This is a genomic window from Streptomyces altiplanensis (assembly GCF_053591575.1).
Window position 1 is genome coordinate 56,871 of the sequence record NZ_JBSFUB010000013.1, and the last position, 56,304, is coordinate 113,174.

Here is a 56,304-nt window from a genome sequence, read left to right on the forward strand (position 1 = left end):
ACGGGAGTTGCTCGCCGCCGCCCGTGGCTCCGACACCGGTGCGCCGCTGCGCAGGCTCCGCAGCCAGCAGGCGCTGTCGCTGGTCGGCCCGGAGGCGGAGGGCGCGGTCCGCGAGGTGCTCGACGACGCGGAACTGGGCGGCCTGGCCCGGGTCTGGCTCGCCGAGCACGGCGCTTCGGACGTGCCGCCGCCGCCCGAGGAGATGATCTTCTGGCTCGCGATCGACACCATCGCCGCGCAGCTCGACGCGGACGGCGAACCGGACGAGTTGCAGGGGCTGGTGGCGGGCCTGACCGGGCGGCACAGCGGCTTCTTCGACGCGGCCTGGCGGGTGGAGCACCCGGCGACGGCGGACGTCCTGGAGGCGATGGGGCGGCTGCACCCGGACAAGAAGGCGGCGAAGGAAGCGCGGAAGGCGGCGTTCAAGGCGAGGTCGCGCAGGTCGGGTTGAGGAGGCCGGGGCCGGGGCGCGGATGCGGGTGGCCCTGCGGAGCCTGCTCGCCTCCCCGCCCCGCCCCGGCCCGGGGGCAAGGTCCTCCGGGCCACAGGCCCCCCGGCGGGCCGGGAAGTCCAGTTTCTCCGGTGGTCGAGGAGCGGGATCCGGTCCGGCGCCCCCGCGCGGCGGAGCCGCAGAGCGTTGCGGCGGGAAGGGGGCCGGGTGGGGAACAGGCCCCGCAGGGCCACCCGCACCCGTCCCCGCACCCGTCCCCGTCGGCATCAAGTCCGCAAGTAGGACGCCCCGTTGAGGTCCAGCACCGCCCCCGAGGACCACTCCGCGCCCGGCGACGCCAGCCACACCACCGCGCCCGCGATCTCCTCCGCCGACGCCACCCGCCCGAACGGGCTCTGCGCCCGGATCGCCTCGCCCTCCGCCCCGCGCAGCCGGTCCGCCACGCGCTCGGTGTCGAAGAATCCCGGCGCCACGGACGCCACCCCGATGCCGTACGGCGCGAGGGAGACCGCCAGCGACTGGCCGAGCGCGTGCACCGCCGCCTTCGTCGCTCCGTACGCCGGGTGGTCCGGCTCCCCCCGGAAGGCGCCGCGCGAGCCGATGTTGACGATCCGGCCGCCCGTGCCCTGGTCGATCATGCGGCGGGCCGCGAGATGGCTGAGATTGGCCGTGGCGAGCAGGTTGACGGCCACGTGGCGCTGCCATGCGGCCGCCCACTCGTCGTACGGCGTCTCGGCGAGGGGGTGACGTTCGTTGACGGCGGCGTTGTTCACCAGGATGTCGATGCCGCCGAGCCCCTCCGCCGCCAGGTCCGCCACGGCGGCCGCGCCCGCCGGGTCGGACAGGTCGCCGCCGACCAGCACATGGCCCGTACCTGCGAGTCCTCCGAGGGTCCGCTCGGCGTCCTCGCGCCGGGAGCCGTAGTGGACCGCGACGCGGTCGCCGCCCGCCGCGAAGGCGTGGGCGACGGCACGGCCGAGACCGCGCGAGGCGCCGCTGACGAGGACGCGGCGGCCGGAGGGGGGCGGTTGCGGGGGCAGGTGCATGACGGTGGCCTCTCGGACGTCGGACGCTGTTCAGCCCTCGTTTATACGCGCGCGGGAGTCTGGGGCCGAAAACACGTGCCCCTCACGGGCCTCAGGAGGTACGCATGACGATCACCCGCAGGGACTTCGCCAGACGCTCCGCGCTCACGGGCGCCTCGGTCGCGCTCGTCGGCAGCGTCGGCGCGCTCGCCACCGCCCCCGGAGCCCTCGCCGCCGACGACCCGGCGGAGAACGAGGGCTTCGACGGCGAGGCCGGAAAGGGCCGGCGCGACCCCGGCTACGGGCCGCTCGTCCCCGACCCCGAGGGCATCGTCGCCCTGCCCGCGGGTTTCTCGTACCGGATCATCACGCACTCCGGTGTCACCAGGCTGGAGTCCGGCGAGTACACACCGTCCAACCACGACGGCACCGCGGCCTTCGAGGGCCCGCGCGGTGTGACGCTCCTCGTCAACAACCACGAGCTCAAGGGCGTGCGTTCCAAGTGGAAGCACCCCGTGCCGCTCGCCGAGGGCCTGGTGTACGACCCGGCCGCGTCCGGCGGCTGCACGGTCGTCGAGGTGCACCGCGGCGGCGAGGTCGCCGAGTGGGTCGGCATCGCGGGGACCTCGACCAACTGCGCGGGCGGGCGCACCAGTTGGGGCACCTGGCTGACCTGCGAGGAGAACTCCGACCGGGCCGGCGAGAACGGCATGACCAAGGACCACGGCTACGTCTTCGAGGTCGACCCCTACGACCGCCGGGCGAACCTCGACCCCCGGCCCGTCAAGGCCTTCGGCCGCTTCGACCACGAGGCCGTCGTCATCGACCCCAAGCGCGGCCACGCCTACCTCACCGAGGACGACTCGACCCCCAACGGGCTGCTCTTCCGCTGGGTCCCGCCGCACGGCTTCAAGCACGGCCGCGGACAGCTCCGCAAGCTCGCCGACGACGCGGGCACCCTCCAGGCCACCCGGTGCTTCGACTCCGGCGGCCGGTTCGTCGACGACCTGTCGCGCGCCACGCGCATCGGCACGGTCTACGGCGTCGACTGGATCGACGTGCCCGACCGGGACGGCAGGACGGTCCCGGTGCGCGAGCAGTTCGACGACGGGGACATCACGCGCGCCCGGAAGCTGGAGGGCATGTGGTGGGCCGACGGCGGCGCGTACATCGTCTCGTCGTACGCCCGTGACGAGAGCCCCGGCGAGCCGCACGACGGCCAGGTGTGGTTCTACGATCCCAAGCGCCGCACGCTCACGCTGAAGGTGCTGCTCGGTACGGGCGGACAGTTCGACGGCCCCGACAACATCACCGTCTCGCCGTACGGCGGTCTGGTCATCGCCGAGGACGGCGACGGCGGCCAGCACCTCTTCGGCGCCACGGAGAGCGGCCGTACGTACCCGATCGCCCGCAACGAGCTCAACGTGGGGAGCGAGGCCGAGCCCGCGTTCAGCGAGTTCGCCGGGGTCGTCTTCTCGCCCGACGGGAAGACGCTCTACGCCAACATCCAGAACCCGGGCATCCTGCTCGCCATCACCGGTCCGTGGCGGCGCCGTCGCCCTCACTGACCGCGAGGAGCTCGGCCAGGTCCTCCTCGTGCTCGCGGATCAGGCCCGCCGCCGGCTCCTGTTCCCACCACGGCACGGGGGCGGCCCGCTCCGCGCACCAGGCGAGGGCCTCGGGCATGCTCGGCCGGTCGGCGGGGGCGGCGGCCAGGCAGCGGGCGAGGAAGCCGGGCCACTCGGCCCCCGGCACGCCGAGGAGGTCGGGGGCGTCGTGCAGGGTCCGGTGGGCCACCTGTCCGGCGCTGCCCGACCCGAACGGGTTGCGCCCCGTACTGGACAGCGCGAGGAGCGCCCCCAGCGCGAACACGTCGGCGGGCGTGTCCGCCCGGCTGCCCGGTGTCAGCTCCTCGGGGGCGACGAACCCGAGGAAACCGGAGTCGGCCGGGTTCAACCCGGCGGAGCGGCCGGCCGTGCCGAAGTCGACGATCTTCGGGCCCCGGCGGGTGATCAGGACGTGGGAGGGCTTGAGATCGAGGAGGGCGGGCCCCGCGCCGTGGATGGCGGACAGGGCCACGGCGAGCGCCGAGCCGAACGTGCCGAGGTCGGCGGGGCCCAGCGGTCCGGTCGTGGTGATGGCCTCGACGATCGGCGGCCCCACGCAGAACTCGGAGGCCAGCCAGGGCCGCTGGTCCTCCGTGCCGGCGTCGAGCACCGTCGCGGTGAAGGGTCCCCCGACCCGGAGGGCGGCGGCGGCCTCACGGCGGAACCGCTCACGAAAGCGCGGGGCGGCGGTCAGGTGTTCGTGGACGGTCTTGAGGGCGACCAGCCGCCCGGCGGGGTTCCGCGCCAGGTGGACACGGCCCGTACCGCCCTCTCCGATCAGGGAGACGGTGCGGTACTCCGCGCGCTCGGCCATGCCGTGGTCCCTCCCGGTCGTACGGTCACCGGTCGTCCGGCCCGTCCAGTGGTGACGATCACGGTCATGATCGCGACCTCGTTCGTGACCAGTGTCCCGGACATCGTCTGCGACGCGTACGGGGGCCGGTCGGTTGCCGCGGCTTCGCGGCCGGCCCCGCCGGGACCGCTCCTCGCCGACTGCTCCTCGCCGTCGCGGCCGTCGCGGACGGCGGGGTGTGAAAGCCCGGCGACAGGGCGTGAAGCCCCCGGACGAGGCCCGGTTGGCGGAGAACATTCCGGCCCACTCCCGGAATCTCGCTGGGTGCCGGGCCGGTCACACTCCGTCCGGAACGCCTGGTCGGCACGTGTCCACCGACCCGGCCCCGGGTGACCCGGGGTGAAGTGATCATGGACGGGCATGGCGTGGCGGCCTCCCGGGGCGCATACTCTCAACTAATGACAAAGTCAGCCGGAGCCCGGCGCTACCTGCCGTCCAGTCCCTTCAACGTCCCGGCCGCGGACGCCCCCCCGATCGAGGTTTTCGAGGTGGGCGACCGGGTCTCGCATGATCAGTTCGGACTCGGGAGGGTCATCGCAATCGAAGGTGATGCGGCGGTTCTCATCGACTTCGCGGGCCGGCAAGGCCGCATCCTGAGTCCTTTCACCAAACTGACCAAGCTCTAGTCCCTCCGGCGCGCGAGCGCTAGAGGGCCTGGGCTGCCGGCTTGACCATGCCGCGAACGGTGCGACTCTTCACGAAGTCGCCCATCGCGGTCATTTCCCATTCTCCCGAGAACTGCTTGATCAGCTTCGCCATCATCACTCCCGTCTGCGGCTCGGCGCCCGTCAGGTCGAAGCGGACCAGTTCCTCACCGGTCGCCGCGTCCAGCAGACGGCAGTAGGCCTTGGCCACGTCGGTGAACTTCTGTCCCGTGAAGGAGTTCACCGTGAACACCAGACCCGTCGCCTCCGCGGGGATGCGGCCGAGGTCGACGGTGATCACCTCGTCGTCGCCCGCGCCCTCGCCGGTGAGGTTGTCCCCGGAGTGCTTGACGGCGCCGTTCAGGATCGACAGCTTGCCGAAGTAGCAGCTGTCCAGGTGCTTGCGGTTCCCGTTGTAGGCGATGACGGACGCGTCCAGGTCGATGTCCTTGCCCCGGAACGCCGGCTCCCAGCCGAGGCCCATCTTGACCTGGGACAGCAGCGGGCGGCCGGCCTTGACCAGGGAGACCGTCTGGTTCTTCTGGAGGCTGACCCGGCCCTTGTCGAGGTTGATCTTGCCGCTCGCGGCGGGGGCCGGGGCGGCGGGCGGGGCGGGGGGAGCCGCAGGGGCCGCGGGGGCGGCCGCGATCCTCGGATCGGCCGCCTGGGGCGCGGGCGGCGCCGCGGGCGGCGCCGCGGGCGCCTGGGCGGGGGCGGGAGCGGCCGCCTCGGGCTCCTCCACCGAGACGCCGAAGTCCGTGGCGATGCCGGCGAGTCCGTTCGCGTACCCCTGGCCGACCGCGCGCACCTTCCACGCGCCGTTGCGGAGGTAGATCTCGACGACCACCAGCGCCGTCTCGGAGCCGAGCTGGGGCGGGGTGAACGTGGCGATCACCGCGCCGTCGTCGGCGCCCCGCACGGTGGCGGTGGGCTCGATGCCCTGGAAGGTCTGGCCCGCGGCGTCGGGGCTCGCCGTGACCACGATCTTCTCGATGCCCGGCGGGACCGCCGAGGTGTCCACCACGATCGCGTCGGGGGCGGTGCCGCCTCCGGAGCGGTAGGTGACACCGGGGCCCGTCGGCTGGTTGTAGAAGATGAAGTCGTCGTCGGAGCGCACCTTGCCGTCGGCGGTGAGCAGCAGGCCCGATACGTCGAGCCGCACCGGGGCGGCAACGTCCACGGCCACGCGGGCGGTGGGAAGCGGAATGTTCGAGCCGGGTGTCATTGCGGTCATGACAGGGCTAACGACCGACACGTCTTTGCCGTTCCCTTACCCGTCACCCGTTGCGCGGGTGATTCTTCGCCACCCGCTCGTTGCCGTGCTTGTACGCCCCCGTCCAGCGGGCCATGACCAGCTGGCCGTCGCCCGCCTCCGCCTCGGCCAGGAACTTCTGCGCGCGGGCGCCCCGCAGGGTGCCCGCGGGGCGCCCCCGGTGGGTGATGACGACGCGGCCGTCGCCGCACTGCTCGTAACTGAATCCATGAGGTCTGGGCACGGGGACATCCTGCCCGCCGGACGGCCGCGCGGGTTTCAGTACGGCCACTGGGGCGGGCTGGTGCAGAAGTGACCGCCCAGGTGCGCGTGGTCGGGGTTGCCGGGGTCGAGCTCGCCCTGGTCCGCGAGGAGCTTCTCGGCGTACTGCTCGGAGTCGTCCTGCGGCTCGTAACCGAGGGCCCGCGCGGACGACAGGTCCCACCACAGACGGGTGTTGGCGGAGGACCCGTAGACGACGGTGTGGCCCACGTCCCCGGCGGTGAGCGCGGCGTGGAAGAGGCGGGCGCCGTCGCCGGGGCTCATCCAGACCGACAGCATCCGTACCGAGGTGGGCTCCATGAAGCAGGAGCCGATCCGCACCGAGACGGTTTCGAGGCCGTGCCGGTCCCAGTAGAGCTGCGCCAGGTCCTCGCCGAAGGCCTTGGAGAGGCCGTAGAAGGTGTCGGGGCGGTGCGGGGTGGCGACCGGGATGAGCGGCGCGTCCCCGGCGGGGACGGGGGTGAAGCCGACCGCGTGGTTCGACGAGGCGAAGACGATCCGGCCGACGCCCTCCTCGCGGGCCGCCTCGTAGAGGTTGTACGTCCCCTCGATGTTGGAGCGCATGATCTTCTCGAAGGACGCCTCCAGCGAGATGCCCGCCAGATGGATGACCGCGTCGACGCCGCGCACGGCCTCGCGCAGCGCCTCCTTGTCCGCCAGATCGGCGGTGATCGCGTCCGGCTCGCCCTCTATGGGAGTGGCGTCGAAGAGGCGCAGCGCGTAGCCGTACGCCGGGAGGAGTCCGCGCATCAGGGTGCCGAGGCCCCCGGCGGCGCCGGTCAGCAGGACGGTGCGGGGTGCGGGCATCGGCGGGTCTCCTCGGGGCGCGGTGGTCGGCATGGGCCGCGGGGGCACGGCAAACGGACGCGTCCGTGGACCGTATTCACATGCGTGGACACGCTAAGGAGTGGCGGCGAACCGCGTCAAGTGTCGCGCGGAGGAGCCTGATCCGCCTCTGCCTTGCGGCTTTCCGTCTTGACCGGCTCCGGGCGGCTGCCCTAGCGTGACGGCGTTCAGGGACATAGACGCGGATCATAATTGTGCACGCACAGGGAGCACCCGTGACCTCAGCCCCGCTCGCCGGCCGACTCGACGGCCTGCTCTTCTTTCCCGTCACCGCGTACGGACCGGGCGACGGCCTCGGCCGGCTCGATCTCGACGCGTTCCGCGCGCACGTACGCGCCGGCATCGACGCCGGCGCCGCCGCGGTCTTCGCCTGCTGCGGCACCGGGGAGTTCCACGCCCTGACGCCGGAGGAATTCCGCGCGTGCGTGGCCGCCGCCGTGGAAGAGGCGGCCGGCCGGGTGCCCGTCGTCGCCGGAGCCGGATACGGCACGGCGCTCGCCGTCCAGTACGCGAAGGCGGCCGAGGAAGCGGGCGCCGACGGGCTGCTCGCCATGCCCCCGTACCTCGTGGCCGCCGACCAGCGGGGGCTGCTGCGCCACTACACCGAACTGGCCGCCGCCACCTCCCTCGACGTCATCGTCTACCAGCGCGACAACGCCGTCTTCACCCCCGAGACCGTCGTCGCGCTCGCACGGGTGCCGGGCATCATCGGGCTCAAGGACGGGTACGGCGACCTGGACCTGATGCAGCGCATCGTCGGCGCCGTGCGCCGCGACCTGCCCGGCCACCCCTTCCTCTACTTCAACGGCCTGCCCACCGCCGAACTCACCGGCCTCGCCTACCGGGGCATCGGCGTCACCCTCTACTCCTCCGCCGTCTTCTGCTTCGCCCCCGACATCGCGCTCGCCTTCCACCGGGCCCTGAACACCGGCGACGACGACACCGTCAACCGCCTGCTCGACGGCTTCTACGCCCCGCTCGTCGAACTGCGCAACCTCGGCCGCGGGTACGCCGTCTCGCTCGTCAAGGCGGGTGTGCGGCTCGGCGGCCTGGAGGTCGGCACCGTGCGGCCGCCGCTCAGCGAACCCGACCCCGTACACGTCAAGATGCTGGCCGAGCTGATCGAGCGCGGCCGGACCCTGATCGGAGAACGCGCGTGAAGACCGCGGCCTTCCTCTACCCGTGGGACGTCGTCGGCGACCCGGACGCCGCCGCGCGCCTCGCGGACCTCGGCGTCCAGCAGGTCACCCTCGCCTCCGCCTACCACTCGACCCGCGCCCTGACCCCGCGTCACCCCCGCCACCGGATCGTCACCGCCGCGCACGCCGCCGTGCTCTACCCCGTCGACGAGGACCGCTGGTCGGGGCGGAGCCTGCGGCCGTACGCCGCCGGGGACTGGGCGCCCACCGCCGACCCGTACGGCGAGGCGGCCGAAGCACTCGCGGCCGCCGGGCTCGACGTGCACTCCTGGGCCGTCCTCGCCCACAGCTCCCGCCTCGGCGCCGACCACCCGGACACCTCCGTCGTCAACGCGTACGGCGACCGCTACCCCTGGGCGCCCTGCATCGGCCGGCCGGCCGTCCGCGCGTACCTGACCGATCTGGCGGCGGAAGCGGCCGTACGCCCCGGCGCGCGCGGCACCGAACTGGAGTCCTGCGGCTGGTACGGGCTCGCCCATCTGCACGCCCACGACAAGATCTCCGGGGTGGCGCTCGGGGACGCGGCCCAGTACCTGATGTCGCTCTGCTTCTGCCCGGACTGCCGCACCGGGTACGCGGAGGCCGGGGCGGACGCGGACGAGCTGGGGGAAACCGTACGCCGCGCCCTGGAGCCCACGTGGTCCGCCGGGGCCTGCGGCGAGGGGTGGCCCGCCGTCGAGAAGCTCATCGGCGCCGGACCCGCCGCCGCGACCCTCGCGTGGCGCACCCGGGCCGCCCGTACGCTCCAGGAATCGGCCGTCGCGGCGGTACGGGCCGCCGCGCCCCCCGGTTTCCAAGTGCTGCTGCACGCCGATCCGTCGGCGTACCACTGCGGGGCGAACGCGGGCGTCGACCCCCGGCACGTCCTCGGGGTCGCGGACGGCGTGGTCGTGCCGTGCACGGGCGGCCCGGAGCTGCTCGCCCCCTTCGCGGAGCACCGCGCCGGCCCCGAGACCGTCGTCGCCGCCAACCTCACCGTCGTCTCCGGAATGGGCGGCAGCCCCGGCACACTCGCCCGGGACGCGGCCCGCGCGGCCGAAGCGGGGGCGACCGAACTGCGCCTGTACCACGCCGGGCTGGCCTCCGACGCCGATCTCGGGCTCGTACGCGCCGCTCTGCGGCCGTGAGGGCGGGGGATGGGGCGGATGCCGTAAGGGGCGCGGTGTCCGTGCGGGGCCGGTGCGGCGTCTGTGCGGGGCTCTGCGAGGTTTCCCCCGCCCGGAAAACCGCCGCTCGGAAGGGCCGACGGCGCAGGCGTCAGCCTTCCTGCTCCAGAGCGGCGAGGTCGTGTCGGTTGCCGACCACCGCACGACCACAGCCCGGAGGCAGACGCTCCGCCACCATCTCCACGGCTGCCTCAGCAGTGTCGGCCTCGCCGACGTACTCCACCCTGGAAGGCCCCGCGACGACGAAGCCCCCACCCCGTCGTGGGGCTATGTAGGGCACGTCCCACGTGCAGGGGTGCTCAGTGCACCGACTGAAGTGCAGCTCCCACATGCCGACCCAGGGGAAGAGCTGTCGAAGCCTGGGTTCGGCGTGGGCGGCGCGGACGACATCGCCGTCCACTCGGCTTGAAGCGAGAAGACTCGCCCACTCGGCCTCGATGATGTCCTCCGCCGCACCTGTCGTGTCCACAGGGGGAGGATGTCAGAACACAGCATCGACCGATCCTGCCTGCGGCAAGCACCTCGCCCCCGGACGCGCAGCACCCCGCCTCCGCAGAAGTCGAGCCAGAGCCCAGTCTCGTGAACAAAGCCGGTCGGTCCCGCGTCGAGCTTCGCGGCGTATTCCGAGCAGGCGTGGAGGGCCGTGCCGGCGCCGCTGTTCTCCTGAATCCAGCGGATGGCCACCGGGGCGCGCGTGACGGTCTTGCACTCGACCACTCGACACAGAGCGCCACGTGTCCCGTGAGTACGGCCGGGAACAGTTCGCCGACGGTCACGCGCCCCCCCCGCGCAGCGACGAACAGGGCACCTCCTCGGCATCCACGTCGTGGTCCACCCGCAGGTAATCGGCGCCGGTGACGCGATCGGCGCGATGGTCCGAAGGGGCACCGAAGGCTCCTGCTCGCCGGACACATCCGGCCCGTCGCGCAGTTCGACCAGGGGTTGCCGTGCAGCATGCGCGTATACGTACCCCTGTACCCTGCGCAGACTCCAGCGCTGCTACCTGCACACCGGCGCTGCCGGACGCGCGGACGTGGCACCGACGACCTTGCAACCGCACGACAAATGCGCTTTTACCGCACTGACTTGAAACTGCCAAGAGTCCATTCCGTCGGGACGATGTCCATAACGTCAAACTTCCACCCCCTCTTTTGTACACATGCGGCACATGACGGCCCCGGGGGCGGGAGCGATACGCTTTTCCCGGGATCAGCGCGATAGGCCGAGGGGGCATCGAAAACCCCTGAGAAGCCCGGAACACGCCCCTCCCCCAGCGAAGTACTTGCTGATCGGGGTGTCATGGACTCGCCGCACAGCATGCGTCGTGGCCGATATCGCCCCGGCCGTCTCACCCCGCTGCATAGCGTCGACGCCGACCGGACATCCCACCTCGCGTCGTGGCGTTGCGTCGCTTCTTCCACCGACGTCACGCAACGGCGCGCGACAGGAGCCAGAGGACATGCAAACCAAGCTGACCGAAGCCCGGCGAGAGGACTGCGAACCATGGCTATGACCCGCAGGGAGGACAGCGGCACGCAGCCCCCGCACTTCGAACTTCGCTGCGGTGGACTGCACTTGACTGTCCAGCGCATCCCCGGATGGCTCGTCGCCCTGATCACCACGGCCGGCGGGGTGGCAGGGACATGGTGGTCACAGCAGTAGGCCCGAAGCCCTCGCCCGTCTTCTCTCGGTGGCACTCACGGCACAGCGGTTGAACGTTCCCGTCCAGGGGCCCGGATTGTTTCCCGGACAGGCGTCCATTAGGTTAGGTCAGCCTTACCTAAAAGCCTAGCGGGATCTGGATGGGAACAGAGTGAGCACCGAGGTCTTCCGGGACGCCTGGGGAATCCCCCATCTCCGCGCCGACAACGCACAGGAACTCGCTTTCGCGCAGGGCCGCAACGCCGCCACCGACCGGGCCTGGCAGATCGAGGTCGAGCGGCACAGGTCGCAGGGCACCACCGCGTCCTTCCTCGGCCCCGACGCCGTCGACTGGGACGTCTTCGCCCGGAGATCCCGGCTGGACGACACCGCCAGGCGCTGCTTCCGCGCCCTCGACGCGGACACGGCCGCCTGGATCACGCGTTACGTCGACGGGGTCAACGACGGCCTCGCCCAGGGGGCGCTCCGCGCACCGGAATTCGCCGCCACCGGGCTGGCCCCGGGGGAGTGGCAGCCGTGGACGCCGCTGGGGATCTGGCTGTCCACGCACATCCTCTTCGCCGGCTTCCCGACCAAGCTGTGGCGCGACGAGGTCGCCCGCAGGCTCGGCGACGAGGCGATCACCCTGTTCGCCACGGACGGGCCCGGCACCTCCGGCAGCAACGGCTGGCTCGTCACCGGGGAGCGCACCGCCACCGGGTCGCCGCTCATCGCGGGCGACCCGCACCGGTTCATCGAGGACCCGGGGGTCTACCAGCAGATCCGCCTGGCCTGCCCGGAGTTCGACGTGGTGGGTCTTGCCGTCCCCGGCATCCCCGGCATGGCCCACTTCGGCCACACCTCCACCGTGGCCTGGGCGATCACCAACGCCATGGCCGACTACCAGGACCTCTACCGGGAAGAGCTGCGGCGCGGGCCCGGCGGCGCGGGCGTGGAGGCGCTCGGCCCGGACGGCTGGCGGCCCGCCACCGCCCACACCGAGACCATCGAGGTGGCGGGCGGCGACCCGGTCGAGACCGAGGTCGTCGAGACCGAGCGCGGGCCCGTCATCATCGGCGGCCCCGGCGAAGCCGTGACGGTCAGCCTCCGCTGCCCGACGCGGGTGTACGAGGACCTCGGCTTCGCCGCGCTGCCCGCGCTGCTCAGGGCGCGCACCGTCGCCGACGTGGACCGGGCGTTCGAGCGCTGGGTCGAGCCCGTCAACGTCGTGCAGGCCGCCGACACCGGGGGCGGGCTGCTGCACCGGGTCGCGGGCCGGGTGCCGCTGCGTCACCGGGACAACGGGCTGCGCGTCGTGCCCGCCTGGGAGGCGGCGTACGCCTGGAGCGGTGAGCACCGGCCGCTGCCCCGCGCGGAGGTCGACGGCGTCGCCGTGATGGCCAACCAGCGCGGCCTGGCCGGGCCGCTGGGCGTGGAGTTCGCACCGCCGTACCGGGCCGACCGCATCGGGCGGCTGCTCGACGGGTCGAAGGCGTGGACCGCCGGGGACATGGCGGCCGTCCACACCGACACCTACCTCGCGTCCGCCCGGCCCCTGCTGGACCTGGCCGCCGGGCTCGAAGGGCTCAGCGCGCGGGGCGCGCGGCTGCGGGAGCGGCTCCTGGGCTGGGACCGGCGGATGGAGGCCGACAGCACCGACGCGACGGTGTACGCCGCCGTACGGACGGAAGTGGTGCGGCGCCTCGCGGCCCACCGGGACCTGGCCGCACTGACCGAACCGGTGGCGGACCCGGCGTACCCCGCGGTCTTCCTGCCCTGGCTCGCGCTCACCCCGCGCGTCGGCTTCGCGCTGGAGACCCTGCTGACCACGGACCTGCTGCCCGGCATCGACAGGCCCGCCGTCGTGGCGGCGGCGGTCGAGGCGGTCGCCGCCGCCACGGAACCGGACCCGCCGGCCGCCTGGGGCGACGTGCACCGCCTCGCGCCGTGGCAGGCGCTGCCCTCCGCCCCGCCCGGGGGGTGGCCGGGGGTGGCCGGGGACCACGACTGCGTGCTCTCCACCTCCAGCGTCCCCGGCGTCACCGACCGCTGCGCGCGCGGGCCGGCCGCCCGCTACGTCTGGGACCTCGCGCGGCGCGAGGACAGCCTCTGGGTGGTGCCGCTCGGCGCGTCCGGCGTCCCGGGCGACGCCCACCACCGCGACCAACTGCCGGTGTGGCTGCGGGGCGGACTCGTCCCCGTGGTCACGGACTGGAACCGTCTGACCAAGGAGTCCGCATGACTGTGACCGCTGAATCCGTGTACGAGCAGAAGATCGACGGTTTCGGGACGGTCCGCCTCGTCCCCGTGGACCCGGCGCGCGACGCCGGGCTGCTGCACGGCTGGGTCACCCAGGAGCGGGCCCGGTTCTGGGGGATGGGCGACGCGACGCGCGAGCAGGTCCAGGAGGTCTACGAGCACCTGGACTCCCTCACCACCCACCACGGTTACCTGGTCCTGCGGGACGGCGAACCCGCCGCGCTCTTCCAGACGTACGACCCCGAGGCGGACCGGGTCAGCGAGTGCTACGACGCCCGGCCGGGGGACTTCGGGGTGCACCTGCTGATCGGGCCCGCCGGCGGCGCGGCCCCGGAGCGCGGGTTCACCGCGCACCTTCTCACCGTGATGCTCGGCTTCGTGTTCGCGGACCCGGACCACCGGCGGGTCGTGGCGGAACCGGACGCGCTCAACGAGAAGGCGGTGGCGCGGCTGGAGCGGGCGGGGTTCGTGATCGGGCCGGAGGTCGTCATGCCGGAGATCGATCTGCCGGAGGTCTTCCTGCCGGAGAAGCGGGCCCGGCTGGCGTTCCTGACCCGCGCCGCGTTCGAGGCGTCCCGCACGGCGTGACCCCCTCCGCCCGTCCCCTCCCGCGGGCCCGTCCGGCGCACCGATGAGTTCCGGGGCGGCCGGCGGTCATCACTGCGCAGACATCCCCGGCTCACCGGAGGCAGTGCCATGACCGCCAGCACCCCCCTGCTCGACTTCGAACCGGCCGTCCGGCAGGTGGCCCGGCTGCTCGACGGGATCACGGACGAGCAGCTCTCGGCCCCCACCCCCTGCGAGAAGTACGAGGTGCGCCACCTCCTGGCGCACCTCGTCGGCCTCACCGCGGCCTTCCGCGACGCGGCGAAGAAGGAACTGGGCCCGTCGACCGACACCGACCCCGGCGCCGCCCTGCCCGTACTCGACGACGACTGGCGCACCCGCCTTCCGCGACGGCTCGACGAGCTCGCCGCCGCCTGGCGCGCCCCCGACGCCTGGCAGGGCACGACGCGGGCCGGCGGGGTCACGCTGCCCGGTGACATCGCCGGGAGAGTGGCCCTGAACGAGGTCGTCGTGCACGGCTGGGACCTGGCCCGCGCCACCGGCCAGGCGTACGCGCCCGACGCCGCGGCCCTGCGGTCGTCGTACGAGCTGCTGGAGCCGACGGGCGACGCCCCGGGCGACGACGGGATCTTCGGGGCCCCCGTCGAGGTGCCCGGGGGCGCGCCGCTCCTGGACCGGGTCGTCGCGCGTGCGGGCCGCAGTCCGTCCTGGCCGGAAAAGTAATGGACCGTACGTTCCAAAACCTGCTAGCGTCCTCACCATGGCCCGGCCGAGAGAATTCGACGAGGTGCGGGCGGTCGACGCCGCGATGCGGGCGTTCTGGACCGCCGGCTACGAGGGAACGTCCACCCAGGACCTGTGCGAGGCCACCGGCCTGGGGCGCAGCAGCATCTACAACACCTTCAAGAGCAAGCGTGACCTCTTCGGCCGGGCGCTCGCCCGTTACATGGAGGTCAAGAACGCCGGGCTGAGCGAGCTGATGGAGAGCGGTCTGCCGGTCCGGCAGAAGATCCGCGCGCAGTTCCAGCGCGTCATCGACGAGGAGTTCGAGCGCGGCCCCGGGGGTGGTGGCTGTCTCGTCGTCAATACCGCCGTCGAGGTGGCCGCCCGCGACCGGGAAGTCGCGGGCGACCTGGCCCGTGACTACCAGGTGCGCCTCGCGGTGATCCGTACCGCCATCGAGGCGGGGCAGCGGGACGGCGACATCGCCCGCGACAAGGACCCCGCCGCGCTCGCCCACTTCGTCATCGCCACCATCGCCGGCCTCAGGATCTCGGCGCGCGTCACCCCGCAGCGGTCCGTCCTGGAGAGCGTCGCGGACGCCGCCGTCTCGGCCCTCTGAAACCGGCGGAACCTTCTTCGCCTCTTTTTCATGGGCTCGTTTTGGACTGCTGGGTTCAAAATCCGATCGACAGAGGAGCGCCTGCTCGTGCCAATCGCCGTCTGCATACTCGGCCTGGGCATCTTCGCCCAGGGGACCTCGGAGTTCATGCTCTCCGGCCTGCTGCCCTCCATGGCCGACGACCTCGGCGTCTCCATCCCCGACGCGGGGCTGCTCATCTCCGCCTTCGCCGTCGGCATGGTCGTCGGCGCGCCCCTGATGAGCGTGCTCACCCTGCGCGTCCCGCGCCGCAGCGCGCTCGTCGCGTTCCAGGCGGTCTTCGTCGCCGGGCACGTGGTGGCCGTCCTCGTCCCGGAGTACGCCGTGGTGTTCGCGAGCCGCGTCGTGACGGCGGTCGCCTACGCGGGGTTCTGGAGCGTGGCCGCCTCGGCCGCCGTGAGCCTGGTCCCCGCGACGGCCAAGGGCAGGGCGCTCTCCGTCGTCGCCACCGGACTGACCCTGGCCACGATCGTGGGCGTACCCGCCGGAACGCTGATGAGCCAGCACGCGGGCTGGCGTGCGGCCTTCTGGGGAGTGGCGGCCTTCACCGCCGTGAGCCTGGTGGCGACCCTGGCGGTCCTGCCGGGCGGTCACGCGAAAGGACGTGAAGTCCCTTCCGTACGACGCGAGCTGAAGGGACTCGCGCGGCCCGAGCTGTGGGTCTCCTTCACCGTGACCGTGCTGGCCTTCGGTGCGGCCATCGTCACCTTCAGCTACCTGGCTCCCCTGCTCACCGACGTCGGAGGGCTGCCGGAGGAATGGGTTCCGGCCGTGCTCTCGCTGTACGGAGCCGGCGGACTCGTCGGCATGACGATCGGCGGCCGCGTCGCCGACCGCGCCCCCGTCCGCACCCTCTGCCTCGGCATCGGCGCCCTCACCCTCGCCTCGGCGGGCGTCGCGCTCGCCGCGCCCCACCTCACCGTCACCGTCGTGCTGGTCTTCGTCCTCGGCGTGGCCGGTTACGTCACCAACCCCGTACTCCAGTCACGGGTGTTCACCCTCGCGCCCGACGCGCCGACGCTGGTCCCCGCCTTCTCCACCTCGGCCTTCAACGTGGGCATCACGCTCACCCCCATGCTGGGCGGCGCGGCCATCGACGCGGGCTTCGGCTACGCCTCCGTCGCATGGGTCGGCGCCGGGACCGGCGCGCTCGCCCTCGCGGCGACCGCCTGGGCGGCGGCGCTCGCGCGGCGCGCGTCCCGGGCGGCCGCGGATGCCGCACCCGTACCGGCGCTCACCGCCGTCAGCCCGCCCAGCGTCCCGACAGGAAGGTGACGGTGAGGACCGTCGCCACCGGCGCGACGACGCACAGGTAGGCGCTCCGCACCCAGGGGCGGCGCAGGCTCCACGCGGCGAGCAGCACCCACATGGGCCACCACAGGAGGGTGGCGCGGGGGATCGACGTGTACCAGTACGAGGTGCCCAGGGCCCACAGGGTCAGCCCGATGTACACGGCCTCCGGCCACCGCCGCCGTCTCAGCAGCAGTCCCAGGAGGAGCAGGCCGACGGCCATGGCGAGGAGTTCGGCCTGGAACACGACGGCGTAACCGGTGGACTGGGTGTGCGAGAAGGCGGCCGTCCACGTGTGCCGCCATGCCTCCCAGGGGGCGTGGAAGTTCCGGTACCAGCCGCGTTCCTGGGCGTGGTGCCAGGCCATCCAGTCGCCGGTGTGCGCGTGCAGGAACCAGACGTAGAGGGCGGCGGGCAGAGCGGGCAGGGCGACCCACGGAAGCGAACGCCACTGCTTGCGGAGATCCGTGGTGGCGACGAAGTGGACCGCGATCGCCGCCGCGAGGAAGAGCCCGCTGACCCGTACGCCGGTGGCCAGGCAGGCCAGGATGCCCGCGAGCGGCCAGTTGCGGTGCCGGGCGGCGAGCCAGGCGGGCAGGGCGAGGGCGAGGAAGAGCGCCTCGGTGTAACCGGCGGCCAGGAACACCGCGCAGGGAGACAGGAGGAAGAAGAGCACGGCACGCCGGCCCAGGGCGCTGTCGGGCAGGTGGAGTCCGGCGATGCGGGCCAGGGCCAGGACGGCGACGGCCCCCGAGACGAAGGAGATCAGCAGGGCCGCCGCGGTCCAGTCCGGGACCACCGCGTGGACGGCGCGGAGCACCAGGGGGAAGCCGGGGAAGAATGCCTCCCTGTTGTCCCAGCCGTCCGTCCCGGGGCCGGCCCCGCCGGGGAAGTAACCGTCCTGGGCTATGCGCAGGTAGTGCCACGCGTCCCACTGGTTCCACGACGACAGCGCGGGCCGTACGTCCCGCGCCGTGCGGTCGCCGGCGAACAGCCACCGGGTGCAGTAGGCGGTGGCCCAGATGCCGGCCCGGGTGAGGACGTAGAGGAGCAGTACGTCCCGGTCGCCGGGGCCGAGCCGCAGGCGGGAGCCGGTTCCCGCGCTCGCGCGCGTGCGGGGTACGGCTGCTGCCGGCCGCCGCGGCGCCGGGGTACGGGCGGGCTGCGCGGGAGGCCGCAGAGGGGGCGCGGTGGCCATGGGGGAACTCCTGGTGCGGGCTTGTCGGGGCGTCGGGCGGTGGGTACCGGGGCATGCCGGACCGCCCTGCGGCGGATGCGCCCTGCGGCGGATGCGGCCGGCGGGGGAGGGGCGGTCGGCGGTGGGCCGGGTGCGGTCAGCCGGTCCCGGACGGCGGCGAGGTCGGTGCCCGCCGGGTCGACGTGCCTTCCGGGCCGTTCGCCGGGGTGCCGGACGCGGCCCCGCGCGGAGGCGAGGACGTCGCCGGGGGAGTGGTGCGCGGAAAGGACGACGAGGAGGGCGACGACGAGGGCGAGAGCGAGGAGGAGGGGAAGGACGAGGCCGGGGGCGGGCCGGACGGGGTGGAGGCGGGGGCCACGGGCCCCGTGCCGCCGCCCGGGAGCAGAGCCGTCACCGCCGCGGCGCCCGCACCGGCGAAGGCCAGGCACGCGGTGGCGGCCACCGCGGCCAGGCGCCGCCGGTGGCGCCGGCTGCCGCGCTCGGCGATGCGCGAGACGGGCACGGGGTGCGCGCCGGCCTGCCCGGCCGCCGCCGCTTCCTTGAACGCGTTCCTCAAAGGGTCATGGGGCTCAGGCACCGGATGCCTCCTCAGCGCGCGGATCCTGCAGAAGGTGGGAGAGCGCGGCCCGGCCCCGGACCAGGTGCGTCTTGACGGTGCCGGTGGACAGGCCGGTCTCGGCGGCTATCTGAACGACCGTCAGGTCGCACAGGTAGTGCAGGGTCACCGTCCGCCGCTGCCTGGGCGGCAGTTCGCGCAGCGCCGACACCAGCGCGACCTGCTCGGGGCCGGGCCCCGGGGCGGCCGACGGGCCGCCGTCCCCGCGCCGCTGCCAGGCGTCCGCCGAGCGGCGGCGTACACGCCATCTGCTCACCGCCAGACGCCATGCCACCGTGCGGATCCACGCCTCGGGCTCCCCGCCGCCGTCGAGCCGGTGCCGCCGGCTCCAGCCCCGTACGAAGGCCTCCTGCACGACGTCCTGGGCCTCGTGCAGATCGCCGAGCATCACGTACAGCTGCCCGATGAGCCGGGACGCCGTATGCGCGTAGAACTCTTCGAACTCCTCGACGGTCAACAACCACTCCTGGATCTCTTCGGTCTCACCAGGCATACGCCCGGGAACCGGCGCCCGGTTGACAGGGGAGCCGAAGAACCGGAGTGAGGCCGGTCACAGTACGAAAGCGCATACCATGCGGCGCGTCGTATCAACGCATCATCATCACCTCCGACCGAGGGGACTCCAGCGTGCGCACCAAGGTCCTGCCTTCTCTGCTCTGTGCCGGCCTCATGGCGGCGACCGGTCTGCTGGCCGGTTCACCCGCCGTCGCCGCGCAGCCGGCCCGCGCGGCCGCCACCACGTCGGCCGCCGCTTCCGCCGACATCCGGGAAAAGCTGGAAGAGATACCCGGACTGACGGTCGTTTCGGTGACCGACAAGGGCGGATTCCCCCTCTACACCCTGACGCTGACCCAGCCCGTCGACCACCGCGACCCCGGCAGCGGCACCTTCCAGCAGAGACTCACGCTCTGGCACAAGAGCGAGACGGCGCCCGTCGTGCACTACACCGGCGGATACGGACTGTCCTCGGGCACCCGCGAGATCACCACGCTGCTCGGCGCCAACCAGGTCAGCGTGGAGCACCGCTACTTCAACACCTCGCGCCCCGCCGCGGGCGTCGACTGGGACGACCTGAACGTCTGGCAGCAGGCGAGTGACGAACACGCGATCGTCCAGGCGCTCAAGAGCCTCTACCAGGCCAAGTGGATCGGCACCGGCGCCAGCAAGGGCGGGATGACGCAGGTCTACCACGAGCGCTTCTACCCCGGTGACCTGGACGCGGTCGTCGCGTACGTCGCCCCGAACGACGCCGACAACCGCGACGACAGCGTCTACGAGAAGTTCTTCCAGACCGTCGGCACGCCCGAGTGCCGGGCCGCCCTGAACGCCGTACAGCGCGAAATGCTGGTGCGGCGGGACGCCATGCTGCCGCGCTTCGAGGCCACGTCCAAGGAGCAGGGCCTCACCTTCGAGTACCTCGGATCGGCCGACCGCGCCTTCGAGTTCTCGGTGCTCGACCAGGTGTGGAACTTCTGGCAGAGCGGTACGCACACCGACTGCCCGGCCGTCCCCGACGCCCGGAAGGCGACCGACGACGAGCTCTACACGTGGTCGCTGGACCACGGTCTGAGCATCTACTCGGACCAGGGCAACGGCGCCGAGGGCAGCGGCCCGTACTACCGGCAGGCGGCGGCCCAGCTGGGCTGGGCCGACCTGAAGTTCAAGCACCTGCGCGACGTCCTCGCGTATCCGGACATCTACCAGCCCAACTCGGTGCTGCCCGCCGACATGCGCACCTCGTACAACGGCCGCACCATCAAGGACGTCGACCGCTGGGTGTCCACCCGGGGCGAGCGGATGATGTTCGTGTACGGGCAGAACGACCCGTGGAGCGCCGAGCGGTTCAAGCCCGGCAAGCACGACTCGCACCTCTACGTCGCGCCGGACACCAACCACGGCGCGCTCATCTCCAAGCTGACGCCCGCCGAGCGGGCGCGGGCCGAGGCCACCGTCAAGCGGTGGGCGGGCCAGTAGCAGCCGGATCCTTCGAGGGGCGCCGGGCCGGGCCGGGGCTTTCGGCCCGGCCCGGCGCCGCCCCCGTCACCGGCCGAGCGCCGCCCGCATCATCTTCTGGGCGACCGGGGCCGCCGTGCCGTTGCCGCTGACCTCCGAGCGCTCCGCGCCCGAGTCCTCCACGACGACCGCGACCGCCACCTCCTTGCCGGCCGTCCCGTCCTTCGCGTACGACGTGAACCAGGCGTACGGCGTCTTGCTGTTGTCGACGCCGTGCTGCGCGGTGCCCGTCTTGCCGCCCACCTCGGTGCCGCCGATCCGCGCGTTCGTGCCCGTGCCGTCCTCGACGACCGTGACCATCGCGCTCCGCAGCTGCTCGGCGGTGGAGGACGAGACGACCCGCTCACCGCCCGCGTCCCCGAAGTCCTCCAGGGTGTCGCCGTCCGCGTCCGTCACCTCGGAGACCATGTGCGGCGACGCGAGCTCACCGCCGTTGGCGAGGGCCGCCGAGACCATGGCCATCTGGAGCGGGGTGGCCGTCACGTCGAACTGGCCGATGCCCGTCAGGGCCGTCTGCGCCTCGTCCATGCCGGACGGGTACACGCTCTCCGACGCCCGGACCGGCACGTCCAGCTTCTCGGTGTTGAAGCCGAACTTCTCCGCCATCGCCTTCACCTCGTCCTGGCCGAGGTCGACGGCCAGCTTCGCGAAGACGTTGTTGCAGGAGTACCTGAGCGCGGTGCGCAGCGTGGCGTCCTCGCAGGGCGCGGACGCGTTCTCGTTCGGGAGGACCGTCCGCGTGCCGGGCAGCGTGTACGGGTCCGGGCTGTCCGTCCGCTCGTCGACCGACCCGTACCGCCCGTTCTCCAGCGCCGCCGCGGCGACCACCAGCTTGAACGTCGAGCCCGGCGGCAGCGGCTGCCGCAGCGCCCGGTTGACCATCGGCTTGTCCTCGTCGCCGGTCAGCCGCTGCCAGGCGTCGCCGTCCGCGGTACCGCTGATCTCCGACGGATCGTACGAAGGCGTGGAGACCATGCCCAGGATCCGCCCGGTCCGCGGGTCCACCGCGACGGCCGCGCCCTTCTTGTCGCCCAGCGCCTCGAACGCCGCCTTCTGCACGGCGGGGTCGATGGTCGTCACGACGTCGCCGGGGTCGCTCTGCTTGCGGGTGAGGAGGTCGGCCGGGTTCTTCAGGCGGGGATCGCTCCCGTCGAGGACGTCGCTGTAGATGCCTTCGAGCTGGGTGGCTCCGTACGCCTGTGAGCTGTAACCGGTGACGGCCGCGTAGAGCTCGCCGTCCGTGTAGCTCCGCTTGTACGCGAGGTCGCTTCCCTCCGTCTCCTTCGATCCGGTGACCGGCGAGCCGGCCACGATGATGTTCCCGAGCGGCTGCGCGTACTGCGCGATGACGTTCCGCCGGTTGTGCTTGTCGTCCGCGAGGGCCTGGCCCTGGTACGCCTGCACCCAGGTGATGCGCACCAGCAGGGCGAGCACCATCAGCAGGCAGAAGACCGAGGCGTGCCTGATCGTTTTGTTCATCCCGTACGGAGACGAACGGAACAGGCGGTTACGTTCCCCGGTGGGGTGTTTCTCAGGGAATCCTCATCTGGGCGGCCCGGCGGCCCGGCGGCCCGGCGGCCCGGCGGCCCGGCGGCTCAGCGCGGTGTGATGAAGCCCGACTCGTACGCCGCGATCACCGCCTGCGTCCGGTCGCGCGCACCCGTCTTCGCCAGCACGGCCGCCACATGGCTCTTCGCCGTCGCCGGGCCGACCCGCAGCCGCTCCGCGATCTCCGCGTTCGTCAGGCCCGTCGCCATCAGCCGCAGCACCTCCGCCTCGCGCTCGGTCAGCCGCGCCGCCCAGGGCGGCGCGGCGGGCTGCCGCCTGGCGTGTTCGGCGGCCAGCGTGCGCACGGCGGACGGGAAGAGGAGCGAGTCGCTGCGGGCGACCAGCCGGACCGCCTGGACCAGGTCCTCGGCGGCGGCGCGCTTGAGCAGGAACCCCGCGGCGCCGGCGCGCAGCGCGTCGTACACGTACGAGTCGTTCTCGAAGGTGGTGACGACGACGATGCGCGGGGGCGCGTCCAGCGTGGCGAGGATCTGCTCGGTGGCGCGGATGCCGTCGATGTCCGGCATCCGCACGTCCATCAGCGCCACGTCGGGACGCTTCTCACGCACCACCGACACGGCCTCGGCGCCCGTCGCCGCCTCGCCGACGACCTCCAGGTCCGGCTCGGCGTCGAGGATGACGCGCAGGGCGGTGCGGACCATGCGCTCGTCGTCGGCGAGCACGAGCCTGACCGGCGCGTTCACCGGTTCCCTCCCGCGCCGCCGACGGGCAGGCGGGCCGTGAGCCGCCACACGTCGCCGTGCGGACCCGCCTCGGCGTGGCCGCCGAGCAGAGCGGCCCGTTCGGCCGTGCCGGGCAGACCCCGGCCGCCGCCGGGCCGTACCACCGGGGCCCTGTCGGGCAGCGGATTCTCCATCACGATCTCCAACTCCTCGCCGCGCAGGGCGATCCGTAGCGACACCGGGGCGGCGCCGCCGTGCCGAAGGGCGTTGCTCAGCCCCTCCTGGACGATGCGGTACGCCTCGCGGGACACCGGTTCGGGGGCCCGGGCGGCCGGATCGCCGTCCTGCGTGTACGCGACCTTCACGCCGCTGTGGGCCAGCAGACCGTCCAGGACGTCCAGCGTGGGCCCCGGCAGGTCGCCGCCGGCGTCCTCCCCCTGGCGCAACAGGCCCAGGACGGCGTCCAGTTCGCCCACCGTGCGCCGCGTGGTCTCCTCGATCGCCGTCAGCGCCTCCCGTACGAACTCCACGTCGCTGTCCAGCACCCTGCGCGCCGCGCCCGCCTGGAGCGTGACCGCGCTCAGCGCGTGCCCCACCGAGTCGTGCAGCTCGCGGGCCAGCCGGTTGCGTACGGCGAGATCCGCGGCCCGCCGCTCCGCCGCCGCGAGCCGGTCGGCCGGTGTCGGCCCGAGCAGCACCGGGGCGCAGCGGGCCAGCAGCTCACCGGCCAGCGCCGCGCACGCCGCCAGGGCCACCAGCGCCGCGGCCCCGGCGACCGGGGCGAGCGCCAGAGCCCAGGTGCGGCCGAGGACTTCGGGCAGCCCGGCGGGGGCGCCGCGCAGCGAGACGAGCAGCGGCAGGACGATCAGCGCGCCCGCGAACGGCGGCACCGCCAGCGACATGCCGCTGATGACGCCGCCGAGCCCGAGATGCAGCGTGAACCAGCCGGCGGTCCGCACCCGCGCCGGCCCGGACCGGGCGGGTCCGTCGGCCAGCCGCTCCCGGGGCACCCCGCACAACGCCTGAACGGCGCCTGCCGACAGGGGCCTCACCAGGGGGAAGAACGCGGTCAGGGCGGCGATCGGCAGCGCGATGCCGAAGGCCGCGAACTGCAGGGGCGCCGAGGTGAAGACGTTCTCGTTGCCGATGAACGGGCCGACGAGGATGCTGCCGAGGAGGAAGTACGGCATCGACAGCGCGCCGCCGAGGACCAGATGGATCCACCGCAGCCGGGCCCGCGCCCCGAACAGGTGTCTCACGCGTGGCGCCCGCGCCGTCGCAGGAAGGAGGCGCCCGTGGCGAGGACGAGCAGGCCGGCGATCATCTGGCCAGCGTAGGTCAGCAGCATCGGCGCGGTGGCCTGTTCGGCTCCGTCCGTCACGGGCAGCACCGAGGCGACGAGCAGCCAGCCGCCCCAGCAGCCGAGCGCGCCCGAGCCGGTCCAGGCGAGTGCCAGTGCTGTCCGCAGGGCCAGGCTCCGGCCGCGGCGCAGGGCGAGCGCCAGTACGGCGGCGGCGGTGACGGCCGCGAACAGGACGTAGGTCCCTTCGAGGAGGTAGAAGTCCGGCGTACGCCCAGCGGCCCGGGCCTCGCTGAGACCCGTGGCCGAGCCCGCGGCCCACATCAGGTGCGGGACGCCGGCGAGCGCCGCGAGTACGGACGCGGCCACGGCGGCCGCCCTCAGCCGGGGGCCGGCGGCGGAGTCCGGCAGCTCCCGGACCGTGCCCTGCCACAGACGGCCCCAGCGCTCGCGGGCGTACAGCGCGAAGAGGGTGCCCAGCGCGAGGCCCTGGACGATGAAGCCGGTGTAGACGACGCCGAAGACCCAGGCGTCCAGGAACGGTTCGCTGCCGCCCGGCGCGCTCCGCGTGTCCGTGAACGCCCTCGCCAGCAGCTGGAGCGGGAACCCGGTCACGATCGGCGTCAGCAGCCCGGTCGCCGCCCACATGGGCAGGGCGAGCAGCCACGCGGGGACGCGCCGGCCCCACTCCTGGGTGAGCAGCAGGGCCAGTACGACGACGGTGGCGTCCATCAGGAGCGTGACGCTGTTGGCGGCCGCCATCAGGCCGGGATGGTCGAGGAGCGTGCTGCCTTCGGGGATGCCGATGCCGCTGCCGGCGATCCAGGCGGTCTTGAGCGCCATGTAGGGGACGCAGGAGACGACGGCGGCGGCGCGCAGCACGGCGCGCAGCCGGCCGGCGGGAGCGGGGCGAAGGCCCTGGGGCGTGGGGACGGACGCGGTTTCTGCCATGGCACCCACGCTCCCGGGCCGGCCGCCGCCGCGCCTCCCGCCCAGCGGTGATCCGCCTCCCCCGTCCGGGGGAGGGCCACCGGCCGGTGAGGACGAGGAGGCTCGTCGCCGGCCCTTCGCGCAGGGGCCCGGCCGGGGCCGCTCAGAGCCTCCGGGTGGCGAGCGTGAGGCGGTCCCGGGCGTCGAACAGCGCGTCCTTGACCGTCTGTTCGTGCGCCGGGGTGAGGCGGGCGACGGGCACCGAGCAGCTGATGGCGTCGCGGGCGGGGGTCCGGTAGGGGATCGCGACACCGAAGCAGCGCAGGCCCAGGGTGTTCTCCTCGCGGTCCACCGCGTAGCCCTGCTCGCGGACGAGACGCAGCTCGTCGATGAGCTTCTCGCGGTCGGTGATGGTGTGCTCGGTCAGCGCGGGCAGGGTCTCCGGCAGCAGCTTGCGGACCTGCTCGTCGGTGTGCGTGGCGAGCAGGGCCTTGCCGAGGGACGTCGAGTGCGCGGGCAGCCGGCGCCCGACGCGGGTGAAGGGGCGCAGGTAGTGCTGGGACTGCCGGGTCGCGAGGTACACGACGTTCGTACCGTCGAGGCGGGCCAGGTGGATCGTCTCCGTCGTGTCGTCGGAGAGCCGGTCGAGGGTGGGGCGGGCGGAGGCCACGACCTCGTCGCCGTCGATGTACGACGTACCGACGAGCAGGGCCCGCACGCCGATGCCGTACCGCGTGCCCGTCGCGTCCGTCTCCACCCAGCCGAGCTCGACGAGCGTGCGCAGCAGCATGTAGAGGCTGGACTTGGGGTATCCCACCGCCTCCTGGACGGCGGCGAGCGAGTGCATGCCGGGGCGGCCGGCGAAATATTCGAGCAACTCCACGGTCCGCACCGCGGATTTGACCTGCGCACCACCTGTATCGGCAGTCGACATCGCGTCTTGCCCCTCCTTGACCACACAGAACGCCCGTTATTAGAGTCCCAGCATATTCAGAATCAGGAACTCTGTTCAGAATACCGAACAGCTGGAAGGACGCCACGGTGGCAGCAACACCAGTCTGGAGTGTCGACCCCCGAACCGGGAACCCGCGCGAGCAGGTCGCGGTGGAGGCCACGGCCCAGGACGTCGACCGCGCGGTGCGGGCCGCGCACGCCGCTCGCCCGGCCCTCGCCGACCGTGCGGTACGGGCCGCCCTGCTCCGTACCGCGGCCGGTCTCCTCGACGAGGCGGAGCGGCACGTCGTCGAGGCCGCCGACGCGGAGACCGCGCTCGGCCCGGTCCGGCTGACCGGCGAACTCGCCCGTACGACCGCCCAGCTCAGGGCGTTCGCGGACGTCGTCGACGAGGGCGCGTTCCTCGACATCAGGATCGACCACGAGGACGGCGCCAGGACGCCGCCCTGGCCCGACCTGCGCCGCTACAAGATCCCGCTGGGCGTCGTCGCCGTCTACGCCGCCAGCAACTTCCCGCTCGCCTTCTCGGTGCCCGGCGGCGACACCGCGAGCGCGCTCGCCGCGGGCTGCCCGGTCGTCGTCAAGGCGCACCCCGACCACCCCGCCACCTCCGAGCTCTGCGTGTCCGTGCTGCGCAGGGCGGCGGCCCAGGTCGGCCTGCCGGAAGACGTGGTGATCCTGCTCCACGGCTTCGACGCGGGCGTCGAGCTGGTCAAGCACCCACTGGTGGCGGCCGCGGGCTTCACCGGTTCGGTGCGCGGCGGCCGGGCGCTCTTCGACGCCGCGGCGGCCCGCCCCGTCCCGATCCCCTTCCACGGCGAACTCGGTTCCCTCAACCCGGTCGTGGTCACGCCGGCGGCCGTCGAGGAGCGGGCCGAGCAGATCGGCGCCGGGCTCGCGGGCTCCCTGACGCTGGGGTCGGGGCAGTTCTGCACCAAGCCCGGTTTCGTCCTGGCCCCGGCCGGTGAGGCCGGCGACCGGATGCTGAAGTCCCTGGCCGAGGCCGTCGGCGGCGCCGGTCCCGGCGTGATGCTCGACCACCGGATGCGGGACGCGTTCGTCTCCGGCGTACGGGAGCGGGCCGCGCTGCCGGACACCGAGGCCCCGGTGGCCCCGGGCGAGGGTGGCGAGCACGCGGTGAGCGCGGGGTTCCTGACCGTACCGGCGCGGCGGCTGGCCGCCGAAGGCGCGCACGACCTGCTCCTGGAGGAGTGCTTCGGGCCGGTCACCGTCGTCGCGCGCTACGACGACCCCGCCGAGATCACCGCCGTACTCTCCCGGCTGCCCGGCAACCTCACCGCCACCCTCCAGCTCTCCACGCAGGAGCTGGCGGGCGACGGGGACACCGGGCCGGGCCTGCTCGCGGAACTGACCCCGCTCGCCGGCCGCGTGCTGGTCAACGGGTGGCCGACGGGGGTCGCGGTCGCCCCCGCCCAGCACCACGGCGGCCCGTACCCGGCGACGACGTCCACGTCCACGTCGGTGGGCGCGACGGCCGTGGAGCGCTGGCTGCGGCCGGTCACCTACCAGTCGACGCCGCAGGCGCTGCTCCCGCCGGAGCTGCGCGACGACAACCCGCAGGGGCTGCCGCGGCGGGTGGACGGACGGCTGGAGTAGAGCCGGGGCCCCGCCCCGGACTTCGTTCCTCATTCCTCGATCGCCCGGCGGGCTGACAGCTGTCCGGAAGCGGCGTTGTCAAGCCCGTCCGGCGAGGGAGGGCCGGGACCCGGGGCGGACCCCCGCACCCGCCGGCGCCGGCCGCAGCCGGGTGAGCGTCGCCAGTGCCGTCGCCGCCAGCAGACCGGCGCTGATCAGCAGCGACGTACGCAGACCGGCCGCGAAGTCCCCGGCGGCCAGCGCGCCGAACCCCGCGATGCCGAGCCCGCCCGCGACCTGGCGGGCGGCGTTGAGCACACCCGCCGCGAGCCCCGCCCGCTCGGCGGGGACCGCCTCCATCATGGCGGCGGTCAGCGGCGGCAGGGCGAGCCCGACGCCCAGGCCCATCGGAACCAGCAGCACCGCCATCACCGGCAGCGCAGTGTCCGGGCCGACGAACAGCAGGGGCAGCAGCCCCGCGGCCGCGGTGGTCTGGCCGATGAGCATCGGACGGCGCGGGCCGTAGCGGTTCGCGAGCCTCCCCGATGCCAGGTTCACCACGGGGATCAGCCCGGTCAGGGGCAGGAACATCAGGCCGGCGCCCAGCGCCGACAGGTGGTGGACCTGCTGGAAGTACAGGCTGAAGACGAAGATCATCCCGTAGAAGGCGACGCTGCACGCCGAACCGGCCGCCACCGCCACCGCGACGACCGGGTTACGGAACAGGCCGAGCGGCACCACGGGATGCGACTGCCGCGCCTCCACGGCCACGAACACCGCCCCGGACACCACCGCGACCGCCGCCGCCACGAGGGCGACCGCCCCGCCCTCGATCACCGCGAAGGCCAGCGCGGCCAGCGCCACCACGGCGGTCAGCTGCCCGGGCAGATCCAGCGGCGCGGGCCGCCGCACCGAACGGGGCAGCCTGGCCGCCAGGACCAGGGCGGCCAGGCCCAGCGGCAGATTGATGAAGAAGATGCCGCGCCAGTCCCAGGCCGTGGTCAGCGCCCCGCCCGCGACCGGGCCCAGCGCCGCCGCCACGGTCCCGCCCACCGCCCACAGCGACACCGCGCGCGAGCGCTGCGCGGGATCGGCGTACGCCTGCCGTACGAGGGCGAGCGTCGTCGGCAGGATCACGGCGGCCGCGACACCCTGTACCACCCGCGCACCGACCAGGACCCCCAGGTTCGGGGCGAATCCGCAGGCCGCCGACGCGACGGTGAACACGGCGATGCCGGCCGCGTACGCCCTGGCGGCACCGATCCGGTCGGAGAACGCGCCGGTGGAGAGCAGCAGCGCCGCGAAGGCGAGGGTGTAGGCGTCCACGGCCCACTGGAGCCCGGCCATGCCGCCGCCCAGCTCGGCGCCGATCGACGGGAGCGCCACGTTCACCACCGAGGTGTCCAGGGTGATCAGCGCGAAGCCGAGCAGCGATGCGGTGAGGACGAGAACCGGGGAGGGGGCCAACCGGCCGCCGTCCCGCGGTGTTTGTGCGGATTCCTTCGTGTCCATGCGTCCAGCCTGTCGATCATGGCGGCAGTAGGGTAGTGGCCTGAATGCCATACGTCCGGAGGTTCTGGCCATGCAGTCGGCGCAGTCGGCGCAGTCGGTGCGGCGCGTCGCCGTGATCGTCGCCCCGCCCGTCGTCTCGATGTTCAATCTCGCCATCCCCGAGATGCTCTTCTCGAAGGCCGAGATCGACGGCGCGCCCGGTTACGAGGTCACGGCCTGCACCCCGGACCCCGGCCCCGTCACCACCACGGGCGGCCTCGACCTGTACGTACGGAGCGGACTCGACGCCGTCGACGCGGCCGGCACCGTCATCGTCGCGGGCGCCGGATCGCTGGAGGAGCCCGATCCGCGGATCGTGGCCGCCGTGCGCCGCGCCGCGGCCGGGGGCAAGCGCATCGCCTCCATCTGCACGGGGGCGTTCGTCCTCGCCGAGGCGGGGCTGCTCGACGGCAGGGCGGCGACGACCTACTGGGCGTACACCCGCGAACTCGGCGACCGCTACCCGGCCGTCGACCTCCAGGACGACGTCCTCTACGTCCAGGACGGCCCGTACATGACCTCGTCCGGCTACGCCGCCGGTATCGACCTGTGCCTGCACATCATCCGCACCGACTACGGCGCCGCCGTCGCCAATACGGTGGCCCGCCTCGCCCTCGTGGCTCCCGTACGCCACGGCGGCCAGACCCAGTTCACCGAAACCCCGCTGCCGCCCGAACGCGGCGCCTCCTTCGCCTGCACGCGCGCCTGGGCGATGCGCCACCTCGACGAGCCGCTCACCCTCGCGGACCTCGCCCGCCACGCGGGAGTCTCCGTACGCACCCTCTCGCGCCGCTTCCACGCCGAGACCGGAGTCAGCCCTCTCCAGTGGCTGCTGCATCAGCGCGTCGAGCGCGCCCGCGAACTGCTCGAAACCACCACGCTCCCCGTGGACCAGGTGGCCCGCGCCGGCGGACTCGGTACGGCCGACTCGCTCCGCCTCCACCTGCTGCGCAGGACCGGCCTGACGCCCAGCGCCTACCGGTCGGCCTTCAGCCGCCTGACCACGGCCACCGCTCACTGACCGCCGGCGGTCTCCGGCGGCTTCCGGTGGTCTCCGGCAGGCGCGCACCCGGTGCGTCTGCGCGGCATGCAAGCCGCTGAACCGTGTCTTCGGCGGGCCGAGTTGACCTCAACCAGAGTTGAGGTTGAAGGCTGTACCTGTGCCGCTCGGACAACGAGGACGGCACCCGGACAGCACCCGTCACCGCAAGAAGACGCACCATGAATCCGCAGGTCGCAGACGTCACGGTCCCGCAAGAAGAGGTGGACGCCATCGTCGCACCGGTCGCCGGAGCCGAAGACGCCCAGCAGAAGGGCCTGCCGGCCGAGTTCATGAGCGCATTCCGTGCGGACAGCTTCTGGACCACCGCACATGGCAGGCGGCTGACCGGCTTCGAGAAGATCAATGCCTTCACCCACAAGGTGCTCCCCGGAACAGTCGACCAGCCGATAACGGCCACTTACGAAGCCGAGTACCTCTTGTTCATCCGCCCCGACATCGCCGCGGTCAAGGTCCGCCAGCGTCCGGTCACCCGCGACGGACAAGCCCTCGACGAGGTGTTCCGCGGCCAGGGCGACCCGGCCGCCCTGGTGGCCGGCCACCCCGATGCCGTCCCCGGCACCCCGCTGTACGTCCTGGCCGAGGACGACGGCGCACGGCGCATCGCCGCAGCCCAGAACACCAAGGTCATCGACCCGGAGACCCTCGCCGCGACCTGAGCACGCACCACGGCCCGGGCGGCATCCCAGGGGTACCGTTCTTCGTCTTCGGCCGGCGGTACGGGATCTCCGGCGGGCAGCCCGCCGAGGTCTTCACTCAGGCGCCGGGACAGGCTTGGGCGAGCCGTCTCGTCGGCAGCGGGAGCAACGCATAAGCGTTGCTTAGGGGTGTTCGTCAAATATGCTCAATGGACGGGGGGTTGGCGAGGCAGCAGAGTAGAGGGCATGGAGCCCCTTACTCTCACCGAAGCCGTAGGCGCCGAGTTCGCGCCGGAGACGACGTACCTCAACACCTCCACCTGCGGGCTGCTGCCCCGTCGCGGCGTCGAGGCCGTCAGGGCCGCGGCCGAGCTGAACGCGACCGGCAGCCCCGACGGCGGGAGCAGCTTCGACGCCGTGGCCGCCGCCCGCGCCTCCTTCGCGCGGCTCGTCGGCGTTCCCGGCGAGCGGGTCGCCCTCGGCAGCGCGGTGGCCGTCCATGTCGGGATGATCGCGGCCTCACTTCCCGCCGGTGCCGAAGTCCTGTGCGCCGAGGGCGATTTCGCCTCGGTGGTGAATCCGTTCGCGGTCCGCGGGGACCTCAAGATGCGGTACGTGCCGCTGGACACCCTGGCCGGGTCGGTGCGCCCGGAGACCACCCTGGTGGCCTTCTCCGCGGTGCAGTCCGCCGACGGACGCGTCGCCGACCTGGCCGCCGTACGGGCCGCCGCCGCCGTCCACGGCACCCGTACCCTCGTCGACGCGACCCAGGCGGCGGGCTGGCTGTCCTTCGACGCGGGGGACTTCGACTACACCGTCACCGGTGCCTACAAGTACCTGATGGCGCCGCGCGGCGTGTCGTTCCTCACCGTCGCCGAAGAGGCGCAGGAGGCCCTCACGCCGTTCCACGCGGGGTGGATGGCGGGCGAGGACATCTGGAGCAGCACGTACGGCCCCGTCGCGGAACTCGCCCGCAGCGCCCGCCGGTTCGACGAGCCGCCGCCCTTCCTGCCGTACGTCGGCGCCGAGCAGTCCCTCGCGCTCCTGGAGGAGATCGGCGTCGAGAACGTACGGGCCCACACCACCGCGCTCGCCGCCCGCTTCCGGGAGGGACTCGTCTCCCTCGGCCACGCGCCGGTTCCCGCCGACTCCGTGGTCGTCGCCACCCCGGGGCTCGCCCACCGGCTCGACGCGCTGACGGAGGCGGACATCGTCGTCTCCGTGCGCGCGGGGTACCTGCGCGCGTCCTTCCACCTCTACAACACCGGCGCCGATGTGGACCGGGCGCTGGACGTGCTCGCCGGCTGAAGCGCCGCCGGGGCGGCGGCGCACGTGGCCCGACGGGCGGCGAGAAGGGCTGCACCGGCTGTCCGGCTGTCCGGCGCCGGCCGTCCGCGGCGCCGGGACCGCCCGGAACACCTGGAGCAAGCGCGAGGCGGGCGGGACCGGTTCCACCGAACCGGTCCCGCCCGCCTGTCCGGGGGGCTCGCGCCACCCGGCCGCCCGTCTACTTCACCGGCGTGAAGTCCCTCGCCCCGATGAACTCCGGCCGCGGCACGGGCGCCGCGAACGGCTCGACCGCCGTGTTCTCCACGCTGTTGAAGACGATGAAGACATTGCTGCGCGCGTACGGCGTGATGTTGTCGCCCGAGCCGTGCATGCAGTTGCAGTCGAACCAGGTCGCCGAACCGGCCTTGCCCGTGAAGAGCCTGATGCCGTGCCGGTCCGCCATGCGCGTCAGCGCGGCGTCCGACGGCGTGCCGGCGTCCTGCATCTGGAGAGACTTCTTGTAGTTGTCCTTGGGCGTCTCGCCCGCGCAGCCCAGGAACTCCTTGTGCGACCCCGGCATGATCATCAGACCGCCGTTGGTGTCGTAGTTCTCGGTCAGCGCGATCGAGACGGACACGGTGCGCATGTTCGGCAGACCGTCCTCGGCGTGCCAGGTCTCGAAGTCCGAGTGCCAGTAGAAGCCCGAGGCCCCGAAGCCCGGCTTGACGTTGATCCGCGACTGGTGGACGTACACGTCCGAGCCGAGGATCTGGCGGGCCCTGCCGACCACCCGCGGGTCGCGCACCAGCTGCGCGAAGACCTCACTGATGCGGTGCACCTCGAAGACCGACCGTACGTCCTGGGACGTGGGCTCGATGATCGAGCGCTCGTCCGCCCGCACCTGCGGGTCGGCGACCAGCCGGTCCAGCTCGGCCCGGTAGAGCGACACCTCGTCCGGGGTGATGAGCTGGTCGACGGTGAGGAAACCGTCCCGCTCGAAACCCATGAGTTCGGCGGGCTCGATGGGTCCCGGCGCGCCGGGCGCGGACCAGACGACCGGGTCCTGGCGGGGGGTGGTCACCTCGGCGGCGCCGCGCGTCGGGTAGAGGTCGGCGCGGGGGGTCTCGGTGCGCGGGGTCAGTACGTCGGTCATGGTTCAGACCTCCTCGGTCAGCAGCGGGTAGACACCGTTCTCGTCGTGGTCCTCCCGTCCGGTGACGGGAGGGTTGAAGACGCACACGCAGCGGAAGTCGGTCTTGGGACGCATGGTGTGGCGCTCGTGGCCGTCCAGCAGGTACATCGTGCCCGGCGTGATCCAGTGGGTCTCGCCGGTCTCGTCGTTGGTGAGTTCGGCCTCGCCCTCCGTGCACAGGACGGCCTCGATGTGGTTCGCGTACCACATCGACGTCTCCGTACCCGCGTACAGCACGGTCTCGTGGAGCGAGAAGCCGACCTTCTCCTTGGCGAGCACGATGCGCTTGCTCTCCCAGGTGCCGGAAGCGGCCTTCACATGGCGGTCGGTGCCTTCAATGTCCTTGAACGATCGGACGATCACGGTGAGTCGAGCCCTTCTGTGGTACTGCGATGAAACGGTCGGGCTGCCTCGCGGACGGGCTGCCTCGTTGGTCGGACGGCCTCGTTGGTCGGGCGGCCTCGCGGTCAGGCGGTCTCGCGGACGGAGCGGGCCAGGATGCGCAGCCCCTCGTCCAGTTCGTCGGGGGAGATGGTGAGCGCCGGCAGCAGCTTCACGACCTCGCTCTGGGGACCCGAGGTCTCCAGCAGCATGCCGAGCTCGAAGGCGCGGCGGCAGACCGCCGTGGCGCGCTCCTTGTCGGCGAACTCCAGGCCCCAGACCAGGCCCCGGCCCCGGAAGGAGGCCCCGGCCCCGTCGTTCTCGTCGACGATGGCCAGCAGCGCGCGCTCGACCTGCTCGCCGCGGGTGATGGTCTGCTTCTCCATCTGGCCGTCGGCCCAGTAGGCGTTGAGCGCGGCGGTGGCGGTGACGAACGCGGGGTTGTTGCCGCGGAAGGTGCCGTTGTGCTCGCCCGGCTCCCAGATGTCCAGCTCGGGCTTGAACAGGCACAGCGACATCGGCAGGCCGTAACCGCTGATGGACTTCGACAGGGTGACGATGTCCGGCGTGATGCCGGCCTCCTCGAAGGAGAAGAAGCCGCCGGTGCGGCCGCAGCCCATCTGGATGTCGTCGACGATCAGCAGCATGTCCTGGCGGTGGCACAGATCCTGGAGCGCGCGCAGCCACTCGGCGCGGGCGACGTTGATGCCGCCCTCGCCCTGCACCGTCTCGACGATCACCGCGGCGGGCTTGTTGAGGCCGGACCCCTGGTCCTCCAGCAGCCGCTCGAACCACAGGAAGTCCTCGACGGTGCCGTCGAAGTAGTTGTCGAACGGCATCGGCGTGCCGTGTACGAGCGGGATGCCGGCGCCGGCCCGCTTGAACGCGTTGCCGGTGACGGCGAGCGAACCCAGCGACATGCCGTGGAAGGCGTTGGTGAAGGACACGACCGACTCGCGGCCCTTGACCTTGCGGGCCAGCTTCAGCGCGGCCTCGACGGCGTTGGTACCGGTCGGGCCCGGGAACATCACCTTGTACGGCAGGTCGCGCGGCCGCAGCACCACGTTCTGGAAGGTGTCCAGGAAGGCGCGCTTCGCGGTCGTCGCCATGTCGAGGCCGTGGGTGATGCCGTCGCGCTCGATGTAGTCGATCAGCGCCCGTTTCAGTACCGGGTTGTTGTGACCGTAGTTGAGTGACCCGGCGCCGGCGAAGAAGTCGAGGTAGGTATGGCCGTCCTCGTCGTGGAGGTGGCTGCCCTGCGCGCGGTCGAAGACGGCCGGCCAGCCGCGGCAGTAGCTGCGTACCTCGGATTCCAGGGTCTCGAAGACGCTCAGGGCGGGAGGGGTGATGGTCACAGCGGTCTCCTGGGAGAGAAGAAAGGGGAGGAAAGTCGGGAAGGGCGGATCAGGCAGCGAGAGGGCCGATGCGGTACAGCACCTCGGGCAGGTGCGTGTCCTCGGGGAACAGCTTGCCGTCGAAGAGCACTTCGCGTTCCAGGGGCGCCCCGCGGCGCTCGGCGTACGAGGTGAACAGCCGGTTGGAGGCGGTGTTGTCCGGGGTCACGGTCGTCTCGATCACCTTCACCCCCTGGTGCGTGGCGACCTTCTCGGTCAGCGCCTCCAGGAGCGTGCCGGCCAGCCCGCGGCCGCGGTGGGCGTGGTCGACTGCGACCTGCCAGACGACGAGGGTCTCGGGGCGCTCGGGGCGTACGTAGCCGGTGATGAACGCGATCGGCTCGCCCCCGGGGACGTCCCGGGCCACGACCGAAGTCGCCGCGAAGTCGCGGCACCACAGCAGATAGCTGTACGAGGAGTTGAGGTCCAGGACCTTGGAGTCGCGGGCGATGCGCCAGATCGCGGCTCCGTCCTCGACTCGCGGAGCTTCGATCTGCAGGAATTCGCTTCGGGTCCGTGCAAGGTCTGCTTGTGCGGCGGTCATGCGGATGCAATTTACCCAGCGAATTCAAAAAATGCATCGTGGGTGGGGGTTGGGTGGAAGGGGAACCTGTGTTATCGCGCGGGCGCGCACTTCGCGCGAGCAGACTGTAAATCCGGGCGATTTGGTGGGAAATTACCGGTCAAATCACCCGTGATGTGGGGTCGATCACACCCTAGAAACCGCCCGGTCTTTGCTTGAAATCTCCACGTTTAGAGTCGGGGTGAGCGGGCATAAGAAAACGGGAAGCTGCGCTGATAAAGGCAGCTTCCCGTTATCGGGAGTTCATTTAATTCGGGGAATCTATTCGCCGGGCCAGGTTTCCGTAACGGCCTTTCGGGCAGCTTCGAAGTCGACCTGCCTTCCCGATTCGCTCAGTGCCGCGCCCAGCGCGCCGAGCGACGACTGGACCACGCCCCGTGTGGCATCGATGCCGTAGTGATTGACCCGGATCATCTCCTTGGACAGCGCACCGCCGCCCGCGATCAACGGCAGCGACGGGTCGGCGGCCAGCGCCTTCGCCACCACCTCGGACGCGTTCACCCCGGCGGGGACGCGCAGCGTCGTGGCCACCGGCGCGGCGTCGCGCGCCGCGTGGACGTACGGCTCCAGGCCGCCGCCCAGCGCGATCGCACCCGCGCGCGTGGCCGAAGCCGCGGCGCGGTGCCTGGCCATCAGCACGTCGAGACCTTCCGCTTCGATGCGCTCCACGCACGCCTCCAGCGCCAGCATCTCCAGCTGCGCGGGCGCGTGCAGCAGCGCCTTGCGGCCGCCGTCGATCCACCGCTCCTTCCAGTCCAGGAGGGAGAGGTACGAACGGCGCGGAGCGGCCGGATTGGCGGCCATCCGCTCCCAGGCGCGCTCGCTCACCGAAACCGCCGAGACGCCGGCCGGGCCGCCCATCGCCTTCTGTGCGCCGATCACGCACAGGTCCACGCCCCACGCGTCGGGCAGCAGCGGCTCCGCGCCCACCGAGGCGACCGCGTCGAGCATGAAGAGGGCGCCGTGGGCCCGTACGACCTCACCGATCTCCGCGACCGGGTTCGTGTTGCCGGTCGCGGCCTCCGCGTGCACCAGCGAGACGAAGTCGATCTCCGGGTGCTCGTCGAGCGCCTGCCCGATCTGCTCGGCGGTGACCGCCGTGTGGAACGGGACGGCCAGGTCGAAGACCGCCGCGCCGCAGTCGCGCAGCCAGTTCCCGAAGGTCTGCCCGTACGGCCCGGTCACCACGTTCAGCGCGGCCGAGCCGGGACGGGCGCCGCCGCGGATGCAGCCTTCGAGGGGAAGCAGCGCCTCGCCCTGCATGATGACCACGTCCTGCTCGGTGGAGAGCAGCGAGGCGACCCGGCGTTCGATGGCCGCGAAGTGCGCGGCGGTCAGCGGGGCCAGGTCCAGAAGCGGATGTGTCACGGCGGAGCTCTCTTCGGATCAGTGTTCGGTCTCTCCCGGCCGAGCGTAGTCGCCCCCTCGTAGAGTGCTGCGCATGAGTGATCACACGGTGCTGCGGGTGAGGGGACGGGTGCTCGCGGGGCCCGACGACGTACGGGACGGGCTGTGGGCCGTGGACGGCAGGATCACGTACGAACGGCCCGCCGGCGTACGTGACGCGCAGGTCGTCGAGGGATGGGCGCTGCCCGGTCTGGTCGACGCGCACTGCCACGTCGGGCTCGACCGGCACGGCCCGGTCGACGAGGCCACCAGTGAGAAGCAGGCGATCACCGACCGGGAGGCGGGCACGCTGCTGATCCGCGACGCCGGGTCGCCGTCCGACACCCGCTGGATCGACGACCGCGTCGACCTCCCGAAGATCATCAGGGCGGGCCGGCACATCGCCCGTACCCGTCGCTACATCCGTAACTTCGCCCATGAGATCGAGCCCGGAGACCTCGTCGCGTACGTCGCGCGGGAGGCCCGGCGCGGCGACGGCTGGGTCAAGCTCGTCGGCGACTGGATCGACCGGGAGACCGGGGACCTGGGCGCGTGCTGGCCGCGCGGCGAGGTCGAGGCGGCCATCGCCGAGGCGCACCGGCTCGGCGCCCGGGTCACCGCGCACTGCTTCGCCGAGGACTCGCTGCGCGACCTCGTCGAGGCGGGCATCGACTGCATCGAGCACGCCACGGGCCTGACCGAGGAGACCATTCCGCTCTTCGCCGAACGCGGGGTCGCGATCGTGCCGACCCTGGTCAACATCGCGACGTTCCCGCACCTCGCGGACGGCGGCGAGGCGAAGTTCCCGCGCTGGTCGGCGCACATGCGGCAGCTGTACGAGCGCCGGTACGACACGGTGCGCGCGGCGTACGACGCGGGCGTGCCCGTCTTCGTCGGTACGGACGCGGGCGGTTCGCTGGCCCACGGCCTGGTGGCGGACGAGGTCGCCGAACTCGTGAAGGCGGGCATCCCGGCCCTGGACGCGCTGTCGGCGACGGCGTGGGGGGCGCGTGAATGGCTCGGGCGCCCCCTGCTGGAGGAGGGCGCCCCCGCCGACCTGGTGGTGTACGACGAGGACCCGCGTGCGGACGTGCGCGTACTGGCGGCGCCGCGGCGGATCGTCCTGAACGGGCGGATCGTCGGCTGACGGGAACGGACGGAAACAGGCGGGTACGGACAGGAACAGGCGGGAGCTGACGGGAACGGACGGGCGCTGAGGGGAACGTCCGTGCCCGGAGACCTGGTGGATTCGAATGCGGACTCGGAAACCCCCCTTTGGAGTGAACTGACTCCGGGTAGCTGACCGTTCACCCGAAGTGCGTAAGGATTCCCGTGTCTCAGCCGCCGGCGCCCGCGTGTCCCCGTGGAGTGCGCCGGGCGGCGCCGTGTCACTTGTGGGGGTTCCACCACCTTGAACAGCACCATCTTCAGCATGCCCGCACGCCGGTCCGCAGCCGCCGCGGCGGCCCTCGCGCTGGCCGCGGGCCCCGCCGCCCTGCTCGCCGCCGCTCCGGCGGCGCACGCCACCGAGGGCGGCGGCGAGGGGAGGGCGAGCGCCGTCGTGCTCCGTACCGGACTCGACGTGTCCCTGCTCAACAAGAGCGTCCATGTGCCGCTCACGACCACCCTCAACGAGGTGAACGCCCCGGCGAGCGCGGAGAAGACCGCGCTGACGGTCCGGTTGGACGGCGTGGAACAGGGCAGGCCGGTCAGCGTACTGCGCGCCGACGTGGCCACGGCGAAGGCGACGGCCGACGCGCACAAGGCCGAGGGCTACACCAACCTCGCCCACGCCAAGGTGCATGTGCCGGGGCTGCCGCTGCTCTCGCTCATCGAGGTCGAGAAGGTCACGTCGAAGGCGCTGTGCGAGGCGGGCAGGCAGCCCGTCGCCGAGTCGAACGTGCTCGGAGCGGTGACCGTGCTCGGCAGGAAGGTCACGCTGTCGGCGGGCGGGCCGACGCGGGTCGACGTGCCCGCCGTGGGCGTGGTGACGCTCGACCTGTCGAAGACGCACACCACCTCGCGTACCGCCGCGGCCACGGCGCTCGAACTGAAGGTGTCGGTGAATCCGCTGAAGCTGAACGTCGCCGAGGTCGAGGGCACGGTGACGCTGGCGGGAGCGACGTGCGAGTCGCCGAAGCCGCCCAAGGCTCCGGCGGCGGTGGAGAGTCCGGCGGTGGAGAGTCCGGCGGTGGAGAGTCCGGCGGAGGAGAAGCCCGCGGAGGAGAAGCCGGCGGCGGAGAAGCCGAAAGAGGCCCCGGCCCCGGACGTGAAGCCCCGGACGGCGGCCGAGGCGAACCTCGCCGAGACCGGCGGCGACTCCACGACGCCGTACCTGGCGGGCGGTGCGGCCCTGCTGTTGGCGGCCGGCGCCGGCGCCCTGGCGGTGGCCCGCACCCGCCGCGCCCGTAACCGGGCCTGACGGCAGGGGCCTTCGCCCCTGACCCCTGACCCCGGGCCCCTGCCTGTCCTCTCGCCCCCGGCCCCGTTTCCCGGCCCCGCCCGCCGGACGGACTGAAAACCGCCGCACACGGCGGTGCCGAGCCCGTCCTGCGGGCGAGGACGTGCCCGCAGGGCGCCGGGGGCCGGGGAGGGGCCGCGGTCAGCGCGCGACCAGCGTCAGCGCCTGGTCCAGCGCCTGGAGGAACCGGCCGGTCGTGACCCGGTCGCGCACCGCGAGCCGCAGCCACTGCGGCCCGAGCCCCGGGAACGTGTCCCCCCGCCGCACCGCGAAGCCCAGCCCCCGCAGGCGCAGCCGCACCTCGTCGGCCCGTTCCATCCGTACGAGGACGAAGGGACCCTCGGCCGCCTCCACCACCCGCACCTCCTCGAACTCCGCCAGACCGGCCAGCAGATGCGCCCGGTCGGCGGCCACCTGCCGCGCCGCCCGCGTCGCCTCCGCGAGCGCCGCCGGCGCCACGCACGCCTCCGCGGCGGTCAGCGCCGGCGTCGACACCGGCCACAGCGGCTGCGCCCGCTCCAGCGCCGCGACCGTCTCCGGGTCGGCCAGGACGTATCCGATGCGCAGTCCGGCGAGGCCCCACGTCTTGGTGAGGCTGCGCAGCACCACCAGGCCGGGTACGTCCGTACGCCCCGCCAGTGCCTGCGGCTCGCCCGGCACCGCGTCCATGAACGCCTCGTCGACCACCAGCGTCCGTCCCGGACGCGCGAGCCGGACGACGGCCTCCGCCGGGTGGAGCACGGACGTGGGGTTGGTCGGGTTGCCGATCACCACCAGGTCGGCGTCCTCGGGGACGGCCGCCGGATCCAGCCGGAAGCCGTCCTCCTCGCGCAGTAGCACCCGCCCGACCTCGTGCCCCACGTCACGCAGCGCCGCCTCCGGCTCCGTGAACTGCGGGTGCACGACGACGGGCCGGCGCACCGCGAGCGCGCGCGCGAGCAGCACGAACGCCTCCGCGGCGCCCGCCGTCAGCAGCACCCGCTCCACCGGCAGCCCGTGCCGCCGCGCCACCGCCGCGCGCGCGGCCCGCCCGTCCGGGTAGGCCGCGAGCGTGTCCAGGGACGCGGCGACGCGGGCCTTGAGCCAGGCCGGGGGAGTGTCCGCCCGTACGTTGACCGCGAGGTCGGTCAGATCACCCCCGCGGACCTCGGCGTCCCCGTGGTGACGCAGGTCGTGAGCGGTGTCAGTGGGCGTGCGCATGGTGGTGCCCGTGCCCATGTCCATGTCCATGTCCGTGCCCGTCGTCGTCGGGGTGGAAGTGCGGCTGCTGCGGCGCCCCCACCTTGTCCTCGAAGCCGGGCAGGGCGATGCGGTAGACGCAGGAGTCGCAGTTCATGCGCAGGTCGCCCTTGACGGCTTCCTGGTAACGCTCCATCACGAGGTCCATCAACTCCTCGGTGGGGCCGATCACATCGGCCGAACGCACCCCGGTCTCCGGGTGCGCCCCGGCCCAGTCCTGCGTCTGCCGCCGCACCCGGTCCGGCAGGATCCCGGTGAAGAGGAAGTACGGCAGGACCACGATGTGCTTGGCCCCCAGCTTCGTGCAGCGGTCGAGTCCGCTCGGTACGTCGGGCGCGGCGAGTGAGACGAACGCGGTTTCCACACCCGCGTACCCGCGTCCCTCCCAGAACAGTCGCGCCGCCTTGTGCACCTCGGCGTTGGCGTCCGGGTCGGTGGAGCCGCGCCCCACGAGCAACACGGTCACCTCGGAGCGGTCCAGGTCACCGAGCACCTCGTCGACCCGCCGCTCCAGCACGGCCAGCAGGCCCGGGTGCGGACCGAGCGGGCGGCCGTAGGTGTACGAGATCCCGGGGTGGCGCTCCTTCTCGCGGGTCAGCGCCGCCGGTATGTCGCCCTTGGCGTGCCCCGCGGAGACCAGCATCAGGGGAACGGCCGCGAAGCGCGTGACGCCCCGCTCGACCAGACCGGCGACGGCGTCGCCGAGCGGCGGCGGGGACAGCTCGATGAAACCGCCGGCGACGGGCAGTCCGGGGTGACGCCTGCCCAGTTCCTCGACGAAGTCGCGGAACGCTCCGGCTCCGGCGTCGTCGCGGGTGCCGTGGCCGGCGATGAGCAGTGCGGGCGCGGTGGTCACGCTTTCTCCTTGGTGAGGGGGGTGTAGAGCAGGGCGTTCAGCGCGGCCGCTGCGACCGCCGAACCGCCCTTCTCCGAAACATTGCTGACGGCCGGCAGTCCGCTCTCGCGCAGCGCCGCCTTGGACTCGGCCGCCCCGACGAAGCCGACGGGCAGCCCGATGACGAGCGCGGGCTCGGCGTCCAGGAGCAGCAGCTCCTCCAGTGCGGTGGGCGCGCAGCCGATCACCCACAGGGCGCCGGGCCCGACCTGCTCGTACGCCAGCCTGATCGCGTGGGCGCTGCGGGTCAGTTCCGGGCCCGCCTCCGCCTCCTTCAGCCGGCACACGGTCTCGCGCCGGGTGATGCCCGCCGCGACCATCTCCACGTCCACGACGACCGGCGCACCGGCGTGCAGTGCGGCGTGCGCGGTCTCCAGCGTGCGCTCGTCGCAGACCAGGTCGGTGGCGTACTCCAGATCCGCCGCGGAGTGGATGACCCGCTCCACGACGGCCCGCGTCAGCGGCGCGAAGTGCGACGTGTCGAGGCGGGAGCGCAGGCGCCGGAAGGACTCCTGCTCGATGGGGTGGACGATCCTGTCCGTGGTCTTCGTGGTGTTCGTCGTCATCACGAACCCTCCGTCTGCCAGCGGTAGCCGCGCGGCGTCACCATGCGGCCCGCGATCTCGCGGGCGGCGGTGTTGCCGACGACCACGACGGTCATCATGTCGACGGTCGCCGGGTCGAGCGCGGCGAGCGTGGTGAGGCGGCTCGTGCCGTCCGGGCGCGAGGCGTTGCGTACGACACCGACGGGTGTCGTGGGCTCGCGGTGCTCCGCGAGGATCGACAGCGCCTTGGGGAGCTGCCAGTCACGGCCCCGGCTGCGGGGGTTGTAGAACGTCACGACGATGTCGGCCTCCGCCGCGGCCCGTACGCGCCGCTCGATGACCTCCCACGGCGTGTGCAGGTCGGAGAGGCTGATCGAGACGTGGTCGTGGCCGAGCGGGGCGCCCAGGATCGCGGCGGCGGCGAGCGCCGCCGTCACCCCCGGTACGCCGACGACGTCGATGTCGTCGCTCGCCTCGGCCAGCGCGGGCGACGCCATGGCGTATACGCCCGCGTCCCCCGACCCGATCAGCGCGACCGCGTGCCCGGCGCGGGCCTCCGCGACGGCGGTACGGGCCCGCTCCTCCTCGGCGCCCAGCCCCGACTCCAGGACGCGCGTCCCCGGCCGCAGCAGGTCGCGGATCTGGTCGACGTACTGGTCGAGCCCGACGAGCACCGAGGCCCGCCGGATCTCCTCGCGGGCGCGCGGCGTCAGCAGATCGCGGGCGCCGGGCCCGAGCCCGACGACCGCGAGCCGTCCGCGCGGCCGCCTGCGCACGACGGCGCAGGTGGCCATCGCCGCCCGCCCCTCGGGGGCCGACTTCCGCTTCGGTACGAGGAGTTCGCCCCCGCCGGCGAGCGCCGCGGCCTCCGCCACGGAGGGCGTCCCGACGGCGGCGAGCGGAGCCCCCGAGGGGTTCGGCACGTCGATACGGGCCAGCTCCTCGGCGGCGTACGTCTCCAGCGGCACGCCGAGCCGGGCCGCCGCCTCCACGATCCCGGCCTCGCCGGCCTTGGCGTCGACGGTCGCGAGCGCGGCGACGGACCGCACCGAGAGCCCGGCGTCCGCCAGCGTCTCCTCGACGAGCCCGGACACCTCGTCGGCGGAGGCGCCCCTGCTGGCTCCCACGCCGACCACCAGGGACGGCGGCCGCAGCACGACCTCCCGGTCCCCGATGCCGACGAGCCGGTCGGTGACGCGCAGCACGGCGGGCCCGGCCGTCCCCCGCTCTTCCACGGGCCCGGCAGCGGCCGAGGCCGCCTCCGCGAGGACACCGGCCGCGACGGTCGCGGCCATGGCGCCGGGCAGCCCTCCCACGGGCACGGCGGCGGCAGCGGCCGCCTCGGCCATGCCCACCTCCGTCCCGGCGATCTCCGCGCCGTCGGCCCGCTCTGCGTCCCCGGCTCCGGCGAGCTCCGCGCCGCCGGCGCCCGGCGTCCGGCCGTCACCCGCCGCCGCGTCCACCGTCGCGTCCGCCGGCGCCACATTCGCCGGCAGCGGCGGCAGCGGCCACACCGCGTCCGCCGCCAGCGTGACCGGGTCGCCGTCCAGGACCGCCCGGGTCACGGCGGCCGTGGCGCCCTCGACGGGCCAGCCCAGCGTGTCCAGGCCCGGCACGTCCGTGGCGTCCGTCGCCGTCGTGATCACCGGGGCGCAGCCCAGCACCCCCGACACCGCGAGCGCCAGTTCGTTCGCGCCGCCGCCGTGGCCGCCCAGGAGCGACACCGCGTGGCGCTGCGCCTCGTCGACGCAGACGACACCCGGGTCGGACGCCTTGTCCGCGAGGAGCGGGGCGACCAGCCGTACGACCGCGCCCGTCGCGAGGAAGCACACCAACTGCTCGCACTCCGCGAAGGCGCGCCCGACCGCCTCCCGCACCGGGCCGTCGTACACCTGCGTACGGCCGGGCCAGGCCGCGGCCAGCCGGTCGCGGGCCACGGCGCCTGCCGCCGTGGCGGAGATGAGGCCGATCACTGAACTGCTCCTTCACTTGCCGGTTCCGCGGGGCGGTGGCCCCACAGCAGAAAGACAGGGTTGGCGGCCGCGAGCCGGGTCACGTCCCCGGGCAGCGGCGCGAGCCGCGACGACTGCAGCAGTACGCCCTCGGGTTCGAACCCGGCGGACGCGAGCGCCGCCCGTACCGCCGGCACCCGGTCGAGCGCCGCCAGCGCGACCACGACCGTGCGCCGGGCCCGCCGCGCGCACGCCGCGACGATGGCGGGCAGCTCGCCCCCGCCGCCGCCGACGAACACCGCGTCGGGATCGGGCAGCCGGGACAGCACCGCCGGCGCCGCGCCGTGCACGGTCTGTACGTCGACCCCGTGCGCGGCGGCGTTCGCCCGGACGCGCTCCACACCGTCGGAGGTCTTCTCCACGGCCACCGCGGCCGCCCCCAGCCGCGCGCACTCCACCGCCACGGACCCCGACCCCGCCCCGACGTCCCACACCAGGTCGCCCAGGCGCGGACCGAGCCGGGCGAGCGCCAGCGCCCGTACCTCGAACTTCGTGATCATCGAGTCGCGGTGCTCGAACGCGGCCTCGGGCAGCGCCCACCGGCCGGGCCCGCCGCCCCGCCCCGCGACCGTCCGCTGCGCCGGCGCCAGCGCCCGCGACTCGTCCAGGCACACGACGACGCTGACCGCCGCCGGCCAGTCGCGCGCCGCCGCCTCGCCGGGGGAGAGCCGCTCGACGCTCTCGCCCCCGGCGGGATCGCCGAGCGCGGACGCGACGACGAGGGTGCGCGGAATGCCGGTACGGGCCAGGGCGGCGCCCAGCTCGGCGGGCCCGGCGCCGGGCCCGGTCAGGACGGCCGTCTTGGGGTGCGCACGGCACACGTTCACGGCGGTCCGCAGCTCCCGCCCGTGCGCGCTGACGACGACCGCGTCGTCCCACGGCAGCCCGAGGCGCGCGAACGCGACCGCGACGGAGGGCGTCCCCGGGCGTACGTCCAGCGCGTCCGCCCCGAACCGCTCGGCCAGCGCCCGTACGATCCCGAAGAACCCGGGATCCCCGGAGGCCAGCACCACGACCCCGGCGTCCGCGCGGTCCGCCCGCCCGGCCAGGTGCTCCGCGACCGCGTCCAGCGCGGGCGCGAGCGGCCCGAGCACCACCCGGGTCACGCCGTCGGGCAGTCCGGCGGCGTCCAGATGGCGTCGGCCCCCGACGACGAGCCCGGCGGCGTCCAGCGCCGTACGGGCGCCGGGGGCCAGGGGCGCGCCCGTTCCCGTACCGACAACAGTGATCATGACCCGGACTTCTCCGCACTCGCTTCACTCATGTCCGCGGACTTCTGCGCAGCGCGCAGCGCCGCCCGCGCGGTGCGGTCGGCCCGCCGGAACCCGTGGAAGTGGCCGGGGTGGTAGAGGTGCGAGCGCGTACCGGACGCGGAGAGCGCCGGGCCGACCAGGAAGAGCGTGTGCTTCCAGAGCTTGTGCTCCTTCACGGTCTCCTCCAGCGTGGCGACGGTGCACCGCAGCACCAACTCCTCCGGCCAGGTGACCTGGTACGCGATGACGACCGGCGTGTCCGTCGGATAGCCGCCCTCCAGCAGCTCCGCCGTCAGCTGCCCGGACCGGGCGGCCGACAGGAAGACCGCCATCGTCGTGCCGTGCCGCGCGAACTCCCGCACCTCCTCACCGGGCGGCATCGGCGTCTTGCCGCCGCCCAGACGGGTCAGGATCACGGACTGCGCGACCTCGGGAATCGTCAGCTCGCGCTGCGCGATCGCGGCGACCGCCGAGAACGACGAGACGCCCGGCACGATCTCGACGTCCAGGCCGAGTTCCGCACACCGGTCGACCTGCTCCTGCGTACCGCCCCACAGGGCGGGGTCACCGGAGTGCACGCGGGCCACCTTCAGCCCGTCCCGCAGCGCCCGCCCGTACACCGCGACGACGTCCTCCAGGGACATCGCGGCGGAGTCGAGGATCTCGGCGCCCTCGCGCGCGTGCTCCAGGATCTCGGCCTGTACCAGGCTCGCCGCCCAGATCACGACGTCGGCGTCGGCGATGGCGCGCGCGGCACGGAAGGTCAGCAGGTCGGCGGCGCCGGGCCCGGCGCCGACGAAGGTCACCTTGCCGGTGGGGGCATCGGCCATGAGTGGGGGTCCTCTCGGGATTCACAGGATTCAGGGGGTTCAGGGGATTCGGGGGGCGAAGACGGGCGCGATCACGGATGTGCGCGGCAGGGGCTCAATCGACCGGCAAGGGCACATGGCGGTGTTCGTCGCGCCCGGCGCGGGCGAGGGGCGCGTGCCCCGGGACGGGCCGACGGCAGCGGCGGCGACGGCCGGCCACCGCCCGACGGCCGGCACCGCGACCGGTGCGGCCCTCGTCCGGCCGCTGGTGGGCATCGCGCACCGGGCTCACAGCTTGCCCCCGCGACCGCCGTCACGCCGCGCGGGCGCGATGAGCGTGGAGAGGTACGGCAGAGCCCCGTCCTCCTCCAGCTCGGCGGCGGGCCGGATCGATTCCCCGGGCAGCCCGAGCGCCGATCCCCACACCGCGTCCTCGGTACGTCCCGTCTCGCGCAGCGCGGTCGCCACCTCGCCCGCCAGCCGGCCGAACTTGTACGCCACGACCGTCCCGGGCCCCTCCAGGGCCTCCTTGAGCACGGCGGCCCCGGCGGTCACGGGAACGAGCGTCAGCGGCTCGGTCCCCTCCGTCAGCACGGCCCCGCTGCGGGCGGCCAGATCCTGCATGGCGGTGATGCCCGGGACGGTCACCACGTCGGTCCCCGGCACCAGGCCGCTGATCGTCTGCGCGAGATAGGTGAACGTCGAGTAGACGTTGGGGTCACCGATCGTCGCGAACGCCACCGAGCCGTGCGCCCGCAGCAGTTCGGCGACCCGCGCCCCGGCCGCGTCCCAGGCGGCCTCGCGCCGCGACCGGTCCTCGCGCTCGTTGAGCGCGAAGACGACCCGGACGACCTTCGCCGCATCGACGTAATGCAGCACGGTCGCCTCGGCACGCCCGCGTTCGCCGCTGTCCATCACCGGAACGACCACGACAGCCGCGTCCCGCAGGGCATTGACGCCCTTCACGGTCACCAGCTCGGGATCGCCGGGCCCGACACCGACACCGGTCAGTTTCGTGCTCGTCCTGCTCGTCCCGCTCATCCCGCACACCTCTCGACGAATCTCCTGGCCATGCCCGGCTCGGCGGCCCAGTGGGTGTGCAGGTAACTCGCGTGCACACCCTGTTGTACAAACCCTTCGACCCGCCGCTCGGGCAGGTGCATCCCCCAGGCGGGGGCCGGACCCGCCGCGGGCTCGATCACCGTCCGGTGGAACTCGTGTCCCCGCAGCCGGGTCCCGACGGCGGCCAGCGAGCTCTCGGAGACCGCGACCGCCTCGCGGTACCCCAGCGTCAGCCGCTGCGACATCCGCGCCTCTCCGTCGAGAACGCCGCACATGGGCTGTCCGTCGAGGGACCGCGAGAGGTAGAGCAGCCCGGCGCACTCGGCGGCGACGGGCGCCCCGGACGAGGCCAGTCCGGCAACGGCCCTGCGCAACGGCTCGTTACCGGACAGCTCAGGTGCGTACACCTCGGGAAACCCGCCGCCGATGACGAGACCGCGCGTCCCCTCGGGCAGCCGCTCGTCCCGGAGCGGATCGAACGGCACGACCTCGGCGCCGGCGGCGCGGAGCAGTTCGCTGTGTTCGGCGTACGAGAAAGTGAACGCGGCCCCGGACGCGACGGCGACCACCGGCCGCCCGACCACCGATCGCCCGCCCACCTGCTGCCCGCTCGCCGCGCCCGCGACCTCCTCCGCCGCGTCCCACGCGTCCACACCGAGTTCCGGCGCGCTGCGCGCCAGGGCCAGCAGCGCGTCCAGGTCACAGCCCGCCCGCACCTGCTCCGCCAGCGCCGCGACCGCGTCGACCGCCTCCGCCCGCCGCTCGGCCACCGGCACCAGACCGAGGTGGCGCGAGGGCGTCCGCACCTGCTGGGCCCGCCGCAGCGCGCCCAGCACCGGCACCCCCGACTCGTCCAGCGCCTCCCGCAGCAACTCCTCGTGCCGCGCGGACCCCACCTTGTTCAGGACCACGCCCCCGATCCGCACCTCCGGATCCCAGGACGCGAACCCGTGCACCAGCGCCGCCACCGACCGCGACTGCGACGAGGCGTCGACGACGAGCACCACCGGAGCCCGCAGCACCTTCGCGATCTGCGCGGTGGACGCCAGCTCGCCCTGCCCGGAAGCACCGTCGTACATCCCCATCACGCCCTCGACGACGGCGACGTCGCACCCGGCCGCACCGTGCGCGAAGAGGGGCGCGATCAGCTCCGTACCGCACAGGTACGCATCGAGGTTCCGCCCCGGCCGGCCGGTGGCCAGCGCGTGGTATCCGGGGTCGATGTAGTCGGGTCCGACCTTGTGCGGCGAGACGGCGAGCCCGGCCGCCGCGAAGGCGGCCATCAGCCCCGTCGCGACCGTGGTCTTCCCACTGCCCGACGACGGCGCGGCGACAACAAGACGTGCTACCACTCGATGCCCCGCTGCCCCTTCTGGCCCGCGTCCATCGGGTGCTTGACCTTGGACATGTCCGTCACCAGGTCGGCGGCCTCGACGAGCTTCTCCGGAGCGTTGCGCCCGGTGATCACGACGTGCTGGGTCCCGGGCCGGTCCCGCAGCACCTCGACCACCTCGTCGGTGTCCACCCACCCCCAGTGCATCGGGTAGGCGAACTCGTCGAGCACGTAGAGCTTGTACGTCTCGGCGGCCAGGTCCCGCTTGACCTGCTCCCACCCCTCGCGCGCCGCCGCCTCGTTGTCGAGCTGCGCGTCGCGCTGGACCCAGGACCAGCCCTCGCCCATCTTGTGCCAGGCGACGGACCCGCCCTCGCCACTGGCGCCCAGCACCTTCAGCGCGTTCTCCTCGCCGACCTTCCACTTCGCCGACTTGACGAACTGGAACACCCCGATCGGCCACCCCTGGTTCCAGGCGCGCAGCGCGAGCCCGAAGGCGGCGGTCGACTTGCCCTTGCCCACCCCCGTGTGCACGACGACGAGCGGCCGGTTGCGCCGCTGGCGCGTGGTGAGACCGTCGTCCGGCACGACGCTCGGCTGTCCCTGCGGCATCAGGCTGCCCTCCTGCTGTTCGTTCCCTGTACGTCCTTGACGAGCCCGGCGATGCTGTCGGCCCGCAGCTCGTCGAGCGTGACGGCCGTGCCGCCCAGATCCCGCGCCAGCTCACCGGCCAGCCCGAGCCGCACCGGCCCGGACTCGCAGTCGACGACCACCGAGGCGACGCCCTCCGCCTCGTGCAGCCGGGCCGCGCGCGCCGCCAGAGCCAGTGGCTCGGGGCCGCCCGTCGCCCGCCCGTCGGTCACGACCACCAGCAGCGGGCGCCGCGAGGGATCCCGCAACCGCTCCACCCGCAGCACGTCGTGTGCCTTCAGCAGCCCCGCGGACAGCGGCGTACGCCCACCGGTCGGCAGCGTCTCCAGCCGGACGGCGGCCGCGTCGACGGACGAGGTGGGCGGAAGCACCAGCTCCGCGTCCTTCCCCCGGAACGTCACCATCCCGACCTTGTCCCGCCGCTGGTAGGCGTCGAGCAGCAGCGACAGCACGGCGCCCTTCACCGCGCTCATCCGCTGCCGGGCCGCCATCGACCCGGAGGCGTCCACGACGAACAGCACGAGGTTCCCCTCGCGCCCCTCCCGCGTCGCCTGCCGCAGATCGTCCCGCCGCACGACCAGCCCGCGCCCACTGCGCCCGCGCGCCCGCTGGTGCGGCGCGGCGGCCTGCACGGTCGCCGCCAAGTGCAGCCTGGTGAGCGCCCCTTGCGGCCGCCGGGCCCCGGTCGTACGGCCGTGCTCGGTGCGCGCCCGGGACCGGCGCCCGGCCGCCCCCTCGCCCAGCCCCGGCACGCTCAGCGTCTTCGTACGGAACGGCTCCCCGGCCCGCGCGGCCGCCTGCTCGCCGCCGGACCCGGCGGGAGCCGGCTGCCCCTCGCCGGCCTCCGGCTCGGCCTCACCGGGCTGGTCCTGGTCCGGCGCGTCGGACGAACCGTCGCCGTCACCGTCCCCCCGAGGCGGCTGCCCGCCCCCGCCGGGCCCGTCGGGGTCCGGATCGTCGTCGTCCGACCCGCTGTTCTGCTCCAGCGTGTCGTCGAGCTTGTCCTCGTCGAGCCCCGGCGCGTCGAAGGGATTGCGCCGCCGCCGGTGCGGCAGCGCGAGCAGCGCGGCCTGCCGTACGTCCTCGGCGAGCACGTCGGTGCGCCCCGCCCAGGCGGCCAGCGCGGTCGCCGTCCGGGCCATCACGATGTCCGCCCGCATCCCGTCGACCTCGAAGGCCGCACAGGTGGCGGCGATCTGCCGCAACGCGCCGTCACCGAGCCGTACTTCGGGCAGCAGCGCCCGCGCGGCCACGATCCGGGCGCGCAGCGCGGTCTCCTCGCCGGCCCACCGCGCGGCGAAGGCGGCGGGATCGTCGTCGTACGCGAGCCTGCGCCGTACGACCTCCACCCGCTGGTCGGTCTCCCGGGAGGCGGACACCTCCACGGTCAGCCCGAACCGGTCCAGCAACTGCGGCCGCAGCTCGCCCTCTTCGGGGTTCATGGTCCCGACGAGCAGGAAGCGCGCGGCGTGCCGTACGGACACGCCTTCCCGCTCGACGTACGACGCGCCCATGGCGGCGGCGTCCAGCAGCAGGTCGACCAAGTGGTCGTGCAGCAGGTTCACTTCATCGACGTACAGGATCCCGCGATGGGCGTCGGCGAGCAGACCCGGCTCGAACGCCTTCACGCCCTCGGCCAGCGCCCGCTCGATGTCGAGCGCACCGACCAGCCGGTCCTCGGAGGCGCCGACGGGCAGCTCCACCGTCCGCGCCGGGCGCGACACACCGCCCCCCGCCTCGTGCGGCCCGTCCGGGCACGCCGGGTCGGGGGAGCCGGGGTCGCAGGAGAACCTGCACCCGGCGACCACCGCGACCTCGGGCATCAGCGCCGCGAGGGCGCGCACGGCGGTCGACTTGGCGGTGCCCTTCTCGCCGCGCACGAGCACACCGCCGACGGCGGGCGAGACGGCGTTCAGCAGCAGACCGAGCCGCAGGTCGTCCTGCCCGACGATCGCGGTGAAGGGGTACGGCGTACTCACGAGGAAACCTCCACATCAAGCTGGTTCAGGGCATCCGGAACGCACTCCGGCCCGCTCACGCGTCACCTTCCAGGTCGCCTTCGAGCTCCAGGTAGGTGGCGCGCAACCGGTCCAGGGTCTCCTGGTCCGGCTCCGCCCACAGCCCCCGCTCGGCGGCCTCCAGCAGCCGCTCCGTGATGCCCCTGAGCGCCCACGGGTTGGACTTCTTCATGAAGTCCCGGTTCTCCGGGTCGAAGACGTACTCGCTCGACAACTTCTCGTACATCCAGTCGTCGACCACGCCCGCCGTCGCGTCGTACCCGAAGAGGTAGTCCACCGTGGCGGCCATCTCGAAGGCGCCCTTGTAGCCGTGCCTGCGCATGGCCGCCATCCAGCGCGGGTTGACCACCCGCGCACGGAAGACGCGGTGCGTCTCCTCGCCCAGCGTCCGGGTCTTGACCTGGTCGGGAGTCGCGCTGTCGCCCACGTACGCCTCGGGCGACTCGCCCGTCAGGTGCCGCACCATGGCGACCATGCCGCCGTGGTACTGGAAGTAGTCGTCCGCGTCGACCAGGTCGTGCTCGCGCGTGTCGACGTTCTTCGCGGCCACCGCGATCCGCCGGAACGCCGTCTCCATGTCGCCGCGCGCGGCCTTGCCTTCCAGGCCGCGCCCGTACGCGTATCCGCCCCACACCGCGTACACCTCGGCCAGGTCCGCGTCCGAGCGCCAGTTGCGCGCGTCGATCAGCGGCAGCAGCCCGGCCCCGTAGGCCCCCGGCTTCGAGCCGAAGATGCGGGCCGTCGCGCGCCGCCGGTCGCCGTGCTCGGCGGTGTCCTCGTCGGCGTGCGCGCGTACGAAGTTGCGGTCGGCGGGCTCGTCCAGCTCGGCCACGGCCCGGACCGCGTCGTCGATCAGCCCCACCACGTGCGGGAACGCGTCGCGGAAGAAACCGGAGATCCGCACGGTCACGTCGATGCGCGGCCGCCCCAGCTCGTCCAGCGGCACGATCTCGAAGCCGGTCACGCGCCGCGACGCGTCGTCCCACACCGGACGGCAGCCCAGCAGCGCCAGGATCTCCGCGATGTCGTCGCCCTGGGTGCGCATCGCCGACGTGCCCCAGACCGTCAGGCCCACCGACTTCGGGTAGTCGCCGGTGTCCGTCAGGTACCGGGCCACCAGCGAGTCGGCGAGCGCCTGCCCGACCTCCCACGACAGCCGCGACGGGATCGCCTTGGGGTCGACGGAGTAGAAGTTGCGCCCGGTCGGCAGCACGTTGACCAGTCCGCGCGTCGGCGACCCGGACGGCCCGGCCGGCACGTAACCGCCGTCCAGCGCGTGCAGGATGTTGCCGATCTCGTCCGTCGTACGGGCCAGCCTCGGCACGACCTCGTCGCACGCGAACCGCAGTACGGCCACCGCGTCCGGCAGTTCGGTGCCCAGCACCTCGGTCACCAGGCCGGCGGCCTCCGCCGCGTCCCAGCGCCGCTCCTCCATGCCCTCCGCGAGCCGCCGGCACAGCTGCTCCAGCAGGTCGATCGCGTCCGCGCCGGTCCGCGCCGGACCGTCGACCAGCGCGGTCAGCCCGTCCGCCGCCTTGACCGCCGCGCCCGGCTCGCCCAGCAGCTCCTTCTCGGCCAGCCCGAAGTGCTCGGCCAGGCAGGCGCGCAGCCCCGGCAGCGCGTTGGCCTGCCCGCCCCACACCTGCGAGGCGCGCAGCACGGCCAGCACCAGGTTCACCCGGGCCTCGGCCTCGGGACCGCCGCCCAGGATGTGCAGGCCGTCGCGGATCTGCACGTCCTTGATCTCGCACAGATAACCGTCGATGTGCATGACGAACTCGTCGAAGTCGTCGTCGTCCGGCTGCTCGTCGAGATGCAGGTCGTGGTGGAGCTGGGCCGCCGTCACCAGCGTCCAGATCTGCGCCCGCACGGCGGGGGCCTTCGCCGGGTCGAGGTCGCTCACCAGCGCGTACTCGTCCAGCAGCTGCTCCAGCTTCGCCAGGTCGCCGTACGTGTCCGCACGCGCCATCGGCGGCACCAGGTGGTCCACGACCGTCGCGTGCCCGCGCCGCTTGGCCTGCGTGCCCTCGCCCGGGTCGTTCACGATGAACGGGTAGACCAGCGGCAGCTCACCCAGCACGGCGTCCGGCCCGCAGCCCGCCGACAGGCCGAGGCCCTTGCCCGGCAGCCACTCCATCGTGCCGTGCTTGCCCATGTGCACGATCGCGTCCGCGCCGAAGCTGTTCTCCAGCCACCGGTACGCCGCCATGTAGTGGTGCGACGGGGGCATGTCCGGGTCGTGGTAGATCGCGATCGGGTTCTCGCCGAAGCCGCGCGGCGGCTGGATCATCACGACGACGTTGCCGAACTGGAGCGACGCGAGCACGATCTCGTCCCCGTCGACGTACAGCTGCCCGGGCGCCTCGCCCCAGTGCTCCAGCATCCCGTCGCGCAGTCCCGGCTCCAGCGTGTCGAACCACGCCCGGTAGTCCGCGAGGGGTACGCGTGCGGGGGCGGCCGCGAGCTGCTCCTCGGTCAGCCACTCCACGTCGTGGCCACCGGCGTTGATGAGCCGGTGGATCAGCTCGTCGCCGTTGTCCGGGTGGCCCTCGACGGCGTACCCCGCGTCGCGCAGGGCGTCGAGCACCCGGATCGCGGAGGCGGGCGTGTCGAGACCCACCGCGTTGCCGACGCGCGAGTGCTTCGTCGGGTACGCCGTGAAGACGAGCGCGAGGCGCTTGTCCTTGTTCGGCTTGTGGGCCAGCCGGGCGTGCCGCACGGCGATCCCCGCCACCCGCGAGGCGCGCTCGGGATCGGCGACGTACACGGGAACGTCACCCTCGCCCTGCTCCTTGAAGGAGAACGGGACGGTGATCAGCCGCCCGTCGAACTCGGGGATGGCCACCTGCATCGCCGCGTCCATCGGCGACAGCGCCGCGTCCGACGCCTCCCAGGCGGCGCGCGACGACGTGAGGCACAGCCCCTGCAGCACGGGTACGTCGAGGTCGGCGAGCGCCCCGATGTCCCACGCCTCGTCGTCACCGCCCGCCGAGGCGTCGCTCGCGCGCGTGCCGCCCGCCGCGAGGACCGTCGCGATCAGCGCGTCGGCCCTGCCCAGCTCCCGGTACAGCTCGGGGTCGGCACTGCGCAGCGAACCGCAGTACACGGGAAGGGCGTTGGCGCCCTTCGCCTCGATCTGGTCGCACAGCACGTCGACGAAGGACGTGTTCCCGGACAGCTCGTGGGCGCGGTAGAAGAGCACACCGACCGTCGGGCGCCCCTCGTCGTACGCACGCGAGCCGTCGCCGTGGACACCCCACTCGGGCATCTTCTGCGGCTCGGCGAAGCCCATGCCCGTCAGCAGCACGGTGTCGGACAGGAACCTGGCCAGCTCGACGAGGTTCCCGGGCCCGCCCTCGACGAGGTAGCGCAGCGCCTCGGCGACGACACCCGCCGGTACGGACGACTCGGCCATCAGCTCCGCGTCGGGCACGGTCTCACCGCCCAGCAGGACGGTCGGTATCCCGGACGCCTTCAGGACGGCAAGCCCGTCCTCCCAGGCGCGCTTGCCGCCGAGCAGCCGCACGACGGCGACGGACGCGCCCTCGATCAGCCCGGGCAGTTCCCCGGCCGCGTCGATACGGGTCGGGTTGCCGATGCGGTACGGGGCGCCGGAGGCGCGGGCCGCCAGCAGGTCCGTATCGGCGGTGGACAACAACAGCACGGTGTTGTCGGTGTTGTCGGCGTTCTCGGTGTGCTCAGTACTCATGCGGGCGCTCCAGGTGCGATGAAGGGAAGTCCTGAGGGCGCGCCCGACTCGATGAGCCGCATCAGCGCGTCCGTATCCGCGTGTTCTTCGATGAGGTCGCCGAGGCGGTCGAGCTGCTCCTCGCGCAGCGCCCCGAACGAGGTGTCCGGCGCCGGCACGAAGCGGCGCCCCGCGGCAGCCGCGACCTCGCGCAGGAAGGCGCGCCGGAACGCGTCGCTCTCCAGCGAGCCGTGCCAGTGGGTGCCCCAGACCGCCCCCACCCGGCAGCCGTCCAAGAAGGGAGCACCGCCCAGCACTTCCGCGACCCCGTGGTGGATCTCGTACCCCTCCACGGGCTCGCCCAGAGCGGTCCCGACCGGCCGCGCCAGCGTCTTCTCGACGGCGAACCGCACCCGGACCGGCAGCAGCCCGAGCCCGTCCACCGTTCCGGCCCTCGACTCGACGTCGTCCTCGATGCGCTCGCCCAGCAGCTGGAAGCCGCCGCAGATGCCGAGCACGGGACGGCCTTCCGCCGCCCGCCGCGCCAGCGCGCCGGACAGCCCGCGCTCGCGCAGCCACTCCAGGGCCTTCACGGTCCCGCGCGTGCCCGGCACGATCACCAGGTCGGCGTCGACGAGCTCCTCCGCCCGGTCCACGAACCGGAGGACGACCCCCGGTTCGGCGGCGAGCGCGTCGACATCCGTGAAGTTCGACATCAGCGGCACGGCGCACACGGCGACCCGCAGCACGTCCTCCCCGACCGGCGGCGCGACGACCGACTCCCGCACGGCTCCCCGCAACGAAACCCGCAGCCCGTCCTCCTCGTCGATACCGAGGCCGTGCGCGAAGGGCAGCACACCGTACGTACGCCGCCCGGTCAGCTCTTCCAGCATGTCCAGCCCGGGTTCGAGCAGCGAGACGTCACCGCGGAACTTGTTGACCAGGTAGCCCGCCACCAGCTCCTGGTCCTCCCGGCCGAGCAGCGCGGTCGTACCGAAGAAGGAAGCGAAGACCCCGCCCCGGTCGATGTCGCCGACGACGACCACCGGGAAGCGGGCGGCTCGCGCGATGCCCATGTTCACGATGTCGGTACGCCGCAGATTGATCTCGGCCGGACTGCCCGCCCCCTCGCAGATCACGGCGTCATACGTGCCCCGCAACTCGCGCAGACAGTCCGTCACGGTGCCGAGCAGGGCCTCCTGACGCCCACCGTGGTAGCCGCGCGCGCTCATCTCGCCCACCGGCTTCCCCAGCAGCACCACCTGACTGCTGCGGTCACTGCCGGGCTTGAGCAGCACCGGGTTCATGAGCGCCGTCGGCTCCACCCGCGCCGCCTGCGCCTGCATGGCCTGCGCCCGCCCGATCTCCGCGCCCTCGCGCGTCACGAACGAGTTCAGCGACATGTTCTGCGCCTTGAACGGCGCGACCTTCACACCCTTGCGTACGAGCCACCGGCAGATCCCGGCCGTCACGACGCTCTTGCCGGCGTCGGACGTGGTCCCCGCGACGAGCAGACCGCCCCCCAGTGAACCGCTCATGCGTGTCCCTTTCCTGTACGTGTGCCACCGCGCGCGCCGCGTCGC

The 56,304-nt window shown here is 73.2% G+C and carries 51 protein-coding genes and 1 pseudogene (2 of these 52 running past the window's edge); 19 read left to right on the forward strand and 33 right to left on the reverse strand.

Annotated features, from left to right (window positions below):
• Positions 1-451, forward strand: the end of a protein-coding gene (locus ACWD0Y_RS09260) for a hypothetical protein (RefSeq protein ID WP_450259749.1). Its footprint begins 1,043 nt before the window's first position; the window shows 451 of its 1,494 coding nt (coding positions 1,044-1,494); the start codon falls outside the window, past its left edge; it ends in the stop codon at positions 449-451.
• A 266-nt stretch (positions 452-717) separates the two neighbouring features.
• Here ACWD0Y_RS09260 and ACWD0Y_RS09265 read toward each other — a convergent pair whose 3' ends face one another.
• On the reverse strand, positions 718-1,497 hold the full coding sequence (locus ACWD0Y_RS09265; protein ID WP_450259750.1) for an SDR family NAD(P)-dependent oxidoreductase: 780 nt from the start codon (positions 1,495-1,497) through the stop codon (positions 718-720).
• A gap of 104 nt (positions 1,498-1,601) precedes the next feature.
• Here ACWD0Y_RS09265 and ACWD0Y_RS09270 point away from each other — a divergent pair, with 104 nt between their 5' ends.
• Positions 1,602-3,044 (forward strand): alkaline phosphatase PhoX, encoded by a 1,443-nt coding sequence (locus tag ACWD0Y_RS09270; protein WP_450259751.1) that lies wholly within the window; start codon positions 1,602-1,604, stop codon positions 3,042-3,044.
• Here ACWD0Y_RS09270 and ACWD0Y_RS09275 read toward each other — a convergent pair.
• Positions 3,010-3,897, reverse strand: coding sequence for a serine/threonine-protein kinase (locus ACWD0Y_RS09275; protein ID WP_450259752.1), 888 nt, complete (start codon positions 3,895-3,897; stop codon positions 3,010-3,012). The genes ACWD0Y_RS09270 and ACWD0Y_RS09275 overlap by 35 nt on opposite strands.
• Positions 3,898-4,334: 437 nt before the next feature.
• Here ACWD0Y_RS09275 and ACWD0Y_RS09280 point away from each other — a divergent pair, with 437 nt between their 5' ends.
• Entirely contained in the window at positions 4,335-4,562 is a 228-nt protein-coding gene (locus ACWD0Y_RS09280; protein ID WP_093803617.1) for a hypothetical protein, read from the forward strand.
• A 19-nt stretch (positions 4,563-4,581) separates the two neighbouring features.
• On the opposite strand, the gene ACWD0Y_RS09285 is transcribed toward ACWD0Y_RS09280, so the two are convergent.
• The 3 genes from ACWD0Y_RS09285 to ACWD0Y_RS09295 are packed head-to-tail and all read right to left on the reverse strand — an operon-like array spanning position 4,582 to position 6,921.
• Positions 4,582-5,814: a TerD family protein gene (locus tag ACWD0Y_RS09285; RefSeq protein WP_450259753.1), complete on the reverse strand. Its 1,233-nt coding sequence runs from the start codon at positions 5,812-5,814 to the stop codon at positions 4,582-4,584.
• A 43-nt stretch (positions 5,815-5,857) separates the two neighbouring features.
• A complete protein-coding gene (locus ACWD0Y_RS09290; protein ID WP_450259754.1) occupies positions 5,858-6,076 on the reverse strand; it encodes a hypothetical protein in 219 nt (72 codons plus the stop codon).
• A gap of 35 nt (positions 6,077-6,111) precedes the next feature.
• Complete coding sequence (locus tag ACWD0Y_RS09295) at positions 6,112-6,921, reverse strand: NAD-dependent epimerase/dehydratase family protein (RefSeq protein ID WP_450259755.1); 810 nt, start codon at positions 6,919-6,921, stop codon at positions 6,112-6,114.
• 254 nt (positions 6,922-7,175) lie between these two features.
• Here ACWD0Y_RS09295 and ACWD0Y_RS09300 point away from each other — a divergent pair, with 254 nt between their 5' ends.
• A complete protein-coding gene (locus ACWD0Y_RS09300; protein ID WP_093801427.1) occupies positions 7,176-8,120 on the forward strand; it encodes a 5-dehydro-4-deoxyglucarate dehydratase in 945 nt (314 codons plus the stop codon).
• On the forward strand, positions 8,117-9,286 hold the full coding sequence (locus tag ACWD0Y_RS09305) for a hypothetical protein (RefSeq protein WP_450259756.1): 1,170 nt from the start codon (positions 8,117-8,119) through the stop codon (positions 9,284-9,286). Before ACWD0Y_RS09300 ends, ACWD0Y_RS09305 begins: the two co-directional genes overlap by 4 nt.
• A gap of 130 nt (positions 9,287-9,416) precedes the next feature.
• Here ACWD0Y_RS09305 and ACWD0Y_RS09310 read toward each other — a convergent pair whose 3' ends face one another.
• Entirely contained in the window at positions 9,417-9,794 is a 378-nt protein-coding gene (locus ACWD0Y_RS09310) for a DUF6193 family natural product biosynthesis protein (protein WP_450259757.1), read from the reverse strand.
• A gap of 1,034 nt (positions 9,795-10,828) precedes the next feature.
• On the opposite strand from ACWD0Y_RS09310, the gene ACWD0Y_RS09315 reads away from it, so the two are divergent.
• The 6 genes from ACWD0Y_RS09315 (at position 10,829) to ACWD0Y_RS09340 (ending at position 16,448) form a co-directional block, all read left to right on the forward strand.
• Positions 10,829-10,987, forward strand: coding sequence for a hypothetical protein (locus tag ACWD0Y_RS09315; protein ID WP_450259758.1), 159 nt, complete (start codon positions 10,829-10,831; stop codon positions 10,985-10,987).
• Positions 10,988-11,138: 151 nt separating this feature from the next.
• Positions 11,139-13,208 carry a penicillin acylase family protein gene (locus ACWD0Y_RS09320; protein WP_450259759.1) on the forward strand — a complete coding sequence of 690 codons (2,070 nt, stop codon included), beginning with the start codon at positions 11,139-11,141 and terminating at the stop codon, positions 13,206-13,208.
• Positions 13,205-13,813, forward strand: a complete 609-nt coding sequence (locus tag ACWD0Y_RS09325; RefSeq protein WP_450259760.1) for a GNAT family N-acetyltransferase — start codon at positions 13,205-13,207, stop codon at positions 13,811-13,813. Before ACWD0Y_RS09320 ends, ACWD0Y_RS09325 begins: the two co-directional genes overlap by 4 nt.
• A gap of 108 nt (positions 13,814-13,921) precedes the next feature.
• Complete coding sequence (locus tag ACWD0Y_RS09330) at positions 13,922-14,515, forward strand: TIGR03086 family metal-binding protein (protein WP_450259761.1); 594 nt, start codon at positions 13,922-13,924, stop codon at positions 14,513-14,515.
• A gap of 37 nt (positions 14,516-14,552) precedes the next feature.
• The gene (locus ACWD0Y_RS09335; protein WP_450259762.1) at positions 14,553-15,134 is read left to right on the forward strand and encodes a TetR/AcrR family transcriptional regulator; all 582 of its coding nucleotides are present in this window, start codon (positions 14,553-14,555) and stop codon (positions 15,132-15,134) included.
• Between the two features lie 87 nt (positions 15,135-15,221).
• A complete protein-coding gene (locus tag ACWD0Y_RS09340) occupies positions 15,222-16,448 on the forward strand; it encodes a Cmx/CmrA family chloramphenicol efflux MFS transporter (RefSeq protein WP_450259763.1) in 1,227 nt (408 codons plus the stop codon).
• Here the strand turns inward: ACWD0Y_RS09340 and ACWD0Y_RS09345 are convergent.
• The 3 genes from ACWD0Y_RS09345 to ACWD0Y_RS09355 form a co-directional block, all read right to left on the reverse strand.
• Positions 16,417-17,661 carry a mannosyltransferase family protein gene (locus ACWD0Y_RS09345; protein WP_450259764.1) on the reverse strand — a complete coding sequence of 415 codons (1,245 nt, stop codon included), beginning with the start codon at positions 17,659-17,661 and terminating at the stop codon, positions 16,417-16,419. The genes ACWD0Y_RS09340 and ACWD0Y_RS09345 overlap by 32 nt on opposite strands.
• Before the next feature lie 136 nt (positions 17,662-17,797).
• The gene (locus ACWD0Y_RS09350; RefSeq protein WP_450259765.1) at positions 17,798-18,238 is read right to left on the reverse strand and encodes a hypothetical protein; all 441 of its coding nucleotides are present in this window, start codon (positions 18,236-18,238) and stop codon (positions 17,798-17,800) included.
• Positions 18,231-18,734, reverse strand: coding sequence for a SigE family RNA polymerase sigma factor (locus tag ACWD0Y_RS09355; RefSeq protein ID WP_450259806.1), 504 nt, complete (start codon positions 18,732-18,734; stop codon positions 18,231-18,233). Before ACWD0Y_RS09355 ends, ACWD0Y_RS09350 begins: the two co-directional genes overlap by 8 nt.
• 170 nt (positions 18,735-18,904) lie before the next feature.
• Here ACWD0Y_RS09355 and ACWD0Y_RS09360 point away from each other — a divergent pair, with 170 nt between their 5' ends.
• Complete coding sequence (locus ACWD0Y_RS09360) at positions 18,905-20,251, forward strand: S28 family serine protease (protein ID WP_450259766.1); 1,347 nt, start codon at positions 18,905-18,907, stop codon at positions 20,249-20,251.
• 66 nt (positions 20,252-20,317) lie between these two features.
• Here ACWD0Y_RS09360 and ACWD0Y_RS09365 read toward each other — a convergent pair whose 3' ends face one another.
• The 5 genes from ACWD0Y_RS09365 to ACWD0Y_RS09385 form a co-directional block, all read right to left on the reverse strand.
• Complete coding sequence (locus ACWD0Y_RS09365) at positions 20,318-21,769, reverse strand: peptidoglycan D,D-transpeptidase FtsI family protein (protein WP_450259767.1); 1,452 nt, start codon at positions 21,767-21,769, stop codon at positions 20,318-20,320.
• 116 nt (positions 21,770-21,885) lie between these two features.
• The gene (locus ACWD0Y_RS09370) at positions 21,886-22,500 is read right to left on the reverse strand and encodes a response regulator (RefSeq protein WP_450259807.1); all 615 of its coding nucleotides are present in this window, start codon (positions 22,498-22,500) and stop codon (positions 21,886-21,888) included.
• A gap of 38 nt (positions 22,501-22,538) precedes the next feature.
• Positions 22,539-23,780, reverse strand: a complete 1,242-nt coding sequence (locus ACWD0Y_RS09375; protein WP_450259768.1) for a sensor histidine kinase — start codon at positions 23,778-23,780, stop codon at positions 22,539-22,541.
• Entirely contained in the window at positions 23,777-24,772 is a 996-nt protein-coding gene (locus ACWD0Y_RS09380; RefSeq protein ID WP_450259769.1) for a hypothetical protein, read from the reverse strand. Before ACWD0Y_RS09380 ends, ACWD0Y_RS09375 begins: the two co-directional genes overlap by 4 nt.
• Positions 24,773-24,914: 142 nt before the next feature.
• The gene (locus ACWD0Y_RS09385) at positions 24,915-25,685 is read right to left on the reverse strand and encodes an IclR family transcriptional regulator (protein WP_093801439.1); all 771 of its coding nucleotides are present in this window, start codon (positions 25,683-25,685) and stop codon (positions 24,915-24,917) included.
• A gap of 107 nt (positions 25,686-25,792) precedes the next feature.
• Between ACWD0Y_RS09385 and ACWD0Y_RS09390 the strand changes: the two genes are divergently transcribed.
• Positions 25,793-27,322, forward strand: coding sequence for an aldehyde dehydrogenase (NADP(+)) (locus ACWD0Y_RS09390; protein WP_450259770.1), 1,530 nt, complete (start codon positions 25,793-25,795; stop codon positions 27,320-27,322).
• 78 nt (positions 27,323-27,400) lie between these two features.
• Here ACWD0Y_RS09390 and ACWD0Y_RS09395 read toward each other — a convergent pair whose 3' ends face one another.
• Entirely contained in the window at positions 27,401-28,813 is a 1,413-nt protein-coding gene (locus ACWD0Y_RS09395) for an MFS transporter (RefSeq protein WP_450259771.1), read from the reverse strand.
• 70 nt (positions 28,814-28,883) lie between these two features.
• Here ACWD0Y_RS09395 and ACWD0Y_RS09400 point away from each other — a divergent pair, with 70 nt between their 5' ends.
• The 4 genes and pseudogenes from ACWD0Y_RS09400 (at position 28,884) to ACWD0Y_RS09415 (ending at position 31,858) form a co-directional block, all read left to right on the forward strand.
• Positions 28,884-29,873: a GlxA family transcriptional regulator gene (locus ACWD0Y_RS09400; RefSeq protein ID WP_450259772.1), complete on the forward strand. Its 990-nt coding sequence runs from the start codon at positions 28,884-28,886 to the stop codon at positions 29,871-29,873.
• A 200-nt stretch (positions 29,874-30,073) separates the two neighbouring features.
• Complete coding sequence (locus ACWD0Y_RS09405) at positions 30,074-30,571, forward strand: SgcJ/EcaC family oxidoreductase (protein ID WP_450259773.1); 498 nt, start codon at positions 30,074-30,076, stop codon at positions 30,569-30,571.
• 20 nt (positions 30,572-30,591) lie between these two features.
• Positions 30,592-30,726, forward strand: a pseudogene (locus ACWD0Y_RS09410) (DsbA family oxidoreductase); the annotation flags it as partial.
• A gap of 70 nt (positions 30,727-30,796) precedes the next feature.
• Entirely contained in the window at positions 30,797-31,858 is a 1,062-nt protein-coding gene (locus tag ACWD0Y_RS09415) for an aminotransferase class V-fold PLP-dependent enzyme (RefSeq protein ID WP_450259774.1), read from the forward strand.
• Positions 31,859-32,057: 199 nt separating this feature from the next.
• Here ACWD0Y_RS09415 and thpD read toward each other — a convergent pair whose 3' ends face one another.
• The 5 genes from thpD to ACWD0Y_RS09440 all read right to left on the reverse strand — a co-directional run bounded on the left by thpD (position 32,058) and on the right by ACWD0Y_RS09440 (position 36,737).
• Positions 32,058-32,972, reverse strand: coding sequence for an ectoine hydroxylase (thpD, locus tag ACWD0Y_RS09420; RefSeq protein ID WP_093801443.1), 915 nt, complete (start codon positions 32,970-32,972; stop codon positions 32,058-32,060).
• A 3-nt stretch (positions 32,973-32,975) separates the two neighbouring features.
• A complete protein-coding gene (locus ACWD0Y_RS09425; RefSeq protein ID WP_069929355.1) occupies positions 32,976-33,374 on the reverse strand; it encodes an ectoine synthase in 399 nt (132 codons plus the stop codon).
• Positions 33,375-33,478: 104 nt separating this feature from the next.
• Positions 33,479-34,747, reverse strand: a complete 1,269-nt coding sequence (ectB, locus tag ACWD0Y_RS09430; RefSeq protein WP_450259775.1) for a diaminobutyrate--2-oxoglutarate transaminase — start codon at positions 34,745-34,747, stop codon at positions 33,479-33,481.
• A 49-nt stretch (positions 34,748-34,796) separates the two neighbouring features.
• Positions 34,797-35,330 carry a diaminobutyrate acetyltransferase gene (gene ectA / locus ACWD0Y_RS09435; protein ID WP_450259776.1) on the reverse strand — a complete coding sequence of 178 codons (534 nt, stop codon included), beginning with the start codon at positions 35,328-35,330 and terminating at the stop codon, positions 34,797-34,799.
• 300 nt (positions 35,331-35,630) lie between these two features.
• On the reverse strand, positions 35,631-36,737 hold the full coding sequence (locus ACWD0Y_RS09440) for a pyridoxal-phosphate-dependent aminotransferase family protein (RefSeq protein ID WP_450259777.1): 1,107 nt from the start codon (positions 36,735-36,737) through the stop codon (positions 35,631-35,633).
• A gap of 73 nt (positions 36,738-36,810) precedes the next feature.
• Between ACWD0Y_RS09440 and ACWD0Y_RS09445 the strand changes: the two genes are divergently transcribed.
• Positions 36,811-37,902 carry an amidohydrolase family protein gene (locus tag ACWD0Y_RS09445; RefSeq protein ID WP_450259778.1) on the forward strand — a complete coding sequence of 364 codons (1,092 nt, stop codon included), beginning with the start codon at positions 36,811-36,813 and terminating at the stop codon, positions 37,900-37,902.
• Positions 37,903-38,166: 264 nt separating this feature from the next.
• A complete protein-coding gene (locus ACWD0Y_RS09450; protein ID WP_450259779.1) occupies positions 38,167-39,177 on the forward strand; it encodes an SCO1860 family LAETG-anchored protein in 1,011 nt (336 codons plus the stop codon).
• Between the two features lie 180 nt (positions 39,178-39,357).
• Here the strand turns inward: ACWD0Y_RS09450 and cobC are convergent, their stop codons facing one another.
• The 13 genes from cobC to ACWD0Y_RS09515 all read right to left on the reverse strand — a co-directional run.
• Positions 39,358-40,440, reverse strand: a complete 1,083-nt coding sequence (gene cobC / locus ACWD0Y_RS09455; RefSeq protein WP_450259780.1) for an Rv2231c family pyridoxal phosphate-dependent protein CobC — start codon at positions 40,438-40,440, stop codon at positions 39,358-39,360.
• On the reverse strand, positions 40,400-41,311 hold the full coding sequence (locus ACWD0Y_RS09460; protein ID WP_450259781.1) for a sirohydrochlorin chelatase: 912 nt from the start codon (positions 41,309-41,311) through the stop codon (positions 40,400-40,402). The genes cobC and ACWD0Y_RS09460 overlap by 41 nt, the downstream gene beginning before the upstream one ends.
• Entirely contained in the window at positions 41,308-41,916 is a 609-nt protein-coding gene (locus ACWD0Y_RS09465; RefSeq protein ID WP_450259782.1) for a precorrin-8X methylmutase, read from the reverse strand. The genes ACWD0Y_RS09460 and ACWD0Y_RS09465 overlap by 4 nt, the downstream gene beginning before the upstream one ends.
• A complete protein-coding gene (gene cobJ, locus ACWD0Y_RS09470) occupies positions 41,916-43,868 on the reverse strand; it encodes a precorrin-3B C(17)-methyltransferase (protein ID WP_450259783.1) in 1,953 nt (650 codons plus the stop codon). Before cobJ ends, ACWD0Y_RS09465 begins: the two co-directional genes overlap by 1 nt.
• Positions 43,865-45,139, reverse strand: coding sequence for a precorrin-6y C5,15-methyltransferase (decarboxylating) subunit CbiE (cbiE, locus tag ACWD0Y_RS09475; protein ID WP_450259784.1), 1,275 nt, complete (start codon positions 45,137-45,139; stop codon positions 43,865-43,867). Before cbiE ends, cobJ begins: the two co-directional genes overlap by 4 nt.
• Positions 45,136-45,990: a precorrin-4 C(11)-methyltransferase gene (gene cobM, locus ACWD0Y_RS09480; RefSeq protein ID WP_450259785.1), complete on the reverse strand. Its 855-nt coding sequence runs from the start codon at positions 45,988-45,990 to the stop codon at positions 45,136-45,138. Before cobM ends, cbiE begins: the two co-directional genes overlap by 4 nt.
• 267 nt (positions 45,991-46,257) lie before the next feature.
• Entirely contained in the window at positions 46,258-47,010 is a 753-nt protein-coding gene (cobI, locus tag ACWD0Y_RS09485; RefSeq protein WP_450259786.1) for a precorrin-2 C(20)-methyltransferase, read from the reverse strand.
• Positions 47,007-48,383, reverse strand: a complete 1,377-nt coding sequence (locus tag ACWD0Y_RS09490) for a cobyrinate a,c-diamide synthase (RefSeq protein ID WP_450259787.1) — start codon at positions 48,381-48,383, stop codon at positions 47,007-47,009. The genes cobI and ACWD0Y_RS09490 overlap by 4 nt, the downstream gene beginning before the upstream one ends.
• A complete protein-coding gene (cobO, locus tag ACWD0Y_RS09495; RefSeq protein ID WP_093801456.1) occupies positions 48,377-48,976 on the reverse strand; it encodes a cob(I)yrinic acid a,c-diamide adenosyltransferase in 600 nt (199 codons plus the stop codon). The genes ACWD0Y_RS09490 and cobO overlap by 7 nt, the downstream gene beginning before the upstream one ends.
• On the reverse strand, positions 48,976-50,994 hold the full coding sequence (locus tag ACWD0Y_RS09500) for a putative cobaltochelatase (protein WP_450259788.1): 2,019 nt from the start codon (positions 50,992-50,994) through the stop codon (positions 48,976-48,978). Before ACWD0Y_RS09500 ends, cobO begins: the two co-directional genes overlap by 1 nt.
• 55 nt (positions 50,995-51,049) lie before the next feature.
• A complete protein-coding gene (cobN, locus tag ACWD0Y_RS09505; RefSeq protein WP_450259789.1) occupies positions 51,050-54,742 on the reverse strand; it encodes a cobaltochelatase subunit CobN in 3,693 nt (1,230 codons plus the stop codon).
• On the reverse strand, positions 54,739-56,247 hold the full coding sequence (locus ACWD0Y_RS09510; protein WP_450259808.1) for a cobyric acid synthase: 1,509 nt from the start codon (positions 56,245-56,247) through the stop codon (positions 54,739-54,741). Before ACWD0Y_RS09510 ends, cobN begins: the two co-directional genes overlap by 4 nt.
• An 8-nt stretch (positions 56,248-56,255) precedes the next feature.
• Positions 56,256-56,304, reverse strand: partial view of a cobalamin biosynthesis protein gene (locus ACWD0Y_RS09515; RefSeq protein ID WP_450259790.1) — the final stretch only. Its footprint extends 932 nt past the window's final position; 49 of the gene's 981 nt are visible here — the last part of the coding sequence; its start codon lies beyond the right edge, outside the window; it ends in the stop codon at positions 56,256-56,258.

Excerpts from the sequence above, each read along its gene's own strand:
- ACWD0Y_RS09445 (WP_450259778.1), top strand. The coding sequence starts at position 36,811 with ATGAGTGATCACACGGTGCTGCGGGTGAGGGGACGGGTGCTCGCGGGG.
- ACWD0Y_RS09335 (WP_450259762.1), top strand. The coding sequence starts at position 14,553 with ATGGCCCGGCCGAGAGAATTCGACGAGGTGCGGGCGGTCGACGCCGCG.
- ACWD0Y_RS09295 (WP_450259755.1), bottom strand. The coding sequence starts at position 6,921 with ATGCCCGCACCCCGCACCGTCCTGCTGACCGGCGCCGCCGGGGGCCTC.
- ACWD0Y_RS09275 (WP_450259752.1), bottom strand. The coding sequence starts at position 3,897 with ATGGCCGAGCGCGCGGAGTACCGCACCGTCTCCCTGATCGGAGAGGGC.
- ACWD0Y_RS09400 (WP_450259772.1), top strand. The coding sequence starts at position 28,884 with ATGCAGTCGGCGCAGTCGGCGCAGTCGGTGCGGCGCGTCGCCGTGATC.
- cobN (WP_450259789.1), bottom strand. The coding sequence starts at position 54,742 with ATGAGTACTGAGCACACCGAGAACGCCGACAACACCGACAACACCGTG.
- ACWD0Y_RS09270 (WP_450259751.1), top strand. The coding sequence starts at position 1,602 with ATGACGATCACCCGCAGGGACTTCGCCAGACGCTCCGCGCTCACGGGC.
- cobI (WP_450259786.1), bottom strand. The coding sequence starts at position 47,010 with ATGAGCGGGACGAGCAGGACGAGCACGAAACTGACCGGTGTCGGTGTC.
- ACWD0Y_RS09380 (WP_450259769.1), bottom strand. The coding sequence starts at position 24,772 with ATGGCAGAAACCGCGTCCGTCCCCACGCCCCAGGGCCTTCGCCCCGCT.
- ACWD0Y_RS09330 (WP_450259761.1), top strand. The coding sequence starts at position 13,922 with ATGACCGCCAGCACCCCCCTGCTCGACTTCGAACCGGCCGTCCGGCAG.
- ACWD0Y_RS09405 (WP_450259773.1), top strand. The coding sequence starts at position 30,074 with ATGAATCCGCAGGTCGCAGACGTCACGGTCCCGCAAGAAGAGGTGGAC.
- ACWD0Y_RS09265 (WP_450259750.1), bottom strand. The coding sequence starts at position 1,497 with ATGCACCTGCCCCCGCAACCGCCCCCCTCCGGCCGCCGCGTCCTCGTC.
- cobO (WP_093801456.1), bottom strand. The coding sequence starts at position 48,976 with ATGCCGCAGGGACAGCCGAGCGTCGTGCCGGACGACGGTCTCACCACG.
- ACWD0Y_RS09325 (WP_450259760.1), top strand. The coding sequence starts at position 13,205 with ATGACTGTGACCGCTGAATCCGTGTACGAGCAGAAGATCGACGGTTTC.
- cobC (WP_450259780.1), bottom strand. The coding sequence starts at position 40,440 with ATGGACATGGGCACGGGCACCACCATGCGCACGCCCACTGACACCGCT.
- ACWD0Y_RS09395 (WP_450259771.1), bottom strand. The coding sequence starts at position 28,813 with ATGGACACGAAGGAATCCGCACAAACACCGCGGGACGGCGGCCGGTTG.
- ACWD0Y_RS09280 (WP_093803617.1), top strand. The coding sequence starts at position 4,335 with ATGACAAAGTCAGCCGGAGCCCGGCGCTACCTGCCGTCCAGTCCCTTC.
- ACWD0Y_RS09465 (WP_450259782.1), bottom strand. The coding sequence starts at position 41,916 with ATGACGACGAACACCACGAAGACCACGGACAGGATCGTCCACCCCATC.
- ACWD0Y_RS09315 (WP_450259758.1), top strand. The coding sequence starts at position 10,829 with ATGGCTATGACCCGCAGGGAGGACAGCGGCACGCAGCCCCCGCACTTC.
- ACWD0Y_RS09365 (WP_450259767.1), bottom strand. The coding sequence starts at position 21,769 with ATGAACAAAACGATCAGGCACGCCTCGGTCTTCTGCCTGCTGATGGTG.
- ectA (WP_450259776.1), bottom strand. The coding sequence starts at position 35,330 with ATGACCGCCGCACAAGCAGACCTTGCACGGACCCGAAGCGAATTCCTG.
- ACWD0Y_RS09345 (WP_450259764.1), bottom strand. The coding sequence starts at position 17,661 with ATGGCCACCGCGCCCCCTCTGCGGCCTCCCGCGCAGCCCGCCCGTACC.
- cobM (WP_450259785.1), bottom strand. The coding sequence starts at position 45,990 with ATGGCCGATGCCCCCACCGGCAAGGTGACCTTCGTCGGCGCCGGGCCC.
- thpD (WP_093801443.1), bottom strand. The coding sequence starts at position 32,972 with ATGACCGACGTACTGACCCCGCGCACCGAGACCCCCCGCGCCGACCTC.
- ACWD0Y_RS09370 (WP_450259807.1), bottom strand. The coding sequence starts at position 22,500 with ATGGTCCGCACCGCCCTGCGCGTCATCCTCGACGCCGAGCCGGACCTG.
- ACWD0Y_RS09385 (WP_093801439.1), bottom strand. The coding sequence starts at position 25,685 with ATGTCGACTGCCGATACAGGTGGTGCGCAGGTCAAATCCGCGGTGCGG.
- cbiE (WP_450259784.1), bottom strand. The coding sequence starts at position 45,139 with ATGATCACTGTTGTCGGTACGGGAACGGGCGCGCCCCTGGCCCCCGGC.
- ACWD0Y_RS09285 (WP_450259753.1), bottom strand. The coding sequence starts at position 5,814 with ATGACCGCAATGACACCCGGCTCGAACATTCCGCTTCCCACCGCCCGC.
- ACWD0Y_RS09415 (WP_450259774.1), top strand. The coding sequence starts at position 30,797 with ATGGAGCCCCTTACTCTCACCGAAGCCGTAGGCGCCGAGTTCGCGCCG.